This window comes from Legionella bononiensis (assembly GCF_016786215.1).
In the GTDB taxonomy this organism is placed as follows: domain Bacteria; phylum Pseudomonadota; class Gammaproteobacteria; order Legionellales; family Legionellaceae; genus Legionella; species Legionella bononiensis.
Window position 1 is genome coordinate 115343 of sequence record NZ_JADOBG010000022.1, and the last position, 57671, is coordinate 173013.

Consider the following 57671-nt stretch of genomic DNA (forward strand, 5'->3'; position numbering starts at 1 on the left):
CTCCTCATTAAAAGAAAAATTTCAATGCTATACCCTGTTCCAATTAGGGCAGAGAGTAGCTGAGCATGGGATAGCAGAATTTTTATAGACTGCGCTTCAATGAATTAAGGATCTGCACTGCCCACTATCATCCTTTTAATTCACTCAGGCTAATTCATCCAGCAAATGCGCTATTTTTTTCGTTTCGCCCTGATAAAACAGGGTATCAACGGGACATAAGACAAATTGACTGGGTAATAACTCTTTTTTAATTGGTTTAAATCCATTCTTTTCATAAAATCTCTGCGCTGCTTGCAGTTGATCTACAGTTCCTAGAAATAATTCTTTGAAGCCATGTTTTAAAGCGTTCTTAATCAATGTCCGTAACAATAATGACGCAATTCCAAGACCGCGGTATTCAGGCGTAAGAAAAAATTTTTTCAGCTCACCTTGTGTATCATTCAATTTCTTTAGACCAATACTCCCAATGATCGCCCCTTGGGCATCGACTGCATACCAAAAATTACAGGAATTATGAAAATAGTACTCTTCTTCTGCCTTAAGAACCGATGCATTGATTTCTGGTGTTATAGAGATATTAAATTCATCAACCTGAATTCGCTCAATCATATGAATTATTTGTTTACGTAATGTTCTTGAAGTTGAAAGTCTTAATATTTTAACCTGATCACGAACGATACGACTTTGCTCCAACGCCAAGGCATATTTTCCAATGGCGCTGATTACCTGCTCTTTATCTTCCTGAGTCAGGAAATGAAATGCCCGCTTAATTTTGGTATTCGAATACTCATCAATATACTGTATTTTTTCTTTACCCTTTTCAGTGATTCTAAGAAATCGTTCCCGCTTATCTATCCCTTCTGTGACGGTGATTAAACCATCATTAATGAGCGATGCGACAATACGAGATAAGGTGGGCAAGGAGATTAATAATAGTTGACTCAATTTGGCACTGGTCACATCAGGTTCTTTATTTATCTCGATTAAAGCATGCCAGTATGAAGGTTGTTCTTTGGCATCTATCTTATTTAGCTGCAACATTCCTAACTCGCGAATCAATTTTCTGGAGTGATGTCTTAATAAATTAATTGAATCATTCATTTGCAGAACCCTGGCAATAATTATAAATATGATTTCAATTTTAATATATTTTACTTAAAATAGCATAATATTAATTAATTATATTCATATATCTGATCATAAACATTGCATAAAAATTACATATTAGTTAAAATGGTTTCATATTTTATGTATTTTTATAAATAAAACACAACAAAATACCCCTGAGATCGAAACAAAAAGACGATTAAATGAATAGACTGGGGTGTTTTCGCAAGTGCTGATTACAATATAAATCGTACTGAGCTGCTTGAACTATGCGGTTTTATAAAAGAGGTATTCATTTACCAGGATATAAATAAAAAATCCGTTTTGCGTTTAGTTAGCGAATTTATTAATATGTATGGAGTTTCTATGGATCATCTAAATCAACTTTCAGCCCTTCTGCCTCTAATCGCGTTGGTTTTTATCTCTTTAATAAGCCCAGGACCAGACTTTGCCATCACCGTTAAAAACAGCCTGGTTTATTCAAGACGCAGCGGTTTATTAACCGCATTGGGGATTGCATTGGGAAGTTTAATCCACATCAGTTATACCCTGCTTGGCTTAGGCCTGTTAATAACAGAAATTCCTGTTTTAATGCGATGCATCCAATATATTGGCGCATCATACCTCTTATATATTGGCTATAAAAATCTGATGTCTAAAGCAGCTGGAGATCGCATCGATGGATTTGACAGTACTGTAGATCTAAAACCTTTACAGGCTTTTTCAGTTGGCTTTATAACCAATTTATTTAATCCCAAAGCCATGTTATTTTTTATCAGTCTATTTTCCGTACTCATGCCCCGGAATATTTCAGACTCCAATAAATTATTTCTAGCCGTTGTACTTTTTTTAGAAACCTTGCTCTGGTTTTCATTTGTAGCCTTCAGTCTTTCTGGAACAACAACTCGAGCAAAATTCCAGAAAGTCAGCCATTGGATTGAGCGAGTAACCGGGGCCATTTTAATTGTACTTTCACTTAAATTATTTTTTAGTCAAGTTACTGGTTAACAAGCTAAAAGGCATAACCGCTGATATAAATTACTGCCAGACAACGGATGAAGTGTAAAGAACTTAAAACTGAATTTCCAACCCGAATACATCCGGATACTGTTCTGGGTGCAGCAATAAGCTGGACCCAGATTATTGTTCGGATTGAATCACATACAATACGTGTCGTGCTAAAGGATGAGAAGGCTCAAGATTCGGATGCAGAAAATCACCATCACTCACGCGTGTCATCCCTATTTTTTCCATAACCCTTCTTGATCTGAGATTATCAGGCACCGTAAACGAAACCACTTTCTTCAGTTTTAAATGATGAAACGCAAATTCCAGCACTGCTTGAGCACCTTCAGTTGCATATCCTTTGCCCCAACTGGATGAAGCGAGACGCCATCCAATCTCGACACAAGGCGTAAAATGCGCCTCCCAGGAAGGAGCATTTAATCCAATAAAACCAATAAATGCCTGAGTTTCCTTTTCCTCTACAGCCCAAAGGGTAAATCCTTTATTAACAAGTTGCGATTTCATTCGTGTTATAAAAGAGTGCACCATATCCATAGTCCACACACCAGGAAAGTACTCCATTACCTTAGGATCCTGATTCATCAAAAAGAAAGGTGAAACATCTTCATCCTTCCAGTCTCGTAAAATTAAACGAGAAGTTTCCAAACTGTTCATGGCAAATAAATCCTTCCTTCCATATAAAGGTGACAGTTACCATACAATAAAACACGCTTATCCTTGATCTCACAGTACAGTTCCCCCTGCCTGCGACCGCCTTGAAGAGCATGAATACCCGATTTATTTAATTCCTTACACCAATAAGGTGCTATGACGCAATGAGCTGAGCCGGTTACCGGATCTTCTGGTACATCACATCCAGGATAAAAGCATCGCGAATAGACATCAGTATGAGTTCCTGGAGCAGTTAAAATTAATCCTCTGTAATCCAGTCTGGCCACAGCAGACAAATCAGGAATCGCTTCCTTGACATCCAACGCATCTTCATAAACAAACATCAAATCAAATTGACTTTGAAATACTCTATAAGGCATTTTTAAATTTAAATGATGAAACTCAGGTGTCCATACGATTTCGTTTAATGGCAATGCAGGGAAATTCATGACCAAACCCTGATGTGATTTTTTAACAATCAATTCGCCACTTAAACTATTAAATCGAATGTCCTGTTCTTTATATCCCATTTTTTCAAAAATAATATAAGCGCTGGCGAGTGTTGCATGACCACAAAGGGCAACTTCTTCATTGGGGGTCATCCAACGTATTCTGAATCCATTTCCTTCGGGTACAAAAAACGCGGTTTCAGATAAATTATTTTCCGCAGCTATAGCCTGCATTTCCGCATCAGTAAGCCACTCATTCAAGGGACATACTGCTGCAGGATTTCCCTTAAATAAACTTGATGCAAAAGCATCAACCTGATATATCGTCAAACTGTTCATATTTATCTCCCAAAGAAGCGTATACATAATATACATAGTTTGTTATTATGTAGCAAGCTATATAAATTAAGGATTTCCATGTATCTGTCTACTTTATTTAAAAAAACCAACAGATTATTGCTCAAACGAGCTAATGAATTAATCAAACCTTATGCAATAAACCACGCATACACCTTTATTCTGATGGAGTTATTTAATCAGGATGGGTTAACTCAAACAGAACTCGTGCAATTAATTGATGTAGAACAGCCCACACTGGTCAGAACACTGGATAGAATGGAACGAGATGGATTTATTATTCGAAATCAAAGTTCTTATGACAGGAGAGCAGTAAATATACATCTAACACCCAAAGCGAAGGCTACAAAAGATAATCTCGATCTTATCGCTCAGCAGCTTAATAAAGAGACACTAACCGGTTTTTCTGCTGAAGAACAAACTAATTTGCGCGACTATATGCACCGAATATCAGAAAATTTGAAACACAATTTTAATAAGTGATATATAGAAATTAAATTTGTAGTTTGTTAATTTGGAATCAGATTTTCTTTATCTATTCCATTCTGGATAAATAATTCTCAATATTTCAGAGGATTAAATGAATTCAGTCATTTATTCTACTTAAAAAATTCATCTCGACAGTGACTATGGATTAAAAAATAAAAATCATCACAAAATATAAATTACAAACTCTCTTTGAAATTATTTAACAATGTGATTAAATATGCAACACTGTAAAATACATGTATTCTATCCTACGCTTTAGTACACTTTTGGAGTTGCGATTTTGATTTATGAGATATATTCCTTCGATTTTGATGGATGCCTGGCAAACCTCTTATATTTATCCAGTAAGAAAAAAGACATCATTCGTGCCAATCAAGTCTTGCTCGCACAAATCAAATCATCTCCAAATCCCAAAATTATTCTGGTTGGCTCCAACAGACAGGGCCTCATGGATGATTTTACCAACGCTGCGGATAATGAACGAGGATCCTGTTTCCCGGCAATAAAATTGATCAGTCAGGAGCTGAATTCTCACGAAGCTCCTACAACTCTGGATGAACTGTTACTTAGTGATATCTATAACGACATGCCTGATGGCGCTTCTTTTAAAGAAGCAATGAAATATATAAACAAAAACAACAAAGATTATAAAGTTGGCAAGATAAAGAAACCCGAACAATTTCCAAACTGGATTCATGATGAGAGCAAATTAACGGTTATTTATGCTCAAATGCACAAAATGGCGAAAGAACATCCGTATGATGATCTTCAATTTAATTTCATTGATGATCGCGAAGATATTTTAAATCACTTACATGACTATTTTCTAAAATACCCTGAACTGATTCCCCATAATGTCACTTTAAACTTAAAAAGATATATGGGGCCAATTGATAAATTCGAAAACCCGATTGATCCCTTGGTAACGGAATACGCACCTATCAAAGGAACAAGACCTGAAGCGGATCATGACTACCGGCAAACGGTTAAAATGATGGCTGCGGTGACCATTGAGCAAATGAATGCGCATGATTACTATCTATGCGCAACCAAGGCCAAAAGTCCTATACAAAGCTACGAGGAAGCAAAAAAATACAATTACAATATATCGGTGATTAAAGCCGTTGGTTATTATAAACCAGGTATGATGCCCATTAATCCACCAGAATTGACTACCCCCAAAAAAAGCCGATTCGGAATTTTTGGAAAATCATTCTTTTCCAGTAAAAATTTAACAAGCGAAATGAACAGTTCATCTTATAGTTCTACTCCTTCGCTTTCCATTCCAAGCAGCAGTAAAGACCCAAGTCCCAAGCCTGGTTTTAGTTATGCCTCGAGTTCTACCTCAAACTCATACATTGACGATGATTCTGATCCTGTCCAAATGCCAAAACATAGTGTTGATTTTGAATTGGGATTTGACCCTATTCCAGAAATTCCGTTAGAAGAAATTAAACATGAAACTCATGCACCAGAATACCCGATTTTTAATGCCGAACAGCTCGAAACTAATGCAGTAACAGTCCCTCGAGCTATAGGGCTACACCGCTTATTCCCCCCCATGGAGGGCGAGCCCCAGGAAATTATTGTATCCGAGCCCAATACCGAAACAGGTACAAGCATAACGGCTCATTCAAATTAACTTGCAACAAAGCATATAGAGTGGGAATAGGCCATTTGTAGCAATCAATAAAATGTTGCCTTTGCGACTCCAATATTGAATTGTAACAAAGCATCCCTCAGTTTTACCATAATTGAAAAAGACCTTGTCCCTGGCATTTTACTGCATGAACAAATTAGAAATAAAGAGAAAATGGAATAGTTGCTAAGGAGTAAGCCAGACAGAATTATCTGGCTTGGATGTCATATTTATTATTCGTTTGCTTCGGAAGCTAAAACAACCTCTTGGGCTTTCAGTCCTTTGGGACCTTTATCCAGCACAAAAGTAACAGGGTCATTTTCATGAAGTGTTTTAAATCCAACACCTTGAATGTCTTTGTAATGTACAAAAATATCATCGCCCTGCTGATTAATAATAAATCCAAATCCCTTTTTTTCATTAAACCATTTAACATGGCCTGTCTCTCTTTGCGACATTAGCTATCCCCTTTGTCTTAAACTTTTTACATCGTGATCGTTATTTAAAATATATTAATGTTTATTTCAGACAGTCTCTCAAAATGCCTAAAATTAAGTCATTCATTAAGTTGCTATCTGCGCTATAATAAACAGTTTCTCTATGCACGAATAAACACGCACACTCTGATTAGCATAACAGTTTTTTGTTGATTGTTAAGGATTTTTTTCAAAATTTGTGTTTGTTTTCAATAATTTTTTGTTTTAGGAATGAATAATGAATCATACCAAATCATCTTTTATAAAATTAGCTCTAGATTGTCAGGTTTTAAAATTTGGTGAGTTTACGCTGAAATCTGGCCGACTTAGCCCCTACTTTTTTAATGCAGGATTATTTTATCAGGGTAGCGCTTTGCGTAAACTGGGACAATTTTATGCCCAGACCATTATGACTCATCAGGTTGAATTCGATCATTTATTTGGACCCGCCTACAAAGGTCTTCCCCTTGCGACAACTACAGCAGTAGCATTGGATGAATTAGGTAAAGACTGTACTGTCACCTTTAATCGAAAAGAAGTTAAAAATCATGGCGAAGGTGGGCAATTAATCGGCTCTCCATTAACTGGAAAAACGCTTATTATAGATGATGTCATTACCGCAGGAACTGCTTTTAGAGAATCTCAAACGCTCATTAAAGAGAATGGAGGTATTCTCAGCGGAGTAATTATTGCTTTGGATCGATGTGAAAAAGGCCTCACCGAAAAATCAACTTTATCTGAAATCAAAGCTCAAGGGATTAACGTTTATTCTATTATCAATCTATTTGATTTAATTGAGTATCTGAAGAATGACAATCAAAGCACCCAGGTAAACAAATTGGAAGCGTATCAAGAGCTATATGGCTGTGAGAGTTAAGCAATTATTGGATTCTCAGGTTCAACATCATGACCATTGAATTAAGAACAATCCGGGTTACGCATTTACGATAACCCGGAAAAAAAAATAATACTATTTTGCGTCTTCTTCTCTTAGCTCGAGCCACATTGCATTCAATACTGCAAAAAAACAAGCCAAACCAGTACCTAAAACCCAGGAAAAATACCACATACCACTCTCCTCAATAAGCTGAATCCTGATTAGCCAGAACAGTCTTCTCAGTTACTTTGCCTCGCAATACTCTATAAACCCATGCAGTGTAAGCCAATACTATAGGTAAAAATACTATTGTTACAACCAGCATAATAAACAAGGTCAACTGACTGGAGGAACTATCCCAAACCAGCAAACTGTGTTGTGGATAGGTTGATGAAGGAAGAATAAAAGGAAACATACTCACGCCAACAGTTCCAATCAATGTACCCACACTCAGTCCGCTGAATATAAAAGCCAACACCGCTCTGTTTGCAAACACTATTGCTAACAATGCTGAAACAAGACTAAGAGCAGGAACCAGCATCGTCAGGGGGTAAGCAGTATAATTATTAAACCATGCGCCTGCTTGACTTGATGCTGATTTGTATAATGGATTTGATGGACCATCATGCGAAATTATGCCATTAAGAACATACCCGTCAATGCCATAGAAAGTCCAAAAACCCAAAGCGCAAAAGAGTACAATAACACCCAAGGCGCACCACTTGGCGCTAACTCTGGCTCTTTGCTGCAGAACCCCTTCTGTTTTGACCTGAATGAAAAAAGCGCCGTGCATAGCCAGCATTAATACCGACAAAATGCCGCATCCCAGAGCAAAAGGATTTAGTAGCTGCCAGAAGCTTCCTGTATAAAATACTCTTAAGCTCTCATCAAAATAAAAAGGTACTCCCTGCAAAACATTTCCTAAAGCGACTCCAAAGATCAGCGAGGGAACAAAACCACCAATAAATAAAGCCCAATCCCAAGTGGATCGCCAAACTGGATTGGTCAGTTTGGAACGGTATTTAAATCCAACCGGTCTAAGAATTAATGCTAAAAGAACAACCAGCATTGCCAGATAAAAACCGGAAAACGATAGAGCATATAATGCAGGCCAGGCAGCAAAAATAGCGCCGCCACCCAGGATAAACCAAACCTGATTCCCTTCCCAGGTCGGTCCAATACTATTAATGAGCACACGTCGCTCAATATCCGTTTTGCCTAACCAGGGAAGCCACATGGCAACACCCAGGTCAAAACCATCCATAATAGCAAAACCGATTAATAAAATACCGATTAATACCCACCATATAACTCGTAATGTTTCATAATCTAAAGGCATTTGGATCTCCTAAAATTAGTGCTGCATGCCATCTGGACCAAGGCGAATATATTTCACCATCAAATAAAGCTCTACAATGGCCAAAACAGTATAAAATAATACGAATCCAGCTATTGAGATCATGACCTGACCGGGAGTTAATGCTGAGGCGCCCATAAAAGTTGGCAATATTCCCTGAACGACCCAGGGTTGTCGACCGTATTCAGCAACCACCCAGCCTAATTCAGCAGCAACCCAGGGTAAAGGTAACGAATAAAATGCCATTCGATGATACCAACGGGTTTTTTCCAATCGATGTCGTACCGATAAATAGAAACCGATTGCAAAGAGCAGAATAAAGTAAATACCACAAGCAACCATTATTCTGAACGAAAAGAACATAGGAAGAACCTTGGGCTTCAAATCCTGAGCAGCCAGGTTGATTTGATCTTCAGTGGCATCCGTTACATTTTCAGTATATTTCTTAAGCAACAATGCATAGCCAAGGCTGTCGCTGTGCTCACTAAATACTTTTTTAGCCTCTTCATTATTGGGTTCTTTTTGCAATGTTTTCAAAGCATTATAAGCAATCATACCGTCTTTGATTTTTAACTTACCTTCATCAATCAACTCCATAATTCCCAATAATGGCGTATTTAATGAACGAGTGGCAATAATACCTAATGCAAAAGGAATATCGATGGAATACTTAGTACTCAGCGTTTTTTCATCGGGTATACCAAAAACAGTTAATGAGGCAGGAGCTTTCTCTGTATGCCACATGGCTTCCATAGCAGCCAGTTTCATCTTTTGGTTTGAGTTTGCTACGTACCCACTCTCATCTCCCAAAACCACTACAGATAAGGCTGAAGCCAGACCAAAGGACACTGCTACCGTCATGGAGCGTTTTGCAAAAGCCTTGTTACGATCACGTAACAGAAAATAAGCGCTTATGGATAAGACAAACATAGCGCCTGTAACATAACCCGCGCTGATGGTGTGAACAAACTTGGCCTGAGCAACTGGATTAAACAACATATCATAGAAACTGCTGACTTCCATTCGCATGGTTTGATAGTCAAAATAAGATCCAACGGGATTCTGCATCCAGCCATTAGCAATCAAAATCCATAATGCAGACAGGTTTGTCCCCAAGGCTAATAGCCAGGTACAAATCATGTGTTGAAATTTGGTCAGTCTATCCCATCCAAAAAAGAATAATCCGACAAAAGTAGCTTCAAGAAAGAATGCCATCATCCCTTCAATGGCCAATGGCGCACCAAACACATCACCCACATAATGAGAGTAATAGGCCCAGTTAGTTCCAAACTGAAACTCCATAGTTAGGCCGGTTGCGACCCCTAAAACGAAATTAATACCAAACAGAACTCCCCAGTACTTTACCATTTGTCGCCAGATTTCCCGTCCGGTCATGACATACACCGTTTCCATAATGGCCAGCATCACCGAAAAACCCAAGGTCAGCGGAACAAATAAAAAGTGGTACAGCGCGGTTAAAGCGAATTGTAACCGGGAAAGATCTACTACCTCACTAACAGGAATCATTAAATCACCTCTTATTAATTTGGGAATATTCTGGTTGTGCTGATTGACCTAACATCCATTCCTTGCCACTTGGCATTACAGGATGCATTCCTCTGACACAGACGTACCATAATAGAAAAAGCAATATCAATTTAACTGTAATCGTTAAAGTTATATCTCGCGTAAATGGTTTCATAGTAGTTATCCAGATTTGGAACACCAGTACTATATATTAAGTAAAAAAAATTTTCACTAAGTTCTTGACAATGCTAAAGATAATCATTATCATTAAATTTTGTTATAGCGTGTTAATACATTAATATGAAACTACATAATTATACTAAAAATTCTGCACTTCCTGAATTAATGCAAGCAATCAGTTTATTAAACGATAAAGAAGAAGCACTTCAATTTTTTACGGATTTATGTACTCCGGCTGAATTGGAATCGATGGCTGATCGTTGGCAAGTAGTTCCCCTGCTCCGTCAAGGTATGCCCTATCGCACTATTCATGATCAAACCGCTGTTAGCGTCACTACCATCACTCGTGTAGCCCGTTGTTTAAGTTTTGGAACGGGTGGTTATAAACTCATTGCAGATCGAATGGAGAATTTATGAAAAATCGTTTACGACTGGCCTTACAAAAAAAAGGACGATTATCTGATGAATCCATCAGTCTATTACAACGTTGTGGCTTAAAATTTCGTATAAAACCTAATGCGCTTCTCACTCATGTAGATAATTTTCCAATAGATTTGCTTTTTGTACGTGATGATGACATTCCCACTTTAGTATTTGATGGTTTATGCGACGGGGGAATTGTAGGTGAAAACGTTTTATTGGAAGCATCGCTGGCTAAACCCGGTAAACTATACAAACAATTGCTAGCTTTAGGCACCTGTACCTGTCGATTATCCATAGCTGTACCAGAATCCTTTGATTACCAGGGTCCCGGTAGTCTGGATGGTAAACGAATCGCAACCAGCTACCCTTATTTGCTCAATAAATATCTGGATGAACGTGCTATTTGCGCTGAAAGCCTTATCTTGTCAGGTTCCGTAGAAGTCGCTCCCCGTATGGGAATGGCTGATGCCATATGCGATCTGGTATCCAGCGGTCAGACTTTGGAAGATAACAAACTTTATGAGGTAGATACCGTACTTCAAAGCCAGGCAGTATTCATCCAGACTCAAAAACAATTTTCACCCGAAGCTCAAGAGCTATTTGACATGCTTGCTCGACGTATTCAGGCGGTTCAGCAAGCTCAGGAACGAAAATACATTGTTTTTCATGCCCCAAAATCTGCATTGGAGGGTATTTCCAAACAATTACCTGGCGCGGAAGCTCCAACCATTCTCCCCTTACCAGATAATCTGGATAAAGTTGCAGTGCATGTTGTTTCCAGTGAACGTGTATTCTGGAAGACACTGGAAACAATACAAGCGTTAGGAGCAAGTTCAATTTTAGTGTTACCCATTGAAAAAATGTTGGAGTAAGTACGATGTTAACCATTACAAACTGGCAATTGTTATCACCTTCTGAACGAGCACAGTGCTTATCCCGACCCTTAGAGGCTGATTCAGTCAAAAATAAAGTTCTGGAAATTATTCAACAGGTACAATCTACCGGGGATCAGGCATTATTTGAGTTAACGCAAAAACTGGATGGAGCCTGTTTGAAGCAACTGAAAGTGCCGCAACAAAAAATCCAGAACGCAACCATCAATCAGCACGTTTTTTCGGCCATGAATCAAGCGATACAGACAATAACCACCTATCACCAGTCTTTAGTACCTGAAGAGCAGAGCATCTGTACAGCTCAAGGGATTCATATTCGTACTACGTACAGACCCATTCAAAAAGTAGGTTTATACGTACCAGGGGGAAATAAGACCCCATTAATATCCTCTCTTTTAATGCAGGCGATACCCGCTCGGATCGCGGGATGTCCAATAAAAGTACTTTGTACTCCACCAGACGCAAACGGAGAAATCAATCCTCATTTATTGGTTGCTGCCCGATTATGCGGAATTGAAACCATCTATACTCTAGGTGGCGCCCAGGCAATTGCAGCCATGGCCTATGGCACAGAAAGCGTTACTAAAGTGGATAAACTATTTGGACCGGGGAATCGTTTCGTTACCGAAGCCAAAAGTCTGGTCTCCATCGATCCTTGTGGTGCAGCTGCAGATATGCCAGCAGGGCCATCTGAAGTCATGATCATCGCTGATAATCAAGCCAATCCTTCATTCGTAGCAGCAGATTTATTGGCTCAGGCAGAGCATGGTACCGACTCACAGGTTTTTTTAATCTGCGAGAATTCAGATTTTGCCAACGCGGTCAATCAAGAGATACAACTGCAGTCCGTCACATTATCGAGATCTTCAATTATTAATCAGTCACTGTCCAAAAGCAGAATCATTCTCTGCTCAGACAAAACGGAACAGCTGGCGATTATCAACAACTATGCACCAGAACACTTAATTATTAACCGGGACGACGCTGAGTCATGGGTCAGTCAGATTAATTCAGCAGGAACAATCTTTCTTGGTTCATGGGCTGCAGAAACCATGGGCGATTACGTCAGTGGCAGCAACCACGTACTGCCTACAAACGGCTATGCAAAAAATCATAATGGTTTAAGTACTCTTGATTTTTTAACTCGTTTTAATGTGCAATCAATTAACCAGGAGGGTATCAAAAACTTAGGTCCGGCGGCTGTTTCTCTGGCTCAAATCGAAGGTTTGGATGCTCATGCAAACGCAATACAAATCAGACTCAATGTCTTGGAGGTTTAAATGTCCATACTTAACTTAATACGACCCGAGTTGTTAAACAGCCAGAATTATGTACCTGGTGGAGAACAGTGCACATTCAGACTTCATGCCAATGAATTACCGTGGTGTCCTGTTAACTCAAACGGCACCATGTCTCTGAATTTTTATCCGGATACTCGTTTGCAAGCTCAATTACAGGCCAGGTTAGCTGAACGCTATCAGGTCGATAAAGATCAAATTGTACTGACCAGAGGCAGTGATGACGGTATAGATTTGGTAACGCGCCTATTTTTAATAGCAGGTCAAGATGCATTCATGCAATTTCCTCCGACTTTCCCTATGTATGCCTTTTATGTCCGTTTGCAACAAGCTGAGCTCATTAACTGTCCACTGAACCCTCTTGATGACTTTAGTCTTTCATTAGAACAGATTAAAAACAGGTGGCAATCCAATTGTAAAATCATCCTGTTTTGCAGTCCGAATAATCCAACAGCAAATTTAATCGACCTGGATCTGATTGCTGCTACTTGTGACTTTTATGCAAACCGTTCAGTCATCGTCGTTGACGAAGCGTACATCGAGTTTGCAAGAACAAAAAGCGCCGTATCCTTGCTTAATCGTTATGAAAATCTGGTTATATTAAGAACATTATCTAAAGCATGCGGCCTGGCAGGCCTTCGTCTTGGCAGCATCATCGCTCAGGGTCAGGTTATAGAAGCACTCAATAAAATTATTGCGCCCTATATCATTCCGAGCGCAAATATTGAATTAGCTGCTCAGGCATTAGATAACACGAACTGGTTTCCATCGGTTATCGAGCGCATCCGCAGTTCACGGCAAAAGCTCACTCAATTATTAAACAACAGTCCTGTGATTGAAAAAGTATATCCCTCTGAAACCAATTTCGTACTTGTTAAATCACAGTATGCTAAAGAATTAACTGCCTGGTTCGCGGAACACAACATCGCTGTAAGAGATTTCCCCCCTTCTTCCTTATTACACGATCATTTACGCATCACAGTGGGTGATCCAGAGCAAAATGAATTACTCATTGCCTCCCTATCCAATTTTATCAATAATGTTTCAGGATTAAATTATGCAAAAGATCTTATTTATTGACCGTGATGGTACCTTAATTGAAGAGCCCTTTGACAACCAGGTCGATTCATTGGAAAAGATTAAACTGACGCAGGGAGTAATCCCTGCTCTACTTCAGCTCAAAAAAGCGGGGTTCAAATTCATTATGGTTTCCAATCAAAATGGAATTGGCACCTCCAACTTTCCAGAAGAGGATTTTGCGATTTGTCATGAATTTACCCTCGATCTGTTTTCTTCCCAGGGCATATTATTTGATGAAATATATATATGTCCTCATATGCCCGAAGATAATTGCAATTGCCGAAAACCTAAAACTGGATTGCTGGATCAGTTTATGAGGGATATGCCTGTTGATAAATCCAGTTCCTGGGTTATTGGCGATAGAGATACCGATAGAGAATTAGCGGATAATTTAGGATTAAAATTTCTTCCCATATCTAAAGAACACTCATGGGATGATATTGCAGAATCCCTATTAAATATTCGTCGTAGCGCCAACATTACCCGAACAACAAATGAAACACAAATTCAACTGAAAATAACATTGGATAGTGATCAAACCAGTGCGATTAAAACCCCCATTCCATTTTTTAATCACATGCTCGAACAGGTCGCAAAACACGGTGGCTTCGATCTGAATCTCCAGGCTTCGGGCGATGTGGAAGTCGATGATCATCACCTGGTTGAGGACACTGCGATAGCTTTAGGTGAAGCAATTAAAGCAGCACTGGGTGACAAATGGGGAATCAATCGATACGGATTTACCTTGCCTATGGATGAAGCCCTTGCCTCTATAGCAATTGATATTAGTGGTAGAAGCTTTTGTCAATTCAATGGTCAATTCAGCCGCGAGTTTGTTGGTGGTATGGCTACGGAGATGATCCCGCATTTCTTTCACTCCTTATCCAGTGCTTTAGGTGCAACCATTCACCTGACTGTAACCGGTTCCAATCACCACCACATGATCGAAGCGTGCTTTAAATCATTGGGAAGAGCATTGAGACAGGCTTGCGCCAGAACCAGTGAAACACTCCCCTCAACCAAGGGGATGTTATGATTGCTGTAATCGATGTATGTGGCAATAACCTGACTTCACTGGTTAATGCTTTGAAACGTCTGGAAGTCAATTATCAGTTAACCCATGATAGCAAGGAAATACAGCAAGCATCTCATGTGATTTTACCCGGAGTGGGCACTGCAACTTATGGTATGAATGCTTTACGTGACCATAATCTGGTGGAGGTTATTACTCGCTTGAACCAACCCTTACTGGGTATCTGTCTGGGCATGCAATTGCTTTTAGACTTCAGTGAAGAAGGGATGATTGACTGTTTGGGATTAATTCCTGGTCGGGCTGAGTTATTAAGTAGAACACATGAATCTCCTGTTCCGCATATGGGATGGAATCAATTGCAATGGCGGACAGAATCTCCATTACAAGAGGGATTAAAACCGAGTGATTATGTCTACTTTGTCCATAGTTATGCGTTAAAAGCCAATGACCACGCTGTGGCTCGATGCGATTACAATGAGCAATTCACAGCAATTGTTAACAAAAATAACGTTTATGGAATGCAGTTCCACCCGGAAAAATCGGCCGGGATTGGACTTACTTTACTTAAAAATTTCTTATCTCTGGAGGCTGTATGTTAATTATTCCAGCAATTGATTTACAGGCAGGGACTTGCGTTCGTTTAAAACAGGGACAGTTTGATCAGGTAACTCAATTTAATATTCCGCCAGTTGAGCGTGCTTTGTATTTCAAAAAGTCAGGAGCACAACGTTTACATATAGTCGATTTGGATGGTGCTCGTATGGGTGCCATGCAGCAACTACCTTTAATTTGCGCCATGATGGGCAGTGGGATCTCCGTTCAGGCCGGAGGGGGAATTCGAACCATTGAGCAGGCAAAACGATGCATTGATTCCGGTATTTCCCATCTGGTGATTGGCAGCATCGCGATTTCAAATCCGGAACTTACCTCGCAGATTATTCAGGAAATTAATCCAGAACACATTATTCTGGCTCTTGATGTGCGTATTGATAACGACGTTCCGGTTCCAGCGATTAATGGATGGCAGGTCACTAGCCAAAGTAATCTCTGGGATGTAGTTGGTTATTATCATCAATTGGGTATAAATGACGTACTGTGTACAGACATCGCCTGTGATGGAATGATGTCTGGACCTAATTTTATCCTGTATCAACAAGCGGTAGAACGTTTCCCGAACATTTCCTGGCAAGCGTCAGGAGGGATTCGAAATAAAGAGGATATCACGACTCTTGATTCTTTAGGCGTCGCAGCCGCAATTCTGGGATTAACCTTGTATCAAGGTAATTTTGATTTGGCTGAATGTTTACACGAGTATGCATGATGAACGCTCTCAATCGGATCCGGGTTCACTTGAAGAGGTATTTTTTATGTTAACCAAACGCATCATACCTTGCCTTGATGTCCGTGATAACAAGGTGGTCAAAGGGGTCAAATTCCTCAATCACAGAATTATAGGTGATATTATTCCTTTGGCAGCACATTACTCGGATACAGGTGCTGACGAATTGGTATTTTATGACATTACTGCCAGCAGTGATCTGCGTTCAGTTTCACCCGACTGGGTCAATCAGGTTGCTGCAGCAATCAATATACCTTTTACTGTTGCCGGAGGAATTCGTACTGTACATCAAGCCAAATCATTGCTAAATGCTGGAGCAGACAAGATTTCTGTTAATAGTCCGGCATTGGAAAATCCATCATTGATTAACGAATTAAGCGCTCAGTTTGGTACTCAATGCGTCGTTATCGGGATTGATAGTCAATGGATTGTTGATGATTACTATGTGTATCAATACACTGGCAATGAAACGACGAGCATTAACTCCCGGCGAAAAACCAAAGAATGGATTAAGGAAGTCCAGGATAGAGGAGCAGGTGAAATTGTTCTTAATTGCATGCAATCTGATGGTGTACGTTCAGGTTATGACCTTATTCAGTTGCAGGAAATGCAGAATTTATGTCAGATACCCTTAATTGCTTCTGGAGGTGCTGGTTCAGTGGAAGATTTCATTGAATTATTTCGTCGAACAGCAATCAACGGTGCGTTAGCTGCCAGCATTTTTCATGACAACAAGGTATCGATAAACCAAGTGAAGCAAGGCCTACAGGCAAACAATATAGAGGTGCGGCTATGAATGAATTTGAACTTAACGCTCTGGATTGGCAGAAGATGAATGGTTTATTACCCGCCATCATTCAACATGCTGAAAATGGTACCGTATTAATGTTGGGTTATATGAATCAGGAATCTTTAAGCGCTACCCTGTCCAGCGGACAACTGACTTTATACAGCCGCAGCAAACAAAAGTTATGGCGCAAAGGCGAGACTTCTGGAAACAGTATGACCATACGCCACATCAGCACTGATTGTGATAAAGACAGCTTGTTAATCCATGTCATACCAAAGGGACCTGCATGTCATCTTGGCTATACCAGTTGCTTTCAACCTCCTTTAACCAGCACTCTGGGCTTTCTTGATGGTTTAATCGATTTAATAAATGATCGAGCAAGACAAAACAGCAGCCACAGTTATACAGCTCAGCTTCTAAATGAAGGACTGAATAAATGCGCACAAAAAGTAGGAGAAGAAGCAGTTGAAACCGTTATTGCGGCAGTAAATCGGAACAGAGAAGAATTGATTAATGAAACAGCAGATCTGATCTTTCATTTACTCGTATTATTAAAATCCTGTGAATTGAGTTTCTATGAAGTCCTGCAATGTTTACAGGATAGAGATAGATCAGTTCATACCTGATACTCAATATACATTTTAACTACAAAGGTGGTGTTACTCCTAAATTCATGGAGGCACTACCCTCATCCCCTTCTCATCCCATTCTCATCCCATTCTCATCCCATTCTCCGTCACCCTCCGCATCCCTGTCCCCGTCACCCTCTGCGAAGGCGGAGGGTCCATGAATGCTAAGTCCAATAGCGAAAACCCATATACAAATATTCATATCAGTACATTGGTACTAATAAACACTAGAACGTTATATTTAGGTATTACGTCAAATCTCATTAAAAGGGTTGGGGAACACAGGAATGGGGCACAAACCAAATGATAAAGAATGGACCCTCCGCCTTCGCGGAGGGTGACGAGCGACTGCCGAACTTGACGGGGAAACTTCGGAAGACTCCGGGCGACTGCAGAGGAATACGAGGAAACCGTAACCCACTCAACTTTACTCTACTCATCAGACTCCCCCAACACTCTACTCATCAGATTCCCCATCACTCTACTCATCAGATTCCCCATCACCCTACTCATCCGACTCCCCGTCACCCTACTCATCCCTGTCCCCGTCACCCTCTGCGAAGGCGGAGGGTCCATGAATGCTAAGTCCAATAGCGAAAACCCATATACAAATATTCATATCAGTACATTGGTACTAATAAACACTAGAACGTTATATTTAGGTATTACGTCAAATCTCATTAAAAGGGTTGGGGAACACAGGAATGGGGCACAAACAAAATGATAAAGAATGGACCCTCCGCCTTCGCGGAGGGTGACGAGCGACTGCCGAACTCGACGAGGAAACTTCGGAAGACTCCGGGCGACTGCAGAGGAATATGAGGAAACCGTAACCCACTCACCTTTACTCTACTCATCCGACTCCCCATCACTCTACTCATCCGACTCCCCATCACTCTACTCATCAGATTCCCCATCACTCTACTCATCCGACTCCCCATCACCCTACTCATCCGACTCCCCAGAACCCTACTCATCCGACTCCCCAGAACCCTACTCATCCGACTCCCCACAACCCTACTCATCCCCGTCTCCGTCACCCTCCGCGAAGGCGGAGGGTCCATGAATGCTAAGTCCAATAGCGAAAACCCATATACAAATATTCATATAAGTACATTGGTACTAATAACCACTAGAACGTTATATTCAGGTATTACATCAAATCTCATTAAAAGGGTTGGGGAACACAGGAATGGGGTGCAAACAAAATGGTAAAGAATGGACCCTCCGCCTTCGCGGAGGGTGACGAGCGACTGCCAATGACGACTAGGAAACTTCGGAAGACTCCGAGCGACTACACAGGATAACGGGGTATGGAATACGAAGAGTAACGGAGAATGGGATGCGGAGGACGACGAGGCTGTGGAGGACGACATACAGCAATTGAGGTTTATTCAGGTATAAGTCTCGTCAGATGGAGGTTATAGCGTAATCGTCAACGGGCCCTATTTACCCAGAGATTTTTTCATACGAACAATACGTTGATATGCCTCATTAATTCGCTGTTCCGAAATTTCACCTGAAAGAACTTTTTGCTCAATAATATCAATGATTTCTTCAGGATCCTGAAATTTTTGTACTAACTGATTTCCAAATATCACCATGTCTGCCCCGGCATTAATAGAAAGAGTCAGCGCTTTGGGCAAGCCATAGTAATTTGAAATTGCTTTCATCTGCAAATCATCAGTAATCACTACCCCATCAAATTTTAAATCATGGCGTAATAGACCAGTAATTATATCAAATGAAAGTGACGCAGGCAGACCTTTCGCATCCAGTTTTCTATTAACAATATGAGCAATCATCACCATCCCACAATGCCTGGGTTGTCTTAGCTGCTTTGCAAAAGGAATCAACTCTTGTGCCGTCCAGGTATCTGTGACATCGACAAAGCCCAAATGGGAGTCTCCCACAGAACTCCCATGTCCCGGAAAATGCTTGTAAGCACATTGAATGTGATTATTCAAAAATTGCTCAGTAACTACTGAAGCATATTGTGACACGACTTCAGGATCTGAAGAAAAACTGCGTTCCTTTTTACTGATTATGAGATTGTCGGGGTTAATATCAACATCCAGGTCTGGAAAAAAATCCAAATTAATTCCTGCCGTTTGCATGGTAACAGCCATAAGCTTTGCTATCGATTTAGCCTCAACCTTAGACAAGGTACCTACTGTTTTTGCAGAAGGAATTGCGGGAAAACCATATGCAGGACTCAATCGAATCACATTACCGCCTTCATAATCAATCGAAATGAATAATGGAAGATGTTCTCGATGATGTAATTTATTGGCTTTTTTAGTGATTTCTTGTAACTGCTGATCCAATTTTTTCAGTTGCTCAGGATTCTCTATGTTTTTATCAAATTTTTGCGACTGTTGATTAAAATCAAATAGAATGACTCCGCCAATATTATTCTGTACTATTGAAACAGCAATGGGAGAATGTTCATTAATTTCTTTTCCTTGAAAACCAAGGATCAGCATTTGCCCGATTTTATCGCGAAGCGTCGGTTCTGCAGCATAAAAATATGAAGAAAATACAGCTAATACTACTGTGAGAATGATTCGATAAATAATCAATTTATTTCTCTGTACTTAAGAAATAGTAATTAAAACAGAATTCCATAAATTGCACACCAATTAATTTTTTTCTCAATAAATAGTTTGCTCTAATCCTTGTAACTTCTCAATAAATCACCACTACAATTCCGATTGAGCAGAAATTGCTTGTTCACAAAGTGCCCGTAACCCAAGGCTCATTTGTTTCAATTCAGGTACTTGTTGCACATCCACATGATATTCTTTGGCGAGTTTGATCGGATCCGTAAAACTTAACCAGACCTGCCCTGAACCATCCTTGGTTGCCATAATACGTAATGGTAAATCAAGAGCAAGAGCAGCATTGGTCTGCATTAACACAGTACCTTTAGCTGGATTACCTAAAATGAGTACCTGTGTATCAGGAAGAGCCTGATTTGCGTTGTGCGCTTCAGATGCATGATCAATACGTGCAAATACAGTCCCTCCATTTTTTTTGATTAAGCTGGAAACGCGATCCAGTGTTTCTGATACTGAATAAGGACTTTGCACCGTTTCAGACCAGTCAGATCCAGTGGGTGTACCCAGCTTGATATCAAATGAAGCCGCTATTTTACGAGCTAAAATATCCAAATCAGGTAAATTACCTTTATTAGTCAATAATGTGACGCAGAGTAACTCGGAAGGATCAGTAAACCGACTTAAAAATGCCGAATAACCCGGAATAGATCCTTTGATTTCCATCAATCCTTTATGTCCGGGGAAAAACCATCCCACATTACCAGGAACAGAGTGATCATTAATTGTGGGAGCACTGTACAAGAAACTCCTGTCAGCGGCGTCTTTAACTAAAATATCTCCCGCAAGACCAATATCCCATAAACTGATATCCTCAGCAGAAGCGATAATACCACTTGCGGCAAAGGTAGCAGACCAGGTTGCAGGGGGAACAGCAACAACGCCCTGTTCCGATTGACTATATCCCATGGCTGTTTCAACCGGATCAATGAATACGGGATTGTGCAGAAAATTACTGTGTTTAAAAGGATGAGTCCCATTGCTTATTTCATTGGAAATGGATTGAACATCAGAGATAAAAAATGTATGTTTTAAACCCAAACGTTCGATTTGATTCTTCGTCACATAATTCTGATAACTCATCCCACTGACTTTTTCGATAATCAACCCCAATAAATAAGGATTGGATGCACTGTTGCGCATCTGGGTCCCTGGTTTAAATAACAGTTCTTTATCATTAATTAAAGCCAGAATATCCTGTGTTTGATAGTTTTTTGCATAATTGAATTCTGTACTCAACGTGTAATCAGGTAAACCGGAACTGTGGGTTAATAATTGTCTGATGGTTATTGATTGCCAGCGTTGTGGCAATTCAGGAAGAACCTTGGAAATAGACGCATCAAGCTGAATTTTACCTTCTTCCTTCAGTTGCATTATCGCTACTGCAGTGTAGGCATTGGTCAGCTGTCCAATATTAAAAACAGTCCGGGTAGCGGCCAGACGCTTGCTATCGATATCTGCAAGACCATAACCTACGATACGAGTAATATAAGGAGCTTGTACTATAGCTAAAGTCAATCCGGGAACCTTATTTTCATCCATATATTGTATGATTAAATCATCGACTGACTGCCCCTGGTACACAGTATGAACATCACCTCGACCATTTCCAGCATACGAAGTTACTGAATCCATAAGAACTCCTGTTAAAATGATCACTATTAAACAGCCTTTTATCCATTTTGTATTCACGGACTAATCCTTGTTTAATATTTTTTTATCTGTCTTTAACTTAAGATTAGTAGATTAAAAATGAACTTGCGTAATGATTTATAATAAAGTGAAGCAGAAAAATTCAGGCAGAAATTTTGTGATGTGAATCCCCCGATCCAGCTTGCCCTTATACATAAACAGAAGTAATAGGCTCCGACATACATCTGACTATTGGTAGCCTCTTTGCGTACACCCCGCGGATTTTCCTCGAGATGTCTAAGAATAGAGCTGGACTGGTTTGTTGAACTGGTTTAGATGATTCGGGGAATTCAGGCATTAGCATGCCTGTAGACACGACTTAAACTACTGCCATCAACACCGCGGTCAGATAATTACCTTCAGGAAAAGAAGCCAGAGTAGGATGACAACTTGCCGGACCATAGACTCCGAGAATTCGTACCTGTTTGCCTACAGCCCCAGCTTGTGCACTAACCAAAGTACAAAACTCCTGTGATGACAGTGCAGAAGAACAGTTGCAGGTCATCAATAGCGAACCCGCTTTCATATTCTTAAACACTTCCCTGTGCAGAAAACGATAATAATTTTTTGCCTTTTGCACATGCTGCTGTGAAGGGACTAACTTAGGGGGATCGAGAACAACAATATCATATTCCCCAGCCTTTACGAGATAATCACGCGCATCAGCCTCGATAAAATCAATAGTGGTCAGGTTATTTAATTTGGCATTGTGTTTCGCTTGATGTATTGCCTGTGCTGAACTGTCAACAGCAGTGACACGTGAAGCTCCTGCTTTAGCCGCATGCAATGCAAAACCACCGGTATAGGTATAAAGATCAAGGAGAGATTTACCTTTGGATAACTCAGCTATTCGTTTATGATTTTCTCTTTGATCAATAAATAAGCCGGTTTTTTGTGCATGAGCAAATTCAACTTGAAATTTAACTCCCTCCTCTAAAACCTCTGCTGTCTGTTTAATGTCCCGTGTTTCAACGTTCTTCCAACCATCCTGCGCTAATGGTTTGCTTTGCGAAATCCAAATCAACTGATCTTCTGGAAGGAGTTCGTGAAGCGCTTGAGAAATGAGTTCTTTATTCAATTCAACCCAATACGCTGAACTGGAAATCACACAGATCTGATTGAATCTGTCGATAGTCAGTCCAGAAAGACCATCAGCTTCACTGTTGAATAATCTATACGCCGTAGTCTGTTCACTGGGTAAATTTAAACTCTGTCTAACTCTCTGTGCCTGGTGGAGTCTGTGAGTAATTATTGATTTATAACTGCTTTGATCGAATGGCTCATTTGCTAATGCTAAAACTCGAACCCGATATAAGGAATGTTCATTATAGACGCCAACCCCAATATACTCTCCTTCCGAGCCATGGATCTCCACTAAATTCCCTGTAACAAGTTTGCCGCTATTTCGGGCAATGGCCTTGGGAAAAATCCAGGGATGCCCTCTTAATACGGTATTTTGTTTTGCTGCTACTAAAAAAATTTTAGCACTCATTTCTATTTCCCACAGACCAAAAGTCGGCTAATCTACACTATTGAATGATATTTCTGCAATGGAGAAAAGGACAATTATGCTGCAACCTATAAAAAAGATATTCATTATCCTATGTTTATCACTTTTTAGCTCTTTAACATGTGCAGATCCCTGGTTTACAGGTCCCTTACTCGCTCCCGCAGGGCATACCATTCCCAAAGGTCATTCCAACTTAGAAGTCTATGGTATCGATGTATTCACTGATGGGGCCTATAATGCAGCAGGCAACGTCATACGAACCCCTCTATTCAGATCGTTTATTATTAATCCGATACTGTCACATGGCTTTACTGACTGGCTGGACTTTCAAATAACTGTTCCATATATGTTCAACTCAACACGTGGTGTCAATTCAAACCGATTGACTGATGTCTCTGCTGCAGCAGGGTTTCAATTATTTGAACAAAAAGGTGCGCTTAATCGTATGGACGTTCGTGTTTTACTGCAAGAAACCATCCCTACCGGACGTTATGATCATCTGAATCCTCAGTTAGCGGGAACTGATGCAACGGGACTTGGGGCTTACCAGACTCAATTGGGTTTAAACCTGCAATACCTGCTTCCTGTATTTAATACTCATTATTTACGTACCAGACTCATCATTTCCCGCATATTCGGTAGCAATGTATGGGTTAATGGGCTTAGCAGTTATGGTGGAACGCCCAATACACATGGCAGAATCAGATTAGGCGCAGAAAATGATTATGATCTGGCATTTGAATATACATTAACTCAACACTGGGTTGCTGTTATGGAAGGCTACATTTCAAACGGGCAAAATACACGCTTTAATGGTATCCTCGACATTGGAAGCGTAGGAAGTCCACCTACCAATGTCAATATCGGTAATGGTGCATTTCAAGAAAAAGCTCTTGCACCAGCATTAGAATATAACTTTAATTCTAATGTGGGTATTATTGGCGGTGTCTGGTTTCCAGTCAGTGGGAAAAACACATCCCATTATCTGACCTATATGTTAGCACTTAATGCATTTTGGTAATAAATAAAGGCATGCACTACCATGGAAAAAAAAAATAAATTCTCATACGGACTTACGCTAGGTGCCCTTGGGGTTGTATACGGCGATATCGGCACCAGTCCATTATATGCCTTAAAAGTTACCTTATCCAATCTGCCCATAACCCAGGCCGCTGTACTGGGTGTTTTATCACTCATATTTTGGTGTCTAATAATCATTATTTCCTACAAATATCTAATTATTGTATTTCGTGCTGATAATGATGGAGAAGGAGGCATTCTTGCCCTCCTGGCGTTAATGAAACATAAAAGCACCAAATATGAACCAATATTCTATATTGTGGCGATATTTGGTGCGGGACTTTTATTGGGTGATGGCATGCTTACTCCAGCCATATCGGTTATCAGTGCTGTAGAAGGTCTGGGAACCTTATCACATACCTTCACGCCTTTTATTCTGCCGACAGCCTGCATCATACTTATCTTTCTTTTTATGATTCAATCTCGGGGTACAGAAAGCATTGGCTATCTCTTTGGCCCCTTCATTATGGTCTGGTTTCTTACTATAGCCATACTGGGAGTCATTCAAATCATCAAACTTCCATTAGTACTTGAAGCCATAAATCCCTATTACGGTATTTCTTTTTTATATCAGGAAGGATTACGCGGTTACCTGTTATTAGGCGGAATATTTCTGGTTATGACTGGAGGCGAAGCTCTATTTGCGGATATTGGTCATTTTGGTAAAAAACCTATAAGAGCCAGTTGGTTTATAATCGTTCTACCCTGTCTGCTGCTTAATTATTTTGGTCAAGGTGCCAATTTATTATCCCATCCGGAGTGCATCAGCAACCCCTTCTATATGATCGCTCCGAGCTGGTTCTATTTACCATTAATCATCATTGCCACATTCGCGACCATCATTGCTTCGCAAGCGGTCATTTCAGCAACATTTTCTTTAACCAAACAAGCTGTATTATTAAGTTTATGTCCACGAATACCCATCATCCAGACGTCCAGAAAACACTCAGGTCAAATTTACGTACCGCAAATTAATTTTATTCTGTTTGTAGGCACTCTGTTTTTTGCACTAACATTCAGAACTTCAGACAATCTAGCACATGCCTACGGTATTGCCGTCAACATTGACATGCTTTTGGTCGATGCGATGGTCGCTTATGCAGCCATATCGATTTGGGATTGGTCGAAGTTTAAAATTGGAATGGTTTTTGGTTTGTTCATTGCGATAGACTTCGCATTTTTGGGCGCTAATTTCCATAAATTCTTTACTGGTGGCTGGGTTCCAGTCATTTTTGCCTTATTCATCGCCTTTGTCATGTACACATGGAAGTATGGATTGGAATATTTAAGAAACAATTTCTATTTGAATAAAGAAGATATTTCAAAAATATTAAAACAACTGCAATATAAAAGCCTGAACCAATTACCGGGTGTGACTGCAATTTTCATCACTGATGTTTATGATAAAAGCGGGGGAAGTTTTCTTCACTTTTTAAAACTCAGCAGATCAGTTCCTGAAAACGTGCTTATTGTTAATTATGTAGTAGAGAATATTCCTTACGTGCATTACAGCGAACGCTATGAAATTGCTTGTCTTGATGAACGGGTATGTAAACTCACGTTGCATTATGGCTTTATGGAAACCATTTCGCTGCCCAGAGCTTTAGAAAAAGCTAGCGAAAAAAATCTTTTGCCTTTCAAATTAAATATTGATCATGCAACTTATATGGTTGAAATACCTAATGTAATGGCGTCAAAATCCAAGAAATCATTAGCTTTCTACACTCAGGAGCGGTTATTTTCCTTCCTGATGCGCAATTATTCAGCAAATCTGAATATTGAATTTTTTAAATTGCCCTACAACAGAACAATTGCTATCGGTACTTACTGTATTTTATAAACAGATCAGAGCAGTTCAGGTTGAATTAAAGGCAGTTCAACCATGAACTGCGGTCTTTAAAACAGATCAGTTTACCTTATCTGACATGTTATACATTCGTGAACGCTTCGTATTAATCAGGATACTGATCGCAGCATGAATTATTTCATGGTAAAATTTCCAATTTATTTAAAGGATAAAACATGTGGTTCAATAATGCTCTTATATATCAATACGAATTGGATGAAGCATGTGATTTAAATGCTTCTTTAGCTGAAGAAATTCTTAAACCATGTCCTCCACATGCGCGATTTACATATGGATGGCTTCCTGCCTTTGCAGATGAAATGGTTCATGAAGTTGCTGGTAGTGCACTGATATGCATGGGCAAAGAAGAGCGTATATTACCTCGTGGGGTAATTAACAAAATGCTTGAAGAAAAAATCCAGATGATTGAGACACAACATGGCCGGACTGTGAAGCGAGCTGAAAAGGCTCAAATTGCAGAAGACCTGGAATTTGAATTACTGCCCAAGTCATTTTGCGTCCAAAAAAGACTGCCTGCAATTCTTGATACCGTCAGTAAACGCATTATTATTAATGCATCAAGCAACAATCAGGCCTCTCAGCTTACATCACTTTTAAGAAAATCCGTTGCAGGAATTACTATAGAACCGCTTACACATACAGAAAATCTGGCAGTTCGATTTGCCGAGTGGATTCATTCTCCTGAAACCTTACCTGAGGATTTCCAGTTAGCATCTGACTGTTTGTTGTTTTCTCTTGATGATGAAAAAAAACGAGTACATTGTAAAGGATATGAATTACCGGCTGAGGAAATTTTAACTTTGCTCTCTCAGGGAATGGCTACTGCTGAAATTTCATTAATCTGGAAAGAACGCATTCAGTTCACGCTAACTCATGATTTTACTTTTAAAAAACTGAAAAGCCTCGATTATCTGCTAGATGATTTTAATGAAATCAGGGAACTGGACGAAGAATACCAACGCCAGGACGCAGCTTTAACCTTATTAGGCGGTGAATTAAGAGAACTGACTAATGATCTTCTAAAAGCATTGCTTCCCTCTTCTGCAACCTCAGCTCCATTAAATTCCGAAGAAGAATCAGAAGAAGAGGCTATGGTTTAATTAAATCATAAGTCTTAGAATTATCCCTGCAAACTGAATATTCAAATCTACCGGGTTCCAGTCTCACTAGAACCCGGGTTACCTCTAGAAATAAATCTAATGAATAACCATTGCTCTGCGAACATCTGCTTTTAATTCAAGCGAAGTTATATATCAACGATTGAGCATAAACAATTATCTATGTGAACATAGCGAAACAATCCAGATTATAGTTCTAATAAAATTCGGTTCTGGATTACTTCGTTATGCTCGAAAAGATGGGGTATTATAAGAACGGTGTACGTTAAATAAATTGAATATCCGCGTGAGAAAGAAAGAGGGGAAATACTGAACTCTCCCCTCTAATACAATTAAGAAGCAACTCGGACCATATTGGACGTGTGATAGGTAGCTTGATAGACAGCCATCGCATCTTCTGCGGCCTTTTTAAGTCCTAAAGCCATGTTGGCATCATACATTATCACCAGTGCTTGTTGAGCGCTTGGAGCCTGGGGATAGGTTTTTACCAAATAATTGGCGCGTTCTATAGCTGCGACATACATTTTACGTTTGAAGTAGTACTGTGACACATCCAGTTCATGTTGAGCAAACATATTACGCAGATAAATCATACGCTGTAAGGCGTTCGCTTTATATTTACTGTTTGGGAACTTTTGAATCAAGGTCGCAAAATCAAGGAAAGCCTGTGTTTGGGTACCGGGATCACGCCATGATTCATCCATGGGGAATACTTTAGCAAAAACACCCCGAGTCTGTTGAAAATTAGCTAAACCACGCATGTAATAAGCATAATCAACATTTTTAGCGCGAGGATAAAGATGAATAAAACGTTCTGCTGTTGCCGCCGCAGAAGGATAATCTTCATTCTGATAGTAAGCATAAATTAATTCCATTTGCGATTGCTCAGTATAATCACTAAAAGGATACATGGATTCCATCGCTTCAAGCTGTTTCGCAGCCGTCGCATACTCTTGTTTGCGTAACGATTTTTGTGATGCGGTATAAAGCTGTTTCGCGGTCATCCCCTTATATGGATTTTTTTCTTCGTCATCCTGATTCCATTTGGCACAAGAGGACAAGGCAATAACAAGACCAACCAGGAACACAATTTGAATTCGTTTCATAAACTACACCTATATTTTGTATCTGTTGCACTATCCAACAGCGACAGGAAAATTTGGGACATTATACCTAGGACACACTAATTTGCGAACACTCTCTCGCTGATTCTTTAATTTAAATAACAGGAACATAGAACAGAAGTACTGGATTCATTACAATTAACCAAAGTTCATCAAAAATTTCAAAAACCATTTGCAAAACATCAGACGTTACGATAGTATTCTCGGCTGTCGGAGAGGTGGCAGAGCGGTCGAATGCGGCGGTCTTGAAAACCGTTGAAGGGCAACCTTCCCAGGGTTCGAATCCCTGCCTCTCCGCCAAGTCTATTTCGTACTCTATTGAAATAACACGTTTTTAAATGTTTGTATAATGAGCATTTCACAGCATAGCACCACATAATTAATTCCTAATACACCCTCCTGGATCATTCTTCTTACTTTATATTAATTTGTACCTTTACTTTAATCCAATCTGCAATAAATGTAGCCTGTATTAGACGAAGTCGTAATACAGGATTAAGCTCTCTTGCAAATCCATGATCTGGTAAAGAGGATGCTGATATAAAATAGTACATCGATTCATTTAACCTTGAATTATAGATCATAGACGGGAGGTCTCTTTGAAAAAGCTACCCTGTATTACGACTTTGTCTAATACAGGCTACTCTCACTCGTGAACAAAATAATGATAAGACTCCTCACCACTAAGCATGCAGCGCTAGTTGCTCATTTAATGCAAGGACACCCTCATTGGAATGACAAAGGGATTTAAATTGCAAATTAATTTAAATCACTGTGCCTCTTTAATAGTAAGGAGCGCTCAGGTACACACAAAGACACATCAATTATGACCTTACTCTATTAATGAATAATTGATGTGTCCCTTTATTTAAAACGTGCGTACACACCTGACTCTATTAAAAAGCCCTTTGCTCACCGCTCCTTGAGTGCCGGTATTAAAGAGTTGACGCCAAGCCCTGGCTGGATCAGTAGCAAATTCGGTAGAACTCCAATATCCATCACTAAAAAAACCACCAATGGCAACACGATTAGTAAAGAGACAGTTTAATTGATCTTTTGCAGGAAGGAACCAATCTGCATAACACGTATTCCCAGCCTGACAAGGAGTATTTCCCTGAGAATCAATAGCATATCCATCGCACAGTTGTGCCGCATAATTACCAGCACCTAATACTCCTACAATCATTGCAGTGTTGTTAGCCCCACGAACTGTACTTATTGCATTGGTCGCAGTAAAAGCTCCCCATATAATGCTCGAACTATTATCCACAGTAGCAGCGATCAAGTTAAAAAATCCTCCATTAATGCATGCAATGACACCACCATTTGATGCTTGTCCCGGAGCTGTTGTTACATAGGTATACCCATTAACCAGCGTTGCTCCACCAGCCGGGGTGTCAATAACTACATCTACTACTCCAGCAACGTGTGCTGGCGTTATTGCCGTTACTGTAGAGGTGTTTATTACATTAATATTAGTTGCCGATGCTCCGCCAAAGGTCACGTTAGTAGCTCCGGTTAGCCCTGATCCGGTTAATGTAACGGTTACCCCTCCTGCTGCTGTTCCTGAGTTTGGATTTACCTGCGTCAAAGTACTTCCTGATTCGATTTTAATTGCTGCCGTTAAAGCATTAGTATTGGTGCCCTGAATGCTGAAATTTGTTAATGGAACCACCGTATTTCCCGGAGTAAATGTGAGTGTACAACTGCTTCCTGGTGGCACCTGAGCACAGGTATTTCCTGTTTCGGTCACATTTCCATCTAACGCAGTACCGGTGAAATTCGAAGTAATGTTGGTGGCCGCAACTTCGGTAGACGAATTACTTATGACTAACTGGCCTGATGCACCATTCACCGTTAGCGTCAAAGGAGAACCGTTCACTGAAATATTTGCATCCAATATTGGTGGTGCCTGAGTGATATGAAGACTATCCGATTTGCCCGGTTGGTAACACTGATGAGGACTTTTATCATGCTGACACACTATTGGTCCCTCCATAATTGGCGCGTTTAACTGACTACCGTTTATTTGCAAGGACAGAATGCAGGATCCTTTACTGGTCAACACAAATGGACTGCCGCAAATATCGAATCCGCTGGTGATTTGAGTTATACCGTGCAGAGCCTGCATGATTAATTTATTCGCACTTTTGGATTGATTGGTTATTCGGTATTGCACTGTCGCTGTTCCATTAGCAGGTACTGCTCTCGTAGTAGCTGTTAACGGCTCAAATGTCCATAAAGGACTTGCCTGTAATACTGATATGAATAGCAGTAACAAGAGACTAGACACTATTTTATGGAGCATTTTAATTGTGTTTCTTCGCATATCTGTTTCCTTACATAAGATAAGTTTAAATGAAATACTTCTATCGTGTTGATGTTAAACTCAAGACCTAAGCTAAAAATCAGACCCAGCCTAACCGGACTCACTATTTATGCCAGTAAGAATTAGATGCTTAACACGTAAATGGTCAGTATTTGGGTTTAACTCTTTTAAACGCCAGCATTACCCATATAGATGAATGCAGTGTTGATGAGTATTCTGATTTTCTGGTTTTCTGGTTTAATCCAGACATTGGGAGCGATCATTCTCCGGTCAGGGATGACTTAATTTTAGTGAGTTCTCTGTCTCAACAATCCATATGTTTTTATAAAACAATGACAACTCATTGTTTATATTTATATGTAATCAAAAAAATATAAGGATTTCAATAGGTTAGTAAATTAAAAGAACTATCTCAATAAACTCATGAATTTCGTCATCCAGAGCGTAGCGAAGGATCACCACATGCGAGCACAGCACCACGCTCAGGAGATCCCTCATTGCATTCGGGATGACGTTTCCTTCGGAAATTTGGTTATTTTAAGCGTAGTGAAGGACTCTCCTGGATAAAGCAAGAAGCGTAGGTCGGTTCGAAACCCGACATTGCTCTCTAAGATCGTAGCCTGTATTAGACGAAGTCGTAATACAGGAAACAAGCACTTCATAAATTCGCTGTCATGAGAAGTTTGATAGAGGTATCAGACTATATACATTAGTTTAAAGTAGGAAGAACGATGATAATCGGGTAGTACCTCCCTGTATTACGACTTCGTCGAATACAGGCTATGTTTATTAATTGCTAAATCTTTTCATGGGACATTTTAATGATTTTAAGATCCCCTCATCCGCCTGTCGGCACCTTCTCCCGGAGGGAGAAGGACAATTTTATGAGATCTCGCTAATCTTTAAAACGGAACTTTTAGCATAGTGTAAAGATAACATCGGGTTTGAAAATGGATAGAGCTGCATACTCTGCATGCTCTAAACACAATATACTTCGCACAGGTAACTATTAAATTATTGAAGCTAAACCTTCATAATCAATAAATTTCACCCGTTTTTTTATAAACTTCATCAATAGCTTTCAAGGATTCTAAAAGTTGCTGCATTTTGGCTAAAGGCCAGCTATTCGGTCCATCGCTCAACGCTTTATCAGGATCGGGATGTGTCTCCATAAAAATACCGGAAATACCTGCTGCAACAGCAGCCCTGGCAAGAACAGGAATAAATTCTCGTTGACCGCCTGATACGCCATTATTTCCACCTGGCAATTGTACGGAATGAGTCGCATCATAAACTACAGGACACCCTGTTTCACGCATTATTGCCAGTGACCTCATGTCTGAAACCAGATTGTTGTAACCAAAGCTTACTCCGCGCTCACAGGCCATTATCTGTTCATTGCCTTCAGCTTTAGCCTTTGCAATAACATGTTTCATTTCCCAAGGTGCCAGAAACTGTCCTTTTTTGATATTCACCGGCTTATTCAATGCGGCAACCTTTTGTATAAAATTGGTTTGTCTGCATAAAAAAGCAGGTGTCTGTAACACATCAACAACACTGGACACTTCAAGCAAAGGGGTATCTTCATGAACGTCAGTTAACACCGGCACGCCAATTTGAGATTTTACTTTTTCAAGGATCAACAAACCCTTTTCAAAACCAGGTCCTCTATAACTCGAAATGGACGATCGGTTTGCTTTATCAAAAGAAGATTTATAGATAAAAGGAATATTGATCTGAGCACACATTTCCTTTAAATAACCTGCTGTTTCCAAAGCCAATTCTTCGCTTTCAATAACACAAGGACCAGCAATTAAAAATAATGGTTTATCGATACCTACTTCAAATCCACACAATCTCATGCTTTTTCCTTTTCTTGATGTATTTTTCGAGCTGCCAGTACAAATTGTTTAAACAGAGGATGACTCTCTCTAGGGTTTGAAGTAAATTCAGGATGAAATTGACAGGCCAGGAACCAGGGATGATCGGCTAATTCAACCATTTCCACCAGGGATCCATCTGCTGAACGTCCTGCAATGATTAAGCCATGTTTCACCAACTCTTCTACGTATCTGTTATTCACTTCATATCGATGACGATGACGTTCTACAATTTGTGATGTACCATAGACGTTTCGCGCTAAAGTTCCTTCTTCCAATTGACACAATTGAGCGCCAAGTCGCATCGTTCCACCCAGATCGGTATCTTCAGTTCGTGTTTGTCTGCTGCCATCAGCATCCATCCACTCACTAATCAATCCTAAAACTGGATAAGGTGTCTCTTTATTAAATTCAGTAGAATTCGCACCTTTCCATCCGACTACATTTCGGGCAAACTCAATTACTGCTGTTTGCATACCCAGACAAATCCCCAAGAAAGGAATCTTATGTTCACGGGCATATTGGATGGCTTTAATTTTTCCTTCAACACCCCTTTCCCCAAATCCACCAGGAACAAGAATTGCATCCATCCCTTCCAGTAATGTGGCGCCGTGTTTTTCGATCAGTTCCGCATCCAGATAAATGATTTCTACTTTGGTTTGAGTATGTATTCCTGCATGGAGAAGCGCTTCATTAATCGATTTATAAGCATCATTCAACTCTGTATATTTGCCCACCATGGCAATTTTTACTGTCATGGTCTGAATAGCCTGCATACCCACAACGCGTTGCCATTCACTTAAATCTGCCGGGTTCACGGTCAGACCTAATTTTTTAACAACAATTTCATCCAAGCCTTGTTCATGCAAAATCATCGGAATTTGATAAATACTTTTAGCATCTTCAAGCGCGATGACCCCTTCTTTTTCAACGTTGGTAAATAATGCGATTTTAGCGCGATCTGCTGAGGAAATGGCTTTCTCTGAACGACATATCAAAATGTCAGGCTGAATACCTATTGAACGCAATTCTTTTACAGAGTGCTGCGTCGGTTTGGTTTTGGTCTCACCAGAGGTTGCAATATAAGGCACTAAAGTGAGATGAATAAATAACGCTCTCTGGGCACCTAATTCAATACGCATTTGCCGGATGGCTTCAAGAAAAGGAAGTGACTCAATATCACCTACCGTACCGCCAATTTCAACCATTGCTACATCAAACCCATCTGCGCCTAATTTGATGCATCGTTTGATTTCATTGGTGATATGTGGAATTACCTGAACAGTTCCCCCCAGGTAGTCGCCCTTTCTTTCTTTTTTAATCACGTTTTCGTAAATTTTACCAGTCGTAAAATTATTACGTTTAGTCATGGTCGTTTTAACAAAACGTTCATAATGACCAAGATCGAGATCAGTTTCTGCCCCATCATTAGTAACAAAAACCTCTCCATGCTGAAATGGACTCATGGTGCCAGGGTCTACATTGATGTAGGGATCAAGCTTTATGAGAGTAACACTAAGACCTCGAGCCTCAAGAATAGCTGCGAGTGACGCGGCAGCAATACCCTTCCCTAAAGAAGAGACGACTCCGCCTGTAATAAAAATATAATTTGTCATTTTTGACCCCGTTCGAAATGCCGAATCCACCAAATTGGCGCTAAATTAAATTTGCATGTAAACGGGATTTAATTCTACCAAAATGAGGATATAAATAACACAAATTTAAGAAAATTATTATTTGGACTTCTTATGCTGTTAACGCTTGCTGTACCTAAAGGACTCGAGTCAAGATTATCATGCCTAATGTACTATATAACTTTTTCATTCATCATCCTGGGAGTACCGTCATCCCGAACGCACTATGAGAGCGTCAAATTCAGGCACAGCACCACGTTCAGGAGATCCCTCGTGTCACTCGGGATGACGGTTAAATTTCGTCATCCTGAGCGAAGCGAAGGCTCTCCAAATGCAGGCATGCTGCCGAGTTCGGGATGACGATAGTTCAGAGATTTATCGTGAAGTTACCGCAACTGTTGGCTAATCAAGTACATCTCAACCGCACAATCAGCCGCATCCTTTCCTTTATGTCCATGATTTCCGCCTAATCGATCCCAAGCCTGCTCATCGTTTTCTGTAGTCAGAACACCGAAGACAACTGGGATATCATGATCGAGCATCACTCTTTGGCACCCTTGGCTCACCTGTTCACATACATAATCGTAATGACTGGTTTCACCTCGAATCACCGCACCCAGCGCTATAACCGCATCAACCTGCTTATTCTTAGCTAACAATTGTGCAACGAAAGGTATCTCAACAGCACCAGGTACCTCAACTAAAGTAATATCAGTTGGTTTAAAACCAAGTTCTGCCAAACGCTCCAAAGCTCCTGTTTTTAATGCATTGGTAATCGCCTCATTAAACGTGCTGACCACTACTGCAATTGGGAATGGACTTCTTAATTCATTACAATGTGCTTTAATTACTTTCATTATTATCCTAATCAATAGCCAACAAATGCCCCAGCTTTTGTTTTTTTGTCATTAAATAACCACGATTTTCATCTGTAGGTTCTATCTCTAAAGGAACACGTTGAGCGCTTATACCATAATGTTCCATTGCTGAAATTTTTAAAGGATTATTCGTTAACATTCGTATTGAATCAATGCCTAAATGTTTCAGTATCTGATATGCAATCGCATAATCACGATCATCAGCAGGCAAACCCAGTTTTAAATTCGCCTCAACAGTATCGAATCCTTGTTCCTGCAAGGCATAGGCTTTTAATTTATTCGCTAAACCAATGCCTCTTCCTTCCTGACGCAAATAAATTAATACGCCCCCTTCTTCTGCTATTTGCGACAGTGATGCTTTTAATTGTTTGCCACAATCGCATTTGCATGAGCCAAAAACATCTCCCGTAATGCATTCCGAGTGGATTCGAACCAATGGAACCCGATTTCCATACGCAGGAGGTTTTACCAAAACAAAATGCTCTGCTGAATCCAGCTCATTTTCGAATACTGTCATATTAAAAGTGCCATTATCTTTCAACGGTATTCGAGTAGTTGCTGCAGCAGTGACTAAATCTTCGTTCTTTATTCGATACTCAATCAAATCCTTGATCGTAACCAAAGGAATTTGATGTTTCTCAGAAAAAGTCACCAACTCATCTCGCCGGCTCATGGTACCGTCTTCATTAATAATTTCACAAATCACGGCAGCTGGTGTCAAACCCGCCAATCGAACCAAATCAACACTGCCCTCAGTTTGTCCTGCTCGTTCCAGTACTCCTTTGGGTCTTGCCCGCAAAGGAAACACATGACCAGGGGAAATAATATCTGCCGGCCCACTTTGTGGATCGATAGCTACTTTAATAGTCTGTGCTCTGTCTTGTGCTGAGATACCTGTTGAAACACCCTGGGCTGCCTCAATTGAAACGGTGAATGCCGTACCATAGGGCGACCTGTTCTTATTAGCCATCATTGGTAATTGAATTTTATCAATCAACTCTTCAGCCATCGGCAAACAAATTAGCCCACAACCAAAACGTGACATGAAGTTTATTGCTTCTGGCGTCGCAAATTCCGCGGCCATCACCAAATCGCCTTCATTTTCCCTGTCTTCATCATCCATTAGAATAATCATTTTACCGGCTTTAAGTGTTTCCATTGCCTGTTCTATACTGACTAATGAATGCTTCATGACTCTACCTCACAGTTCAACTTCCCGGCAATTTGAAGCTGATGAGCAACAATACGGGTAAGATAATCAAATTCTATATTTACATGCTGCCCCACTCGTAACGACCCTAAAGTAGTGTGTAACAGAGTGTGCGGTACCAGCATTAATTTAATGGATTGGTTTATTACATCATTAATGGTCAGACTAACTCCTTCCACAGTAATGCTGCCTTTGGGTATCAAATAGAACATGGAGTTTGAATCAAATCCTTCAAGCTCCATTTCAATATATTCATCCAGAGAATTAATGGATTTTATCAAAGCAGTCATGTCCACATGACCGCTCACATAATGACCGCCAAACCGTGTCGACGCAATCATGGAACGTTCAAGGTTCACAGGATCACCGGATGATAAACTACCCAATGTTGTTACCCTTAACGTTTCAGGCGACACATCAAAATGCAACTCTCCTGATTCAGACGGTAATAATGTAAGGCATACGCCATTGACGGCAACGCTTTCACCAATCTGCAGATGTTCATAATTTGATGAAATAATCAGTTTATTCCCAGAATCATTTTCATGGTTAGCAAGTACCTCACCTGTATTGTCTATTAAACCAGTAAACACTAAACCTCCTGCCAATCGATACATGCTATCATATTGTCACCCATTTCATGCCAGGAAACTTTATGTTCGCGATCAAATAGTTCACGGTACTGATAGGCTGAAACTGCTTCAGTACCTAAAAAGATTGGAACTATATATAAGTAAGTTCTATGAACCAATCCCTCTTGATGTAATGCACTAAAAATTGCCCCGCCTGCTTCTACCCAGACATCATGGAAGCCCAACTCCCCCAGATGGTTAATGATGGAATTCAAATCCATCCGTCCTGACTTTAAGGGCATTGCATGATAAGTACTATTAGGATAAAGAGAAAGTGAGCTGTTCGAACGAATTTGCCCCGGATCGGCTTTAATTCGCTCTGTATCAGGCAATAAACGATGTTCATCATGGTATATGTAACAATGACTGGCTGTAGAGAACACCAAAGACTCATCACTCAAACTGAGGTCCCGATCAATTATTGCCACCGGTTTTGCCTGTTCCTGCTGATTTAATCGGACATTCATTCGGGGATTATCCCGCTCTACTGTTCTGGCGCTGGTTAATATCACATCGCTTGCAGCGCGCATTTTATGGGTAAATTCAGCGCACAAAGAATTGGATAAAATGACCCGTTCATTACTCAGCCGCCCTATTTTTCCATCTAAACTCTGTGCCATCTTGACCGTAACTCTTGGTCTATGAGTTACAATCCAATGAGTGTAACTTTTATAAAATTCATCAATTTCAGGCAAAGGTAAATGTGTTACCTTGATACCGTGCTCCTGCAAAAGAGCGGTAGAATTATTTTGAGCTACAAGAGGATTAGGATCTAAATAAGAAAAATACACCTCTTCTATGCCGTGATTGATAATCGCATTGACGCAAGGAGGCGTTCTCCCCCAATGATTACAAGGCTCGAGAGTAATATATAAACTAACCCCTGGCGTTTTAGGGGTAAATTGTGCTAACAATAGTTGTTCTGCATGTGGCGAACCTGCACCTCTATGCCAGTCCTGTGCTATAATGTTTCCATTTTGCACAGCTACTGCTCCAACACTGGGATTGGGCGCACAGATCCCTTGACCTAGTTTGGCTTGATTAAGTGCTGCAAGCAAAAACTGTTCGTGCATCGATTAACCACCTTTTAAAAGTGCACGAATGATAACAAATTATTCAATTTATGAGTAGCCTAATGATTCAATTGAATTTAAAATTTAAGTTAAAACCAGTTATTTCCAGCTTATCTGCTTTGGGAAGGTTATTTATACTGTTTATTTTGGCTCAACCCTCCTTCGCTGAAGGACTATCTCCATATTCAACAAAAGAACTGGAACAGCTGGAGCATCAATTCATTCAACTGATTAATCAATCAGACAGTGTAGAACGCAACCCCTTGGCCAACCAATTCATCAATCATATTGGAAAAAAGCTCGCATACTATGGGCGAATCAAAACACCCTATTTTTTTATAGTCAAATCCAGAGAAATTAATGCCTTTGCAGGGCCTGGTGGATATATTGGAATTAATTCCCAACTGATATTAACGACCCAAAATGAAAGCGAACTCGCTGCAGTAATGGCTCATGAAATAGCACACGTTCGTCTGCATCATCTGTACAGCATGATTGAACACCAAAAACAAATGCGAGTTCCCATGCTGGCTTCCATGCTGGCTTCGATAGCGCTTGGGGCTTTAAATCCCACAGTAGGAATGGGAGCCATGATGGCCTCAATTTCCGGATTTTCTCAGGATAATATCAACTTTACCCGTTCCAAAGAAAAAGAAGCAGACAGAATAGGTATCGACATGCTGATCAAAGCTGGGTTTGATCCGCGAGGCATGGCCGCTTTTTTCCGAAAAATGCAGGAAAATTCTCGATATTATTATTCTGCTGATGTTCCAGCAATACTCCGTACCCATCCCATGGACGCGGATCGTATTGCTGAGGCAGAAAATCGCACCGCCCGACTTGAGAGAAAGCGTTATAATGATTCACTGGACTATGCTCTTTTTAAAGAACTGATCCGTGTTTCCGTGACGCCACAGACCAAACAAATACTCGATTACTATGAACATCAATGTCACAAAAGAAACAGTTCTATTGCCTGTCAATATGGATATGTACTTGCGTTATTAAACAATAATGAATACGCCAAAGCAGCTGAGCGTTTAAGGCCTATTATTGATAACAATTCGGACAATTTATATTTTCAAATAGCCATGGCTCAGGCTGAACTTGGCTTGTCACAGAATAAAGCAGCGATAAACCGCTTGGCAGATGCTCAAAAAAATTATCCAGATAATTACGCTGCACTAATGGCTTATGCCCAGGGTTTACTGTCCGCCAACCAGGCAGAGAAAGCGACCAGCGTATTGCTTAAAGGCAGCAGAATCTATAAAGAAGATCTACCTCTTTGCAGAGAATTAGCTCGAGCTCAAGCAGAATCGCATCAAAAAAATTACGCTTATTTTACTCAATCTCAATGTTTGTTGCTTGAAGGACAACATCGAGCAGCTATAGCACAATTAAAAGTCGCGCGTAATTTATCAAAAAATGATCCCTATCTGATGGCGCGTATTAACGCCAAAATAGATGAAATCAAATACATGACCGAAAATTAAAGGTCAAAATAATTTTTCGTCTGTGCAAACAAAGCGTAGCAATCCAGAGCACATTCCTAATAAGGCGCCATTGTTGATTGCTTCGCGTAACTCAGAGAGGCGGAGTTTAATCTAATCATTGAAACTAAAATACAAACATTTTCGGTTTGATCGATGATGAGGAGATTTCTCAGAGTGAGGGTTGGAATCAATTTAAATCTAGCAAGTACGAATATAGACTATTTTATAAATATAGTCTATATTTAGACTAAGTATTGAATCAGGGTATAAGATGATTCCAAATAAAACAACTTCCCTATTAGCTAAAGAGCATATTCAAACTGCTTTTAAAGTAGTGTTGAACATTTTCGACAAATGGCATTGCACTACTGAAGAAGCACTGATTTTGTTAGGCCTCAAACGTTCAACCTGGTTCAAATACAAAAATTCCCCTGAGAATGCATCATTCAGCCATGATATTACAGAACGTATATCGTACATTTTAAATATTCATGCTGCATTAAGAATATTATTTTCAAATCAGGATTCTGTTTACCAATGGGTACGAAAACCGAATATGGCTCCATTTTATAATGGCCGTTCGGCAATGGATGTCATGCTCCAAGGACGAGTTGTTGATTTGTGGGCTGTTGCCAGCAGACTCAATGCCGAGCGTGGTGGTAAAGCTTAATGGTTTCACTAGATTCACTCAATAAATTACCCTTTGTGAAACAACGTTGTTATCGGATAATTCCTTCACAGTTTCCCCCGATTCACTTATTTGAAGATGTTGCCAATCCGGAGGAATTCGAAGCTCTGTTTGCCATACAAATGCTTACTAATCCAAGAATACAAGAGGAAATAGGACTTTTGGATCGAGTTCCTGTTGATCAACGACTTTATGCTGTTCCGGGTTGTGGTTATATAATGGCTGCCTTTACTCACATTAATCCCAATGGAAGCAGATTTTCCAACGGTGACTATGGGATATATTACGCAGCAGAGTCCATATCAACTGCGATTGCAGAAACCATCTATCATAAGGAACAATTTCTCTCATACACACAGGAACCTGCTCAAGAATTGGCCATGAGAAGCTTGATTGCTGAATTTAGTGCTGATTTATTTAATTTAACGGTTCTGGATAAAGGCAACAATCCGCTGTATTCACCCACTGACTACACCCAGAGCCAATTTCTTGGTTCTCAAATTAAAGAACACCAGGAGGACGGTATCGTATATCATTCCATTCGATCACCTGGAACAAATTACGCGCTGTTTAAACCAAACTCAATTCATCACTGCCAGCAAGGAGCTCATTTCAGTTATGTCTGGAATGGCGCACGAATAACAACAGTCTATCAAAAAGTAATAAAAAATGAATATACTAGCCTATTGCACAATTTAGGATAAGATCCCTCTGTCTTAAAGATCACTTACACGCAATGGCCATCCAGGAACTCTCAAAATGAAGCTGTTCAAAGATAATTTTTATCCACTGATAAAATTAGCAATTCCCCTTGCCCTGACTGGATTGATGCAATCATCGGTATGGTTTTTTGAGACCATGTTCCTTGCTCGATTAGGTCCGGATATTTTAGCCGCAGGATCTTTGGTAAGCTGGTTATTTGGCACTGTAGTGGTCATTCTCTTTGGTACATTAAGCTCGATTAATATTTTAGTTGCACACAAACACGGAGCTGATGATACGAAAGGTATCTTACACGTAGTCCGCGACGGATTCTGGCTGGCTTTATTACTTGCACTACCTATATTTCTATTATTTTGGAATATGTCCCCGCTCTTTCTGGTTTTTGGTCAGAGTCCGGCTATAGTGCAACTGGCAAAAACTTACTTACATGCTATGGCATGGGGTGTTTTGCCTAATGTCGTCATGATAGCGCTGCTTGAAGTCATTATGGGGCTTGGACGGGCGCGTTTTATTTTGGTGTTCAATATCATCTCGGTGACGCTCACCATTTTTTTTAGTTTTGCATTTATTTTTGGCAGATTTGGCTTTCCGCCCTTAGGTATTGCCGGAGCTGGTTGGGGATTAACTACCAGCTATTGGATTACTACGGTTTTTTTGACCCTTTATGTTATAACAAACAAAAACTACAGTTGCTATTTTCGACTATTATTGAAACCAACCAAACCTTCTTATTTGATTGAATTAGTGAGGATTGGTGTTCCCATGGGCATGATGTATTGCGTAGAAGTTGCCTTTTTCTTCGCTTTAACTTTAATTATGGGGTCATTTGGCAGCCTGGTCATTTCAGCAAACCAAATTGCCTTGCAATATCTTGGTACGCTGATGTCCCTGATTTTCTCTCTTGCCCAATCCATAACAGTACGCATGGGGCATCTATTGGGTTCGGGTAATAAAGCTTCTGCGGAACGCACAGGATATATAGGGATTCTTATTGCCGCTTCGCTGATGCTTCTGGTAGCGATTATCTATTGGACTATCCCGACAGCCTTGATTAATATAGATTTTGACGTTCACAATTCCAACAATAGGGAATTAGTCCGTATCGCAACTCAACTGTTAACCATCAGCGCATTGTTTCAGCTAATTGAGGCCATAAGAATAGCTTTATTCGGTGCACTACGTGCTTTGAAAGATACCCATTTTACTCTAGGCATATCCATCATCAGTTTTTGGGGAGTTGCCTTACCACTTGGATATTTTATGGCCAGCCATATGAATCTTGGCGGTGCAGGACTTTGGTGGGGAATGGTATTAGGAGCAGGGTTTAGTGTACTGTTACTGCTCTGGCGTTTTAAAGTTAAAATAAGAACGTATTAATAATGTAGGTTGTACCAGCAATCGCAAAATCGTAGCCCGTATTAGGTGCAGCCGTAATACGGGGATAACGAAGCCTCGATCCCGTATTACGGCTGCGCCTAATACGGGCTACATGGTTGAACTACTTTTTCAAAATTCGTCAAATTGTATTTAAAGCCAGATTTGAGTGGAGGTTGAGAGATCACCATCCAAAAAAAAGCGGAGTGCGCATTAGACGTATGAGCAATTTTTACAAAAAACTCATTCGCGGGATAAACGGGTAGATTTGAGTGGAGGTTGAGAGATCGCCATCCTAAAAAAGCGGCGTGCACAACAGGTGCATGAGCATTTTTTAGGATGGCGATCTCTCAAGATACGCCAAATATGCCCGTTTATCGGACAGAAACTTCTTTCCACCAACTTGTCTTTGTCTCAGCAACCCAATCAGCATTTCTTAAATTTTTAACAAAAACTGCTGTTTCTTCAGGAGTTGAATGTTTAGGATCAAGTTTAATGCACCAGTCCCAATCACCAGAAGTAGACCACAGACTTTGAACGCCATTCATTTTGGCTATAGAAGAAGAGTCTGACCAGGCATTTTTTGTTTTTAAGAAAACAACACTATTCCATGAGTTCATTATTACTTTCCTTAGTATTAATTATGAAAGATCGCGTTGAATACAATTCATCGCGTTATATAACCTTAGACCATGACTTAATAGATTTCAAAGAAATCGAATAATTTAAAAACAAAAAAAGGTGAACAATTCAAGAATGTACTGGATCACGCATTGTCGCTGAATAAGACGTTATATCTTAGTTAATCGAGGTCCAGTTTTTTTAATTTATATCTTAATGTCCGAAAACTAACTCCTAATAATCGAGCAGCCGCAGTTCGATTCCACTTCGTTTTATTAAGAGCTTCCAGTATCAGCTCTTTTTCCTGATCCTGAAGAAATCCAGGTAAATTGGCAGAGGATGTCGTCATATGTGGTGGTACAATAGACGGAACTTTAGGTAAATGCAGATCGGCTGGTTCTATGGTTTCTCCTTCGCTCATGGCCATAGCGCGTTCAAGAATATTCTCCAGCTCCCTGACATTACCTGGAAAATGATAACTTTGTAACAGCTTTAAACATTCATCGCTAATTGTAACAGGGCTTCTGTTTTGATTTTTAGCTAATTTTTTTAATATCGCCCTGGCTAAAACGGGAATATCTGAAAGTCGTTCTGCCAGAGTAGGTACACGCAATTCAATAACGTTGACGCGATAATATAAATCTTGCCTGAATGTACCTGCACTAATCTCATCCAACAGATTTTTATGACTTGCGCTTAGAATGCGAACATCTACTGGAATTTCATACAACTCACCAATCGGTTTAATCGCTTTTTCCTGAATCGCACGCAATAATTTAACCTGCATGGCCAAAGGAAGTTCCGCTATTTCATCAAGAAACAAAGTCCCACCCTGTGCCGCAACAAATAAACCCGTTTTATCAGCTATGGCTCCTGTAAAACTTCCTTTTTTGTGACCAAAAAACTCCGATTCCATCAGTTCACTAGGTATGGCACCGCAATTGACAGGAATAAACGGTTTATCTCGTCTCGGTCCATTTGAATGAATGAGTTGTGCGACCAACTCTTTTCCAACGCCGGAATCTCCCTGGATAAACACCGGAGCCTGGCTCCGGGCCAATTTATGAATACTCTCTCTTAATTGATTCATTACTGAACTTTCACCGACCAGAGTTTCATCCTGAGGGTCATTTTGTGCGTTTTGCATTGCCAAGGCTGTTTTAACAAGCTCTTTCAACATCGTTAAATCGACGGGTTTTGAAACATAATCAAAAGCCCCTGCTTTTAAAGTATTTACAGCTCCTTCAACATTTCCAAAGGCAGTAATCACCGCAACCGGTAACTGCGGTTTGTATTTTTGAATGAATTTTACCAGTTCAATGCCATCACCGTCAGGTAAACGCATATCCGTGAGAACAAGAGAATAATTATTTTGTTTCACGCATTCTATTCCACTTTTAAGATCCGAGGCGGTATCACACATCAAACCCATGCGCGACAAAGTGAGGGTCAACAACTCCCGAATATCCGGCTCATCATCGATAACCAGAACAGTGCTTTTAGTCATATCAATAGCTCTTCCGATGGATTTAAAGTAATAGCGAAACAACTTCCTTTATTGCATTTCACCAGTTCTAATCGCGCCTGATTAATTTCGCATAAATCTCTGGCAAGAAACAAGCCCATGCCTGTCCCAGTGATTAAAGTAGTAAAAAAAGGTTCGAATACATTATCCCAATTTTCAACAGGAATCCCTGGACCTGTATCACAAACGCTTATTATGGTTTTATTAGGAGAAGACTTTACAGTGATAACGATATTCACATTACCTTCCTCATCACGTCCATGCTGCATTACATTGTCACACAGTATTACGAGTATCTGTTCCAGTTGACTTTTATCAAACACACAGGAAACGTGTTTGTTTTTGGGTAACTTAATCGTTAAATTACATTCATTACTGTGACAAAAATTTTGTTTAAACTGCTCTAATAAACTGGCTAGATCATTAACTTCTGGATGAGACTGTTGACGTCGGGTCAATTGCAATACATTTTTAATAACGCCATTCATTCGTTCACAATTATTAATAATTAATTGTTTCAAACGAGCATCTTCTTTATTTAAACCATAATCATCGCCAAATAACTGTGCTGCATGAGCAATGGCACCGAGAGGATTACGCAACTCATGGGCTATACTTGCCGAAAATCGGCCTAATGCCGCCAATTTGAGTTGTTGTGCCTGTTGCCCTATATAAGACATATCTTCCAAAATAATCAATACTTCAGAATTATTGGCTACATCAGTTGAAAAAAAATGGACTCTTAAATAGGGTTCTTCAATTAAAGTCTGAGCGACGCCTTCATTTGTTTTGTTTTTCATTAAAAAATTATCAAACTTACTGGCAATCTGTTCCGAAAGTTGATTCAAATTAATCGGATTATTTTTTTTATTTACATTAAAAAATTGTCGCGCAGCAGAATTCATCAATTTAATGTGCTTTGCCTCATCCACATAAATAATTCCTGAGTGCAACCTCTCGACGATGTATTCATTAATTCGCTGCATACTGGCCAATTCATAACTACGATGACGAGCTAAATGTTCCGATTGCCGAACCCAGTTGGAAAGATACCAGGCAGTAATTGCTGTAGCAAAGAAGCCCGCTCCATATATTCCACTATAATAAAACGTACTTAAATCTTTTTGATTATCTATCATGAACTTCAATACGTTGCCGCATAAAAGCAGGCAGCTGGCAAGTGCGGCAAAAAATATCGCTAAACGACCTGGCACCAAAATACTAAGAGCAGCAATGGTAACATTTAATAAAATTCCGTATCCGGAATCCATATTCCCTATAATGCTCAACATACTCGAAATAGCAATAACATCGAGGGTTCCCGATAAAAACACCTGATTGTCAAAGCTTAGGATTCTGTGTTGCCAAATTACTAAAAAGATTAAAGCGAAAATAAAATAAGCGACAAGAATACTGTAAAACAGAGGAGAATGAGGGCGATAAATGAAACTAAAAAAATACATCCCTAAAAATAAAATAACACTTAACAGTCTATAAATGTCATAAACTAATAAAATTCGCCACTGTCTGTCTTCTGGATTGTGTATCAGACGAATAGGCATCGAACTAATCCATTAGTTATTTAAGGTTTATCTAAGTATAGAACCATAAAAATGAGTTTTGCGATAGATGGACAGGGTTCAATACTTCCATAATTTATAAGACACCCAAATGTCGCGAGCATCCTGGGAGCCGCTATCCTTGGCTTTGGCTATCCAATATTTTGCTTTCGCCAAATCACGCTTGACGCCCTTTCCATCAGCATACATCAAACCCAGATTTATTTGCGCCAAGATCAGGTTTTGTTCTGCTGCTTTGGTATACCAATATATTGCTTTATCGATGTTTCGTTTCACTCCTTCTCCATTCATATACATCACAGCAAGATTATTCTGAGCTAATGGCTGGCCTTGTTCGGCTGCCTTTTGATACCAGTTAATTGCCTGTTTATTGTCTTTTTTAACGCCAAGACCATTCATATACATCACGGCAAGATTATGTTCGCCCAGGGGTAAACCTTGTTCGGCAGCCTTTTGGTACCAAGATACAGCTTCTTTATAATCTACAGACACTCCCTGGCCCTTCATATACATTAAACCAAGATTATTTTGTGCTTCGGCATCACCCTGCTCTGCGGCTTTCCTAAACCAGATTAATGCCTGTTGATAATTTTTATACTCTCCATCACTCGAATAGATTATGCCAAGATTATTCTGAGCCATTGCAAAGCCTTGCTCTGCGGCTTTTAAATACCAGCTGACTGCCAGTTCCATGTTTTTAGAAACACCTTGACCGTGTTCGTACATAAAAGCGAGATTATTTTGCGATTTCATATTTCCCTGGTTTGCAGCTTTCTCAAACCAATAAATTGCCTGTTCACTATTTTTCACTGATGCATCGCCATCCATATACAAAACACCCAGATTGGTTTGTGCTAAAGATGAACCTTGATTGGCAGCTTTGGTATACCAATTTATTGCCTTGGTTAAATCTTTTGGTATTCCATCACCGCGCTCATACAGTACGCCAAGATTATTTTGTGCATCCAGATCGCCTTGCTCGGCCGCTTTTTCATACCAATAAATGGCCTGAACAATATTTTTTTGGACGCCAGTACCATTCATGTATAAAACCGCTAAATTATACTGCCCATCAGAACTCCCTTGATCAGCGGCTTTTTTATACCAAACAAACGCTTGTTGAGGGTCCTTTGCAACGCCATTTCCGTTTTCATACAATATTCCCACATTATTTTGACTCAGTGCTGACCCTTGATCTGCCGCTTTTTTCAACCAAACCATTGCTTGTTTGCTGTCTTGTGGCACGCCCTGTCCTTTCAGGTACAATAACCCAAGATTATTTTGAGCATCAGCATTCCCTTGATCAGCAGCCTTTTGATACCAATAGGCCGCTTTTTTATAATCTTGTTCTACACCATCACCTTTCTCATAACTGATCCCTAACTCCAGTTGTGATTGGGCATCTCCCTCTTCTGCCTTATCCTGGGTATTTAATTGCTCCTGAGAACTTCTATGAGTATCAAAATCAAGAGCCCATCCGGAACACGTCAAGAAGACCAAGCTTAGAGCTGTAAAAAGAAATCGTTTCATAATAGCTCCTGTGCAGTATTGTTCAATTATAGCACAGCAATGATTGGCCAGTTCTTCAACCTGAACGCAATGAAGGATCTGCAAATCCAAGCACAGCTCCACATTCAGGAGATTCCTCGCTTCACTCGGGATGACGATTGTTTTATTACGTCATCCTGAACGCAGTGAAGGATCTCCAAATGCAAGCACAGCTCCACATTCAGGAGACCCCTCGCTTCACTCGGGATGACGATTGTTTTATTACGTCATCCTGAACGCAGTGAAGGATCTCCAAATGCAAGCACACGTCATCCTGAACGCAGTGAAGGATCTCCAAATGCAAGCACAGCTCCACATTCAGGAGACCCCTCGCTTCACTCGGGATGACGATTGTTTTATTACGTCATCCTGAACGCAGTGAAGGATCTCCAAATGCAGGCACAGTTCCACATTCAAGAGAACCCTATTAGCATTTGATATGACGTTTCCCAGAGTTAAAGAACACGAATGAGTTCTAACTCATTGAACTTTCTTGATAAAAATTAAGACATCTGCTATATGCTTAGTAAGCTTACATTTTATAAAAACTAAATGAGCACAAAACATTTGAATTTAAATTTGCTACGCGCCCTCTATGCTTTGCTCTCTTGCAGGCATGTTACGTTGGCAAGTAAACAGATTGGTGTCAGTCAATCTTCAATGAGCATTTCATTAAAACAGTTACGAGAATTTTATAATGATTCTCTCTTGGTTCCCGGGCGACATAACATCATGCAACTGACCCCATTGGCTGCATCTCTGATTGAACCTACTCGTAATGCCATGTCCCAGATTGATACTATATTTTCATGTCACCAACCCTTTAATCCGGCAACGGATACTCGGACCTTTCGCATTGGCATGTCGGATCTGGTTTCGTATTTATTAGCTCCAAACTTGATTCACAAGATAGAAGAAGTTGCGCCAGACATTAAAGTGAATATAGTACACCCAAGGTATCTTACGTCTTCAGATGTATTTGAATCAGGTGAATTGGATGTCATGGTTGGTATGTTTGAAGGTGCTCCAGGAGGTTTAAAACATCAAGCATTATTTCATGATGAAGCAGTAATAGTTGGATGTAAAGATCATCCAGGATTCGAAAACGGAACTATCAGTATGGAGAATATACTCAAATACCCGCTGATCCAATTATCATTAAGCGGTACACCGTTTCACAATTACTTTGACCGATATCTGGCTAAACTGGGTTATGCCAAACGTGTATCAATAAGCGTAGGACATGGCTTAGTCCCGCTCATCACTCTGCCGGGTACCAATTACCTTACTCTGACCATTCGTTCTGCAGCAGAGAAGTTAAACAGTTATCTTCATCTAAGTATAGCGCCAGTTCCCTTTCCAATTGACATTTATAGCTGCTATCAATATTGGCACCAAAAAGACAATGAAGATCCAGCGCATCAATGGATTCGTTCGCTCATAAAGGACGTAGCCAAACAGGCTAAAAGTTCTAAAAGACCGGGCGTGAATTGAGAGCACGCCCACATAAATCATTATTGAATTTCGAAAGTAAAACCCAATCACCTATTCTTAGTAAGAACAGGATGCAGGGTAGTCATCTTCCAATTTAGATGAAGGGTAAGAAGATGCTTTATACTCACTGAACAGATTACCAAGCGTTTGCAAGGTTTCATTAATAAGCGCCACAGCTTTAGAGTGTTCTCCATAACGACTACCCAGCAGACTTCTGTATTGATCAAAATCAGCAAAGGTATTGTCAATAGTTGATTTCAAGTATTCTTCAATGTAATCCTTATCGTCATACATACCTGCAGCTGTCTGACGAGTTAAATTACTCACTATATTATTTGCAACAAAAGCGTATTTAGAGATTAAATCAACATAGTGAGATTCATCTAACACAAAAAGTCCTGATCTTTTACTACCAGATTTTGATTTAATCAGGTTATCTGTACTAACTGCATATTGATTCCACAACTCGTTATAACGCATTTCAAACTTAGAATCTTGAAATTTCATAAACACCACCATTGAATAATAAAATGCCATATTGTACTAAATGATTATTATGGAAATATTAAATGAGGGATTATTTTCAGAATGTCACATTGGATTTAAACCCAATTTAACCATCATCCTTCTAGGACCCCAATTCCCTGCAAGACCATTAAAAACCCCTGCTATCGAGGTTTGACAATGAAGACAATGTCCCGTGTCATCAAGGCGATAATTTAATAACTGATACCAGTCTCTGACGATTACAGGTATCTTGCAGTTTGGACAATAAGTGGTGCTACCTGCAGTATCATGCACATTCCCGGTATATACATAATGTATACCCGATTTAAGGGCTATCTCCCTGGCTCTTTGGAGAGTTGAAAACGGAGTTGGCGATTTATCCTTCATTTTCCAGTCAGGATGAAAAGCGGTAAAATGTATTGGAACATCAGGTCCCAAATGGTCCATTATCCAGGCAGACATGTGCTCCAATTCGGTAGTGGAATCATTTTCATCAGGAATAAGCAACGTGGTAATCTCAAACCAGACATTGGTTTCTTTTTTTAAATACTCCAAGGTATCCAGAACAGGTTGTAAATGAGCACCCGTTATTTTGTAATAGAATTGTTCGCTAAAGGCTTTCAAATCAATATTCGCAGCATCCATATAGGTATAAAATTCCCTACGCGGTTCCGGATTAATATAACCTGCAGAAACAGCAACAGAATAAATTCCCAGTTGATGGCATTCCTTAGCTACATCAATGGCGTACTCCATAAAAATCACTGGATCGTTATAAGTAAAGGCCACACTGCGACAGTGCAGATTTTTCGCTGCCAAAGCAATATCTGCAGGCATGGCATTATCGGCTAAAGTATCCATATCCCGTGATTTACTGATGTCCCAGTTTTGACAGAATTTACAAGCCAGATTACACCCCGCCGTTCCAAAAGATAAAACCGGAGACCCTGGCAAAAAATGATTTAACGGTTTTTTCTCAATAGGATCAATACAATAACCACTGGACCTACCGTAAGTAGTCAATTGAATCTGATTATCGATATTAGCTCTGACAAAACATAATCCTCGTTGACCTTCACGCAATTTACAATTACGTGGGCATACATCACATTGAATGCGATCGTCTTCAAGCTTATGCCAGTACTGAGTTGGAATTATATCTCTCATCAAATAACCCTGCCGTGAAACACTATTCTATACTTATAAGTATAGTACCTGCAGTAGAACTGGAGTTAGGTAATGACTGTTCGACAACCGGCTGTAGCAGGGATTTTTTATCCCGGCGATCAGTTAACACTTCGCAATACAATTCAACATCTTTTGAGCCAGAGCAAACAGTACAGTCCTTCCCCAAAAGTACTGGTTGTTCCGCATGCAGGATATATATACTCAGGTTCCATAGCTGCCTCAGCGTACGCTTCATTGACCCAACAAAACGATACGATTAAGAAAATTGTACTATTAGGGCCCGCTCACACCATGTACCTGAAAGGGATTGCCTATGATCCAGTCAAACGATTCGCTACCCCATTGGGAGAACTGGAACAGGATCAGGATCTTCTAGCTAAAATAAGTACGCTTCCTTATGTACACGCATTGAGTCAGGCTCATCAAAGAGAACACTGTCTGGAAGTTCAATTGCCTTTTTGTCAGATGATATTCAACGAATTTACAGTGCTTCCTCTGGTGGTTGGTGAAACCAGTGAACAGGAAGTGGCTGATCTGATAAAACAGGTCTGGGGTGGAGAGGAAACCTTAATCATCATCAGCAGTGATCTAAGTCATTATCTGCCTTACGATATAGCGCAACAAACAGACAGAAACACCTGTCTTTCCATCAGCACCTTAAATTCAGAAGCATTACATCATCAAGGGGCATGCGGTTATTATCCATTGCGTGGATTTTTACACTTTGCACGTCAAAATCAAATTTGTGGACGTTTACTGGATCTGAGAAATTCCGGAGACACGGCAGGGACAAAAGATAAAGTAGTCGGATATGCATCCTATCATTTTTATCAAGATCTTAAATTTGCGGATCACTGTGCGGATGAACTTCTCTATCTGGCAAAAGAAACACTAAAGCTACAAGCGACTGAAAAAAAACTCCTAATATTTAATCCTATGGAATACAATGAATTATTGCATATTCGAATGCCGTCATTCGTAACCATAAAAAAGAAAGGAATGCTCAGAGGATGTATGGGCAGTCTTTATTCCCAGGAACTGCTTGCTGATAATGTAATCAATAACTCCATCCGGGCAGGATTCTTTGATCCACGATTTCCCAAATTAACCTCTGAGGAGCTTAATGACCTCTCCTTGTCAATTTCCATTTTAAGCCCAATGGAAACGCTGTATTTTAACACGGAGCACGAGCTTCAATCTCAGTTACGCCAGGGAGTTGATGGATTGCTTTTAACCTATAAACACTATCAGGCAACCTTTCTGCCCAGTGTTTGGGAATCTATAGACAGCAAAGATAAATTTCTCGAACATTTAAAATTAAAAATGGGACTTCCCGCAAACTTTTGGTCAGCAGAGATGAAAGCACAACGGTATACAACCGAAATCATTAAATAAGATAAAGAGTAGTATTATTAAAACAGTTCAATTAAAATACACTGTTGTTTTCTTAATCTTTTATACTTGAACGGATTGTAGGATTGCAATTGGGTCTCTATAGTGCATGTACATCGTCAAGTCAGGCTTATCCCATGAAAAAAATCAACATCAGTCTGTTCCTTACGTTCGCCCTGCTTAGTGCATGCCTTTATGCTGAAGTATCAGACCGCATTACAGTTAATCCATCAAAAAATCCGGAATTACCGTCCGGTGCATTCTGGATAGACAACCATTGGCGCAAAAACCCGCAAACGACTCAAGCAGAGCCTTTTCATTGGAGAAGTACAACAGCTAATCTCAGTAATAATAATGAGAACAAACCTGAGTTAAACCTAAAAGGTTTAAGCCATTTATACATTTCAGGCAGTGCTAACCCTACTGAAGCCAATTTGATGTGGTTGAAAAAAAAATATGGGGCGAAACATCAAATATTTATAATCGATTTGAGACAGGAAACTCATCTTTTTATTAATGGTTTACCCATCAGTATTTTTTATAAAAAGGATCAGATTAACTGGGGTAAATCTCTGATTGAAATTAATAAATCGGAACAGAACTGGGTTAAGTATCTATCCAATAAGAACACTATTCAAATTAATAATCTAGGACGACCGATTTCAGGTATAAAAGTCCCCACCAACCCGGTACTGGTATCAATTAAAAATATCCATACTGAAAAAGAGGTTTCTCACCTTAGCGGTATAGAGTACTTTAGAATACCTGTTCCCGATTATCATCCTCCTTCTCCTGAACAGGTTGATCACTATTTAACCCTATTTAAACAATTACCGGCAAACACCTGGCTTCATTATCATTGTGCAGCGGGTAAAGGCAGAACAACTACCTTTATGGTGATGCACGACATTCTGGCAAATGGAACACAGGTTAGCCTGAGAGATATTATTGTTCGACAAACACGTTTAGGTGGGATCAATTTATTTGAGACCTCTAAATCCCTGTCTACCCAACCATGGAAAAATGAATATCATAAGGCGCGCATTGATTTTATTAAATTATTTTACACGTTTGTTCATAAAGGGATATATCCGAATCAAAGCTTTACCCAGTGGATAAACAATCAACCGGACGGACCTTATAAATCAATATTGAGCACTCCAGCTTATCCTTGATAGTAGAATAATCATTCAAAATTCAGTCTGAAAACGTCCCTGATTGCTCCTCAAACGATTCGCTGACGGGTAATTTTATTAGGATTTCAAGGATATTCCTGATTTTCTATGCTAGATTTTATATAAGGAACCCTAAAAGCATTCACCAGACCAATAGAGTGAGAGATCTACTTAAATGGAAAATTCATTTGTATTTAATGAAGCCAATCTAAAACGAATACCTCAATTCTTAGTTTTGATCATTATCCTGTTATTAGGTCTTCCCTATGTGGGTTTGTATTTCGGATTGGATTTTAGCACAATCGCCAATAAATTAAACAAAGGAACTGAATTCAATTCATTCTTTATTGAATCCCAGATCCGCGGTTATTTCAGACAAACCCTTCTACAATGGTCAGGTTTCTCGCTCGCTGCAGTAACGGTTTTACTGGCGTTTACCCAATACAGATTAAGCAATGATAAAATCGCTTTAATTATAGGACTGGCCGTTTTATTTTCCGGATCTACAGAAGCCCTGCATACTTTGGTTATTGATGGCTTATCCCTTGAATATAAAGAAAAAAATAATCTGGATGCTTTAATCTGGATCTTTTCCAATAGTATAAGCGGATTAATACTAGGTGTTGGCTTAATTATGCTGATTACCTCCAGCGACAAACAAAATGTTAGTTTTACTACCTTTATTTTACTGACAACCTTCCTGGTACTGACTGCAATCACTATTATATATTATGCAACCGGAGTAATTGAACTCCCGGAAATGTGGTTTTCTGACTTAACTTTGTCTCGCCCCTATGAATTAATTTCAGTCTTTATTTATTTAATATTGATGATATTCATTTACCCAAAAGCCTATAAAACGCACCCAAATATTCTGGTTGACTGTATATTCTATATGGCCGTTACTCAAATAGTGACGTCATTTTATATTATGATCCTGTCCAGTTCCCCTTACGACAGTGCATATAATATTGCCTATGTACTCAAACTTGTTGGTTATTTTATACCCTGCACCTGTCTGGTAATTAATTACGTATTTTCCTACACCGCGGTTTTAAAAGCGCAAAAAGCTTTAAAGATTAAGCAGGATGAATTAACTTATATCGCATCTCATGACTCATTAACCAATCTATACAACAGACGAGAATTTGAAGTACTCCTGAATAAGGCGATTTCAAGTTCTGCCAGAACGCATACTTCAGTGGCTCTTTTGCTTATAGACATGGATAACTTTAAAGCAACTAATGATACCTTTGGTCATGTCCATGGTGATGAGCTGCTCAGACAATTTTCCATGCGATTGATTTTGTTAACCCGAAAAGGTGACATTCTATCCAGAGTGGGTGGTGATGAATTTACTTTGATATCACCCAATTTGAAAACCCATACTTCAGCTCGGCAACTTGCCGAACGCATATTAAATGAATTAAATAGTCCCTACCCCATAAATGGCAAATTAATTACCGTTACAGTAAGCATAGGTATCTCCATTTATCCCGATGATGGCACTAATTCCGATGAGTTGCTCATCAGAGCGGATCTGGCAATGTACAAAGCAAAGCGGAGTGGAAAAAACACGTATCAATTTTATACTGAACAACTCAGCTATTTGCAACATCGAGAATCGGAAGTTGAAGCACATTTACGTAAAGCACTCCAAAATGACGAATTTGAATTGTACTATCAGCCCAAGTTTAATTTGTTAACTATGGAGATTGTCGGTGCCGAGGTGCTGTTACGATGGAATAGTGACACCTTGGGACACGTCTCTCCTAATGAATTTATCCCTGTTGCGGAAACCACTGGCTTAATCATTGATCTGGGTTTATGGATCATTAGAAAGTCTTCCGAGCAAATAATGAAATGGATGATGAATTACACCAATAAACTTGCTTTTTCCATTAATATCTCACCCATCCAATTAGCAAATAATCAATTTCTAAAAAACCTTAAAAACACGTTGAAAGACAGTAATTTTCCATCTGAACACATGGAACTTGAGATTACTGAAAGTCTGTTGATGGGTGACAATGAAGATGTCAATTCGGTACTCAATGGCATCTCCAGTTTAGGTGTAAAAATCTCACTCGACGACTTTGGAAAGGGTTATTCGTCCCTTAGCAGGCTTAAAATGCTGCCAATAGACACGTTGAAAATTGATAAAGACTTTGTTTCCGACATTCATAATGAAAAAGATAAGGTAGTCTTGGTTGATATTATAATCAAATTAGCTCACGAACTGGGAATGAGCATTGTTGCTGAAGGGATAGAGACCGCAGCACAATTAAAATATCTTATTGCAAAAAAATGCCAAATAGGTCAGGGATTTCTTCTCAGCAAACCGTTACCGGCAGATCAATTCGAAGAGATTGCGTATGTAAGTGTAACAGAAAATAACTCATTTTCCGAAAAATCGGTATAAACCCTGAGGAATTCCCTCATTATTCTAGCGTAGATAATTATCTAGAACTCAGTATAAACTTTCGATTTTGTGAACGAAGTGAAGCAATCCAGAACACAGCTCCAATAAGGGGTTAATTCCATATAATACTGCTTTATCATCATCAATATTTACACCTCTTATTCAGCAAAGTTTATAGATCGGGCATTGATGGTCTCATTCTCTAACTGTAATTGCGCAACTTATTGAATATCAATAATTTTTTCTAAATTTCAAAATGTAAATGAAATGGAGTGTGTATACAATTGCCCCGGTTCTGTAATTTCCCCCTATATAAGATGTCAAGAGGTTATTCATTCAAAATAAAAATGTCTTGTAACGCTCTAGAACAAGATACCTGTTTCAAAAAGAAGCCGGCCTTGCGAGTGATTCGTTCCATTCTGACCAAAAGCAGAACCCGAAGTAATATTATTTGCTTGCACCAAGGAAGCCTCACCGCGTGCAAAAAAGATACCTCGCTGGTAAGTTGGTGTTAGGGTCAGCGACCAGGCATTACTGCCAGGACCATAGGCCACATTGGTTCCACCAGTTGTATCAATATACTCAGCTCGACTAGTGATACTCCAATGAGTATTAAAAATAAATTTAACTGCTAAAGCAACGCCATAAGTCGATGCCGAGTCCAGTAGCCCTATACTGATATCCTTAGATACATGAGTAAATTGTAATGTAGGACTTATCGTTAATCGGTCGAAGGTATAAGAGTAAATCAAATCATAAATCTGACTGTTATTTTGCACTAATGGAGTTACTAAACTGGATTCGTTATCATGTTTGATATTACCAGAAGCAACTATGCTTAAGCTATTTTGGGGGTTAATAACATAAGTAATTAGCCCAGAAAGCCAGTTAAGGCGCCCAGAATAAAAGCCATCGCTTAAAGCAATCGAGCCACTCAAAGTCCCCTGACTGTAATTCATTTGTACACCTCGATTCACAGCATTAGTCTGATTCCACAGCAATCCACGTTCGATATTAAAATTTTGGAAGGTAAAGGTATTCTCACCACCGATGAGAGTGAATAATTTGCCCGCCATTACTGAAAAATTATCACTAGGAACTAATTTGATAAAAGCCACTGGAACGGGACCGAAAAAATCACGAGTCGTATCGTTCATGTGCAGATAAGAAGTGCCAAGAGATGGTAAGGACTAGCCCCCTGCCTGAACATAAAACTGTAACAATCCTTTGATTTTCTGAATAAATAATTGGCCATTATCTATATCTAACAGCGTGGAAGGATTTCCCATCACAGGATTATTCTGCCACAGACCAAGGCCGCTTATAGTTCCGGTAATATCAATCGTTCCAAGTGGCTCTATTTCGATGTCATACGGATTGGAATTAGCAACAAGGGGGCCTGTCATTGAAGGATAAGGTAAGGAAACAGAAGTCGGTTCAGCGTCTCTGGCCTCAGCCCACGTTGGCGTTATAAGAACACTAAAAGTAATATATAGTAAAAGTTGAGCAATCGATTTTTTCATACTAATTTCATTCTATAGCCTTCCAAAGCAAGATTTAACTATAGTGTACTAAATGATATAATAAGTGCCTAGAGCCATAGTTCTATTATAAGGTAATTGATAAAACTCAATATTTATATTAATAGAATAATTTCTAACTAGAAACGCAAATAA

At 39.7% G+C, this 57671-nt stretch carries 54 protein-coding genes and 1 tRNA gene (2 of these 55 running past the window's edge); 26 read left to right on the plus strand and 29 right to left on the minus strand.

Features of this window, described 5'->3' with window-relative positions; genetic code table 11:
- Nucleotides 1–88, plus strand: partial view of a helix-turn-helix transcriptional regulator gene (locus IZU94_RS14275; RefSeq protein ID WP_203111977.1) — the end only. 845 nt of this gene lie to the left of the window's left edge; the window shows 88 of its 933 coding nt (coding positions 846–933); its start codon lies beyond the left edge, outside the window; its stop codon occupies nucleotides 86–88.
- A 56-nt stretch (nucleotides 89–144) separates the two neighbouring features.
- Here the strand turns inward: IZU94_RS14275 and IZU94_RS14280 are convergent, their stop codons facing one another.
- The gene (locus IZU94_RS14280; protein ID WP_203111980.1) at nucleotides 145–1101 is read right to left on the minus strand and encodes a bifunctional helix-turn-helix transcriptional regulator/GNAT family N-acetyltransferase; all 957 of its coding nucleotides are present in this window, start codon (nucleotides 1099–1101) and stop codon (nucleotides 145–147) included.
- Between the two features lie 372 nt (nucleotides 1102–1473).
- Here IZU94_RS14280 and IZU94_RS14285 point away from each other — a divergent pair, with 372 nt between their 5' ends.
- Nucleotides 1474–2115: a LysE family transporter gene (locus IZU94_RS14285; protein ID WP_203111994.1), complete on the plus strand. Its 642-nt coding sequence runs from the start codon at nucleotides 1474–1476 to the stop codon at nucleotides 2113–2115.
- A gap of 132 nt (nucleotides 2116–2247) precedes the next feature.
- On the opposite strand, the gene IZU94_RS14290 is transcribed toward IZU94_RS14285, so the two are convergent.
- Nucleotides 2248–2787, minus strand: a complete 540-nt coding sequence (locus IZU94_RS14290; protein WP_203111997.1) for a GNAT family N-acetyltransferase — start codon at nucleotides 2785–2787, stop codon at nucleotides 2248–2250.
- Nucleotides 2784–3572 carry a PhzF family phenazine biosynthesis protein gene (locus IZU94_RS14295; RefSeq protein ID WP_203112000.1) on the minus strand — a complete coding sequence of 263 codons (789 nt, stop codon included), beginning with the start codon at nucleotides 3570–3572 and terminating at the stop codon, nucleotides 2784–2786. The genes IZU94_RS14290 and IZU94_RS14295 overlap by 4 nt, the downstream gene beginning before the upstream one ends.
- A gap of 78 nt (nucleotides 3573–3650) precedes the next feature.
- Here IZU94_RS14295 and IZU94_RS14300 point away from each other — a divergent pair, with 78 nt between their 5' ends.
- Nucleotides 3651–4073 carry a MarR family winged helix-turn-helix transcriptional regulator gene (locus IZU94_RS14300; RefSeq protein ID WP_203112004.1) on the plus strand — a complete coding sequence of 141 codons (423 nt, stop codon included), beginning with the start codon at nucleotides 3651–3653 and terminating at the stop codon, nucleotides 4071–4073.
- A 286-nt stretch (nucleotides 4074–4359) separates the two neighbouring features.
- A complete protein-coding gene (locus tag IZU94_RS14305; protein ID WP_203112008.1) occupies nucleotides 4360–5721 on the plus strand; it encodes a hypothetical protein in 1362 nt (453 codons plus the stop codon).
- Between the two features lie 230 nt (nucleotides 5722–5951).
- Here the strand turns inward: IZU94_RS14305 and IZU94_RS14310 are convergent, their stop codons facing one another.
- On the minus strand, nucleotides 5952–6176 hold the full coding sequence (locus IZU94_RS14310) for a cold-shock protein (protein ID WP_203112011.1): 225 nt from the start codon (nucleotides 6174–6176) through the stop codon (nucleotides 5952–5954).
- Between the two features lie 256 nt (nucleotides 6177–6432).
- Here IZU94_RS14310 and pyrE point away from each other — a divergent pair, with 256 nt between their 5' ends.
- Nucleotides 6433–7071, plus strand: a complete 639-nt coding sequence (pyrE, locus tag IZU94_RS14315; RefSeq protein ID WP_203112014.1) for an orotate phosphoribosyltransferase — start codon at nucleotides 6433–6435, stop codon at nucleotides 7069–7071.
- Nucleotides 7072–7164: 93 nt separating this feature from the next.
- Here pyrE and cydX read toward each other — a convergent pair whose 3' ends face one another.
- Genes cydX through cydP form a run of 4 tightly spaced genes read right to left on the minus strand, consistent with a single transcriptional unit; the run spans nucleotide 7165 to nucleotide 10130 of the window.
- Nucleotides 7165–7263, minus strand: coding sequence for a cytochrome bd-I oxidase subunit CydX (gene cydX, locus IZU94_RS14320; RefSeq protein ID WP_065240195.1), 99 nt, complete (start codon nucleotides 7261–7263; stop codon nucleotides 7165–7167).
- A 10-nt stretch (nucleotides 7264–7273) separates the two neighbouring features.
- A complete protein-coding gene (gene cydB, locus IZU94_RS14325) occupies nucleotides 7274–8410 on the minus strand; it encodes a cytochrome d ubiquinol oxidase subunit II (protein WP_203112017.1) in 1137 nt (378 codons plus the stop codon).
- A 15-nt stretch (nucleotides 8411–8425) separates the two neighbouring features.
- A complete protein-coding gene (locus IZU94_RS14330; RefSeq protein ID WP_203112020.1) occupies nucleotides 8426–9955 on the minus strand; it encodes a cytochrome ubiquinol oxidase subunit I in 1530 nt (509 codons plus the stop codon).
- Between the two features lie 4 nt (nucleotides 9956–9959).
- Entirely contained in the window at nucleotides 9960–10130 is a 171-nt protein-coding gene (cydP, locus tag IZU94_RS14335) for a cytochrome oxidase putative small subunit CydP (RefSeq protein WP_203112023.1), read from the minus strand.
- 125 nt (nucleotides 10131–10255) lie between these two features.
- On the opposite strand from cydP, the gene IZU94_RS14340 reads away from it, so the two are divergent.
- Genes IZU94_RS14340 through hisIE form a run of 9 tightly spaced genes read left to right on the plus strand, consistent with a single transcriptional unit; the run spans nucleotide 10256 to nucleotide 17617 of the window.
- Nucleotides 10256–10552 carry a YerC/YecD family TrpR-related protein gene (locus IZU94_RS14340; RefSeq protein WP_203112026.1) on the plus strand — a complete coding sequence of 99 codons (297 nt, stop codon included), beginning with the start codon at nucleotides 10256–10258 and terminating at the stop codon, nucleotides 10550–10552.
- Nucleotides 10549–11430: an ATP phosphoribosyltransferase gene (gene hisG, locus IZU94_RS14345; RefSeq protein ID WP_203112028.1), complete on the plus strand. Its 882-nt coding sequence runs from the start codon at nucleotides 10549–10551 to the stop codon at nucleotides 11428–11430. The genes IZU94_RS14340 and hisG overlap by 4 nt, the downstream gene beginning before the upstream one ends.
- 5 nt (nucleotides 11431–11435) lie before the next feature.
- On the plus strand, nucleotides 11436–12731 hold the full coding sequence (hisD, locus tag IZU94_RS14350; RefSeq protein WP_203112031.1) for a histidinol dehydrogenase: 1296 nt from the start codon (nucleotides 11436–11438) through the stop codon (nucleotides 12729–12731).
- Nucleotides 12732–13829 carry a histidinol-phosphate transaminase gene (hisC, locus tag IZU94_RS14355; protein WP_203112033.1) on the plus strand — a complete coding sequence of 366 codons (1098 nt, stop codon included), beginning with the start codon at nucleotides 12732–12734 and terminating at the stop codon, nucleotides 13827–13829.
- Nucleotides 13807–14865: a bifunctional histidinol-phosphatase/imidazoleglycerol-phosphate dehydratase HisB gene (hisB, locus tag IZU94_RS14360; RefSeq protein WP_203112035.1), complete on the plus strand. Its 1059-nt coding sequence runs from the start codon at nucleotides 13807–13809 to the stop codon at nucleotides 14863–14865. The genes hisC and hisB overlap by 23 nt, the downstream gene beginning before the upstream one ends.
- On the plus strand, nucleotides 14862–15461 hold the full coding sequence (hisH, locus tag IZU94_RS14365) for an imidazole glycerol phosphate synthase subunit HisH (RefSeq protein ID WP_203112038.1): 600 nt from the start codon (nucleotides 14862–14864) through the stop codon (nucleotides 15459–15461). Before hisB ends, hisH begins: the two co-directional genes overlap by 4 nt.
- Entirely contained in the window at nucleotides 15455–16183 is a 729-nt protein-coding gene (locus IZU94_RS14370) for a 1-(5-phosphoribosyl)-5-[(5-phosphoribosylamino)methylideneamino]imidazole-4-carboxamide isomerase (protein ID WP_203112041.1), read from the plus strand. Before hisH ends, IZU94_RS14370 begins: the two co-directional genes overlap by 7 nt.
- 46 nt (nucleotides 16184–16229) lie before the next feature.
- Nucleotides 16230–16997: an imidazole glycerol phosphate synthase subunit HisF gene (gene hisF, locus IZU94_RS14375; RefSeq protein WP_203113365.1), complete on the plus strand. Its 768-nt coding sequence runs from the start codon at nucleotides 16230–16232 to the stop codon at nucleotides 16995–16997.
- Nucleotides 16994–17617: a bifunctional phosphoribosyl-AMP cyclohydrolase/phosphoribosyl-ATP diphosphatase HisIE gene (gene hisIE / locus IZU94_RS14380; protein WP_203112044.1), complete on the plus strand. Its 624-nt coding sequence runs from the start codon at nucleotides 16994–16996 to the stop codon at nucleotides 17615–17617. The genes hisF and hisIE overlap by 4 nt, the downstream gene beginning before the upstream one ends.
- A gap of 1448 nt (nucleotides 17618–19065) precedes the next feature.
- On the opposite strand, the gene IZU94_RS14385 is transcribed toward hisIE, so the two are convergent.
- From IZU94_RS14385 to IZU94_RS14395, 3 genes are all read right to left on the minus strand, one after another.
- Nucleotides 19066–20202 carry a glycoside hydrolase family 3 protein gene (locus tag IZU94_RS14385; RefSeq protein WP_203112047.1) on the minus strand — a complete coding sequence of 379 codons (1137 nt, stop codon included), beginning with the start codon at nucleotides 20200–20202 and terminating at the stop codon, nucleotides 19066–19068.
- A 120-nt stretch (nucleotides 20203–20322) separates the two neighbouring features.
- Entirely contained in the window at nucleotides 20323–21873 is a 1551-nt protein-coding gene (locus IZU94_RS14390) for a serine hydrolase (RefSeq protein ID WP_203112050.1), read from the minus strand.
- Nucleotides 21874–22249: 376 nt separating this feature from the next.
- Nucleotides 22250–23422 (minus strand): class I SAM-dependent rRNA methyltransferase, encoded by a 1173-nt coding sequence (locus tag IZU94_RS14395; protein WP_203112053.1) that lies wholly within the window; start codon nucleotides 23420–23422, stop codon nucleotides 22250–22252.
- A 76-nt stretch (nucleotides 23423–23498) separates the two neighbouring features.
- On the opposite strand from IZU94_RS14395, the gene IZU94_RS14400 reads away from it, so the two are divergent.
- The 3 genes from IZU94_RS14400 to IZU94_RS14410 all read left to right on the plus strand — a co-directional run bounded on the left by IZU94_RS14400 (nucleotide 23499) and on the right by IZU94_RS14410 (nucleotide 27487).
- Nucleotides 23499–24461 carry a hypothetical protein gene (locus IZU94_RS14400; protein WP_238400451.1) on the plus strand — a complete coding sequence of 321 codons (963 nt, stop codon included), beginning with the start codon at nucleotides 23499–23501 and terminating at the stop codon, nucleotides 24459–24461.
- A 21-nt stretch (nucleotides 24462–24482) separates the two neighbouring features.
- Entirely contained in the window at nucleotides 24483–26360 is a 1878-nt protein-coding gene (locus IZU94_RS14405; RefSeq protein WP_203112058.1) for a potassium transporter Kup, read from the plus strand.
- A 182-nt stretch (nucleotides 26361–26542) separates the two neighbouring features.
- A complete protein-coding gene (locus IZU94_RS14410; RefSeq protein WP_203112060.1) occupies nucleotides 26543–27487 on the plus strand; it encodes a recombination-associated protein RdgC in 945 nt (314 codons plus the stop codon).
- 350 nt (nucleotides 27488–27837) lie between these two features.
- Here IZU94_RS14410 and IZU94_RS14415 read toward each other — a convergent pair whose 3' ends face one another.
- Nucleotides 27838–28611: an outer membrane protein assembly factor BamD gene (locus IZU94_RS14415; protein WP_203112061.1), complete on the minus strand. Its 774-nt coding sequence runs from the start codon at nucleotides 28609–28611 to the stop codon at nucleotides 27838–27840.
- 230 nt (nucleotides 28612–28841) lie between these two features.
- Between IZU94_RS14415 and IZU94_RS14420 the strand changes: the two genes are divergently transcribed.
- A tRNA-Ser gene (locus IZU94_RS14420) sits at nucleotides 28842–28929 on the plus strand.
- 113 nt (nucleotides 28930–29042) lie between these two features.
- On the opposite strand, the gene IZU94_RS14425 is transcribed toward IZU94_RS14420, so the two are convergent.
- From IZU94_RS14425 to ribD, 8 genes are all read right to left on the minus strand, one after another.
- Entirely contained in the window at nucleotides 29043–29183 is a 141-nt protein-coding gene (locus IZU94_RS14425; protein ID WP_203112063.1) for a hypothetical protein, read from the minus strand.
- A gap of 314 nt (nucleotides 29184–29497) precedes the next feature.
- Nucleotides 29498–30958, minus strand: coding sequence for an IPT/TIG domain-containing protein (locus tag IZU94_RS14430; protein ID WP_238400452.1), 1461 nt, complete (start codon nucleotides 30956–30958; stop codon nucleotides 29498–29500).
- 1037 nt (nucleotides 30959–31995) lie between these two features.
- Nucleotides 31996–32820 carry a 3-deoxy-8-phosphooctulonate synthase gene (gene kdsA / locus IZU94_RS14435; protein WP_203112066.1) on the minus strand — a complete coding sequence of 275 codons (825 nt, stop codon included), beginning with the start codon at nucleotides 32818–32820 and terminating at the stop codon, nucleotides 31996–31998.
- Nucleotides 32817–34454, minus strand: a complete 1638-nt coding sequence (pyrG, locus tag IZU94_RS14440; RefSeq protein ID WP_203112070.1) for a CTP synthase — start codon at nucleotides 34452–34454, stop codon at nucleotides 32817–32819. Before pyrG ends, kdsA begins: the two co-directional genes overlap by 4 nt.
- A 404-nt stretch (nucleotides 34455–34858) precedes the next feature.
- Complete coding sequence (gene ribH, locus IZU94_RS14445) at nucleotides 34859–35329, minus strand: 6,7-dimethyl-8-ribityllumazine synthase (RefSeq protein ID WP_203112072.1); 471 nt, start codon at nucleotides 35327–35329, stop codon at nucleotides 34859–34861.
- A gap of 7 nt (nucleotides 35330–35336) precedes the next feature.
- On the minus strand, nucleotides 35337–36542 hold the full coding sequence (ribB, locus tag IZU94_RS14450; protein WP_203112075.1) for a 3,4-dihydroxy-2-butanone-4-phosphate synthase: 1206 nt from the start codon (nucleotides 36540–36542) through the stop codon (nucleotides 35337–35339).
- Nucleotides 36539–37153: a riboflavin synthase gene (locus IZU94_RS14455; protein WP_203112078.1), complete on the minus strand. Its 615-nt coding sequence runs from the start codon at nucleotides 37151–37153 to the stop codon at nucleotides 36539–36541. The genes ribB and IZU94_RS14455 overlap by 4 nt, the downstream gene beginning before the upstream one ends.
- Nucleotides 37153–38265, minus strand: a complete 1113-nt coding sequence (gene ribD / locus IZU94_RS14460) for a bifunctional diaminohydroxyphosphoribosylaminopyrimidine deaminase/5-amino-6-(5-phosphoribosylamino)uracil reductase RibD (protein ID WP_203112081.1) — start codon at nucleotides 38263–38265, stop codon at nucleotides 37153–37155. The genes IZU94_RS14455 and ribD overlap by 1 nt, the downstream gene beginning before the upstream one ends.
- Nucleotides 38266–38315: 50 nt before the next feature.
- Here ribD and IZU94_RS14465 point away from each other — a divergent pair, with 50 nt between their 5' ends.
- From IZU94_RS14465 to IZU94_RS14480, 4 genes are all read left to right on the plus strand, one after another.
- Nucleotides 38316–39758 (plus strand): M48 family metalloprotease, encoded by a 1443-nt coding sequence (locus IZU94_RS14465; RefSeq protein ID WP_439649237.1) that lies wholly within the window; start codon nucleotides 38316–38318, stop codon nucleotides 39756–39758.
- Between the two features lie 271 nt (nucleotides 39759–40029).
- A complete protein-coding gene (locus IZU94_RS14470; protein ID WP_203112084.1) occupies nucleotides 40030–40428 on the plus strand; it encodes an MbcA/ParS/Xre antitoxin family protein in 399 nt (132 codons plus the stop codon).
- Complete coding sequence (locus IZU94_RS14475; protein WP_203112087.1) at nucleotides 40428–41150, plus strand: RES family NAD+ phosphorylase; 723 nt, start codon at nucleotides 40428–40430, stop codon at nucleotides 41148–41150. The genes IZU94_RS14470 and IZU94_RS14475 overlap by 1 nt, the downstream gene beginning before the upstream one ends.
- A gap of 55 nt (nucleotides 41151–41205) precedes the next feature.
- Complete coding sequence (locus IZU94_RS14480) at nucleotides 41206–42546, plus strand: MATE family efflux transporter (RefSeq protein WP_203112090.1); 1341 nt, start codon at nucleotides 41206–41208, stop codon at nucleotides 42544–42546.
- 371 nt (nucleotides 42547–42917) lie between these two features.
- Here the strand turns inward: IZU94_RS14480 and IZU94_RS14485 are convergent, their stop codons facing one another.
- The 4 genes from IZU94_RS14485 to IZU94_RS14500 form a co-directional block, all read right to left on the minus strand.
- The gene (locus IZU94_RS14485) at nucleotides 42918–43163 is read right to left on the minus strand and encodes a hypothetical protein (protein WP_203112093.1); all 246 of its coding nucleotides are present in this window, start codon (nucleotides 43161–43163) and stop codon (nucleotides 42918–42920) included.
- A gap of 182 nt (nucleotides 43164–43345) precedes the next feature.
- Nucleotides 43346–44671: a sigma-54-dependent transcriptional regulator gene (locus tag IZU94_RS14490; protein WP_203112096.1), complete on the minus strand. Its 1326-nt coding sequence runs from the start codon at nucleotides 44669–44671 to the stop codon at nucleotides 43346–43348.
- On the minus strand, nucleotides 44668–46251 hold the full coding sequence (locus tag IZU94_RS14495; RefSeq protein WP_203112100.1) for an ATP-binding protein: 1584 nt from the start codon (nucleotides 46249–46251) through the stop codon (nucleotides 44668–44670). The genes IZU94_RS14490 and IZU94_RS14495 overlap by 4 nt, the downstream gene beginning before the upstream one ends.
- Nucleotides 46252–46329: 78 nt before the next feature.
- Nucleotides 46330–47799: a tetratricopeptide repeat protein gene (locus IZU94_RS14500; RefSeq protein WP_203112103.1), complete on the minus strand. Its 1470-nt coding sequence runs from the start codon at nucleotides 47797–47799 to the stop codon at nucleotides 46330–46332.
- Between the two features lie 570 nt (nucleotides 47800–48369).
- On the opposite strand from IZU94_RS14500, the gene IZU94_RS14505 reads away from it, so the two are divergent.
- The gene (locus IZU94_RS14505; RefSeq protein ID WP_203112106.1) at nucleotides 48370–49311 is read left to right on the plus strand and encodes a LysR family transcriptional regulator; all 942 of its coding nucleotides are present in this window, start codon (nucleotides 48370–48372) and stop codon (nucleotides 49309–49311) included.
- Between the two features lie 57 nt (nucleotides 49312–49368).
- Here the strand turns inward: IZU94_RS14505 and IZU94_RS14510 are convergent, their stop codons facing one another.
- The gene (locus IZU94_RS14510) at nucleotides 49369–49818 is read right to left on the minus strand and encodes a beta-glucosidase (protein ID WP_203112110.1); all 450 of its coding nucleotides are present in this window, start codon (nucleotides 49816–49818) and stop codon (nucleotides 49369–49371) included.
- Nucleotides 49819–49902: 84 nt separating this feature from the next.
- The gene (amrS, locus tag IZU94_RS14515; protein ID WP_203112112.1) at nucleotides 49903–50985 is read right to left on the minus strand and encodes an AmmeMemoRadiSam system radical SAM enzyme; all 1083 of its coding nucleotides are present in this window, start codon (nucleotides 50983–50985) and stop codon (nucleotides 49903–49905) included.
- Nucleotides 50986–51057: 72 nt separating this feature from the next.
- On the opposite strand from amrS, the gene amrB reads away from it, so the two are divergent.
- The 3 genes from amrB to IZU94_RS14530 all read left to right on the plus strand — a co-directional run bounded on the left by amrB (nucleotide 51058) and on the right by IZU94_RS14530 (nucleotide 55995).
- Nucleotides 51058–52401, plus strand: a complete 1344-nt coding sequence (amrB, locus tag IZU94_RS14520) for an AmmeMemoRadiSam system protein B (RefSeq protein WP_203112114.1) — start codon at nucleotides 51058–51060, stop codon at nucleotides 52399–52401.
- Nucleotides 52402–52535: 134 nt separating this feature from the next.
- Nucleotides 52536–53573 (plus strand): fused DSP-PTPase phosphatase/NAD kinase-like protein, encoded by a 1038-nt coding sequence (locus tag IZU94_RS14525; protein WP_203112116.1) that lies wholly within the window; start codon nucleotides 52536–52538, stop codon nucleotides 53571–53573.
- Between the two features lie 175 nt (nucleotides 53574–53748).
- On the plus strand, nucleotides 53749–55995 hold the full coding sequence (locus IZU94_RS14530) for a bifunctional diguanylate cyclase/phosphodiesterase (RefSeq protein WP_203112118.1): 2247 nt from the start codon (nucleotides 53749–53751) through the stop codon (nucleotides 55993–55995).
- 362 nt (nucleotides 55996–56357) lie between these two features.
- Here the strand turns inward: IZU94_RS14530 and IZU94_RS14535 are convergent, their stop codons facing one another.
- The 3 genes in view from IZU94_RS14535 to IZU94_RS14545 are tightly spaced (at most 48 nt apart) and all read right to left on the minus strand, a layout consistent with a single transcriptional unit that may run on beyond the window.
- On the minus strand, nucleotides 56358–57152 hold the full coding sequence (locus tag IZU94_RS14535; RefSeq protein WP_203112121.1) for an outer membrane beta-barrel protein: 795 nt from the start codon (nucleotides 57150–57152) through the stop codon (nucleotides 56358–56360).
- Nucleotides 57153–57185: 33 nt separating this feature from the next.
- Nucleotides 57186–57518, minus strand: a complete 333-nt coding sequence (locus IZU94_RS14540) for a hypothetical protein (protein WP_203112124.1) — start codon at nucleotides 57516–57518, stop codon at nucleotides 57186–57188.
- A gap of 48 nt (nucleotides 57519–57566) precedes the next feature.
- Nucleotides 57567–57671, minus strand: the 3' end of a protein-coding gene (locus IZU94_RS14545; RefSeq protein WP_238400456.1) for a potassium transporter Kup. It continues 1788 nt past the right edge of the window; only the last 105 of its 1893 coding nucleotides appear in the window; the start codon falls outside the window, past its right edge — the gene reads right to left on this strand; its stop codon occupies nucleotides 57567–57569.

What these genes read in the sequence shown, in the direction of transcription:
- IZU94_RS14280 (WP_203111980.1), bottom strand. Translation starts at nt 1,101, where the DNA reads ATGAATGATTCAATTAATTTATTAAGACATCACTCCAGAAAATTGATT.
- IZU94_RS14285 (WP_203111994.1), top strand. Translation starts at nt 1,474, where the DNA reads ATGGATCATCTAAATCAACTTTCAGCCCTTCTGCCTCTAATCGCGTTG.
- IZU94_RS14290 (WP_203111997.1), bottom strand. Translation starts at nt 2,787, where the DNA reads ATGAACAGTTTGGAAACTTCTCGTTTAATTTTACGAGACTGGAAGGAT.
- IZU94_RS14295 (WP_203112000.1), bottom strand. Translation starts at nt 3,572, where the DNA reads ATGAACAGTTTGACGATATATCAGGTTGATGCTTTTGCATCAAGTTTA.
- IZU94_RS14300 (WP_203112004.1), top strand. Translation starts at nt 3,651, where the DNA reads ATGTATCTGTCTACTTTATTTAAAAAAACCAACAGATTATTGCTCAAA.
- IZU94_RS14310 (WP_203112011.1), bottom strand. Translation starts at nt 6,176, where the DNA reads ATGTCGCAAAGAGAGACAGGCCATGTTAAATGGTTTAATGAAAAAAAG.
- pyrE (WP_203112014.1), top strand. Translation starts at nt 6,433, where the DNA reads ATGAATCATACCAAATCATCTTTTATAAAATTAGCTCTAGATTGTCAG.
- cydX (WP_065240195.1), bottom strand. Translation starts at nt 7,263, where the DNA reads ATGTGGTATTTTTCCTGGGTTTTAGGTACTGGTTTGGCTTGTTTTTTT.
- cydB (WP_203112017.1), bottom strand. Translation starts at nt 8,410, where the DNA reads ATGCCTTTAGATTATGAAACATTACGAGTTATATGGTGGGTATTAATC.
- IZU94_RS14330 (WP_203112020.1), bottom strand. Translation starts at nt 9,955, where the DNA reads ATGATTCCTGTTAGTGAGGTAGTAGATCTTTCCCGGTTACAATTCGCT.
- cydP (WP_203112023.1), bottom strand. Translation starts at nt 10,130, where the DNA reads ATGAAACCATTTACGCGAGATATAACTTTAACGATTACAGTTAAATTG.
- IZU94_RS14340 (WP_203112026.1), top strand. Translation starts at nt 10,256, where the DNA reads ATGAAACTACATAATTATACTAAAAATTCTGCACTTCCTGAATTAATG.
- hisG (WP_203112028.1), top strand. Translation starts at nt 10,549, where the DNA reads ATGAAAAATCGTTTACGACTGGCCTTACAAAAAAAAGGACGATTATCT.
- hisD (WP_203112031.1), top strand. Translation starts at nt 11,436, where the DNA reads ATGTTAACCATTACAAACTGGCAATTGTTATCACCTTCTGAACGAGCA.
- hisC (WP_203112033.1), top strand. Translation starts at nt 12,732, where the DNA reads ATGTCCATACTTAACTTAATACGACCCGAGTTGTTAAACAGCCAGAAT.
- hisB (WP_203112035.1), top strand. Translation starts at nt 13,807, where the DNA reads ATGCAAAAGATCTTATTTATTGACCGTGATGGTACCTTAATTGAAGAG.
- hisH (WP_203112038.1), top strand. Translation starts at nt 14,862, where the DNA reads ATGATTGCTGTAATCGATGTATGTGGCAATAACCTGACTTCACTGGTT.
- IZU94_RS14370 (WP_203112041.1), top strand. Translation starts at nt 15,455, where the DNA reads ATGTTAATTATTCCAGCAATTGATTTACAGGCAGGGACTTGCGTTCGT.
- hisF (WP_203113365.1), top strand. Translation starts at nt 16,230, where the DNA reads ATGTTAACCAAACGCATCATACCTTGCCTTGATGTCCGTGATAACAAG.
- hisIE (WP_203112044.1), top strand. Translation starts at nt 16,994, where the DNA reads ATGAATGAATTTGAACTTAACGCTCTGGATTGGCAGAAGATGAATGGT.
- IZU94_RS14390 (WP_203112050.1), bottom strand. Translation starts at nt 21,873, where the DNA reads ATGGATTCAGTAACTTCGTATGCTGGAAATGGTCGAGGTGATGTTCAT.
- IZU94_RS14395 (WP_203112053.1), bottom strand. Translation starts at nt 23,422, where the DNA reads ATGAGTGCTAAAATTTTTTTAGTAGCAGCAAAACAAAATACCGTATTA.
- IZU94_RS14400 (WP_238400451.1), top strand. Translation starts at nt 23,499, where the DNA reads ATGCTGCAACCTATAAAAAAGATATTCATTATCCTATGTTTATCACTT.
- IZU94_RS14405 (WP_203112058.1), top strand. Translation starts at nt 24,483, where the DNA reads ATGGAAAAAAAAAATAAATTCTCATACGGACTTACGCTAGGTGCCCTT.
- IZU94_RS14410 (WP_203112060.1), top strand. Translation starts at nt 26,543, where the DNA reads ATGTGGTTCAATAATGCTCTTATATATCAATACGAATTGGATGAAGCA.
- IZU94_RS14415 (WP_203112061.1), bottom strand. Translation starts at nt 28,611, where the DNA reads ATGAAACGAATTCAAATTGTGTTCCTGGTTGGTCTTGTTATTGCCTTG.
- IZU94_RS14425 (WP_203112063.1), bottom strand. Translation starts at nt 29,183, where the DNA reads ATGTACTATTTTATATCAGCATCCTCTTTACCAGATCATGGATTTGCA.
- IZU94_RS14430 (WP_238400452.1), bottom strand. Translation starts at nt 30,958, where the DNA reads ATGCGAAGAAACACAATTAAAATGCTCCATAAAATAGTGTCTAGTCTC.
- kdsA (WP_203112066.1), bottom strand. Translation starts at nt 32,820, where the DNA reads ATGAGATTGTGTGGATTTGAAGTAGGTATCGATAAACCATTATTTTTA.
- pyrG (WP_203112070.1), bottom strand. Translation starts at nt 34,454, where the DNA reads ATGACAAATTATATTTTTATTACAGGCGGAGTCGTCTCTTCTTTAGGG.
- ribH (WP_203112072.1), bottom strand. Translation starts at nt 35,329, where the DNA reads ATGAAAGTAATTAAAGCACATTGTAATGAATTAAGAAGTCCATTCCCA.
- ribB (WP_203112075.1), bottom strand. Translation starts at nt 36,542, where the DNA reads ATGAAGCATTCATTAGTCAGTATAGAACAGGCAATGGAAACACTTAAA.
- ribD (WP_203112081.1), bottom strand. Translation starts at nt 38,265, where the DNA reads ATGCACGAACAGTTTTTGCTTGCAGCACTTAATCAAGCCAAACTAGGT.
- IZU94_RS14465 (WP_439649237.1), top strand. Translation starts at nt 38,316, where the DNA reads ATGAGTAGCCTAATGATTCAATTGAATTTAAAATTTAAGTTAAAACCA.
- IZU94_RS14470 (WP_203112084.1), top strand. Translation starts at nt 40,030, where the DNA reads ATGATTCCAAATAAAACAACTTCCCTATTAGCTAAAGAGCATATTCAA.
- IZU94_RS14475 (WP_203112087.1), top strand. Translation starts at nt 40,428, where the DNA reads ATGGTTTCACTAGATTCACTCAATAAATTACCCTTTGTGAAACAACGT.
- IZU94_RS14480 (WP_203112090.1), top strand. Translation starts at nt 41,206, where the DNA reads ATGAAGCTGTTCAAAGATAATTTTTATCCACTGATAAAATTAGCAATT.
- IZU94_RS14485 (WP_203112093.1), bottom strand. Translation starts at nt 43,163, where the DNA reads ATGAACTCATGGAATAGTGTTGTTTTCTTAAAAACAAAAAATGCCTGG.
- IZU94_RS14490 (WP_203112096.1), bottom strand. Translation starts at nt 44,671, where the DNA reads ATGACTAAAAGCACTGTTCTGGTTATCGATGATGAGCCGGATATTCGG.
- IZU94_RS14495 (WP_203112100.1), bottom strand. Translation starts at nt 46,251, where the DNA reads ATGCCTATTCGTCTGATACACAATCCAGAAGACAGACAGTGGCGAATT.
- IZU94_RS14500 (WP_203112103.1), bottom strand. Translation starts at nt 47,799, where the DNA reads ATGAAACGATTTCTTTTTACAGCTCTAAGCTTGGTCTTCTTGACGTGT.
- IZU94_RS14505 (WP_203112106.1), top strand. Translation starts at nt 48,370, where the DNA reads ATGAGCACAAAACATTTGAATTTAAATTTGCTACGCGCCCTCTATGCT.
- IZU94_RS14510 (WP_203112110.1), bottom strand. Translation starts at nt 49,818, where the DNA reads ATGAAATTTCAAGATTCTAAGTTTGAAATGCGTTATAACGAGTTGTGG.
- amrS (WP_203112112.1), bottom strand. Translation starts at nt 50,985, where the DNA reads ATGAGAGATATAATTCCAACTCAGTACTGGCATAAGCTTGAAGACGAT.
- amrB (WP_203112114.1), top strand. Translation starts at nt 51,058, where the DNA reads ATGACTGTTCGACAACCGGCTGTAGCAGGGATTTTTTATCCCGGCGAT.
- IZU94_RS14525 (WP_203112116.1), top strand. Translation starts at nt 52,536, where the DNA reads ATGAAAAAAATCAACATCAGTCTGTTCCTTACGTTCGCCCTGCTTAGT.
- IZU94_RS14530 (WP_203112118.1), top strand. Translation starts at nt 53,749, where the DNA reads ATGGAAAATTCATTTGTATTTAATGAAGCCAATCTAAAACGAATACCT.
- IZU94_RS14535 (WP_203112121.1), bottom strand. Translation starts at nt 57,152, where the DNA reads ATGAACGATACGACTCGTGATTTTTTCGGTCCCGTTCCAGTGGCTTTT.
- IZU94_RS14540 (WP_203112124.1), bottom strand. Translation starts at nt 57,518, where the DNA reads ATGAAAAAATCGATTGCTCAACTTTTACTATATATTACTTTTAGTGTT.